This window comes from Lichenibacterium minor (assembly GCF_004137685.1).
Lineage (GTDB): Bacteria > Pseudomonadota > Alphaproteobacteria > Rhizobiales > Beijerinckiaceae > Lichenihabitans > Lichenihabitans minor.
In genome coordinates, this window is sequence record NZ_QYBB01000011.1 from 56,212 (window position 1) to 110,193 (window position 53,982).

The window sequence follows — 53,982 nt, forward strand, 5'->3', positions numbered from 1 at the left end:
CCAGCACCTCGCCCTCGCCCACGATCGGGTGCTTGAACTGCGAGATCTGGTAGCCCTGCGGCAGGTCCGGGTAGAAGTAGTTCTTGCGGTCGAAGGTCGAGCGGCGGTTGATGGCCGCGTTCAGGCCGAGGCCGGTGCGCACCGCCTGCGCGACGCAGAACTCGTTGATCACGGGCAGCATGCCCGGCATCGCGGCGTCGATGAAGGACACCTGGCTGTTCGGCTCGGCGCCGAAGGCCGTCGAAGCGCCGGAGAACAGCTTGGACTTCGACGATACCTGGGCATGGACCTCCATGCCGACGACGATCTCCCAATCGCCGGTCGCGCCCGCGACGAGCTTGGATTCGGATGCTTTGGCCATCGGGGCGCCTATCGGGTCGGGGCGGTGGCTGACCACCAGTCGGACGGGAGTTCGGTCTTGGGCGCCGAGCGCTCGATGACCTCGGCGAGGGAGAACAGCGTGCCCTCGTCGAAGGGCCGGCCGATGAGCTGCAGCCCCAGCGGCAACTTGTCGGCGGACAATCCGGCCGGCACCGCGATGCCGGGCAGGCCCGCCAGGTTCACCGTGACGGTGAAGGCGTCGTTGAGATACATGGCGATCGGGTCGTCTCCGCCCTTCTCGCCGATCGCGAAGGCGGCGGACGGCGTCGCCGGCGTCAGGATGGCGTCGACGCCGTCGGCGAAGGCACGCTCGAAATCCTGGCGGACCAGCGTGCGGATCTTCTGCGCCTTGAGGTAGTAGGCGTCGTAATAGCCGGCGGACAGAACGTAGGTGCCGATCATGATGCGGCGGCGGACCTCGGGTCCGAAACCGGCCGCGCGGGTGTTGCCGTACATTTCGGCGATGTCGCGTCCCGGCACGCGCAGCCCGTAGCGCACGCCGTCGTAGCGGGCGAGGTTCGACGAGGCTTCCGCGGGCGCCACGATGTAATAGGCCGGCAGGGCATATCGCGTGTGGGGCAGCTCGATGTCGACGATCCGCGCGCCGGCGGCCTTGAGCCAGGCGACGCCCTCGGCCCACAGCGCGTCGATCTCGGCCGGCATGCCGTCGATGCGGTACTGGCGCGGGATGCCGATGGTCTTGCCGGCGACCGACGCCCCGACCTCGGCCTCGTAGTCGGGCACCGCGAGGTCGACGGAGGTCGAGTCCTTCGGGTCGTGGCCCGCCATGGACCGCAGCAGGATGGCGGCGTCGCGCACCGTGCGGGTGATCGGCCCCGCCTGATCGAGCGAGGACGCGAAGGCGACGACGCCCCATCGCGAGCAGCGCCCGTAGGTGGGCTTGATCCCGACCGTGCCGGTGAAGGCCGCCGGCTGGCGGATGGAGCCGCCCGTGTCGGTCGCCGTCGCGCCCAGGCACAGCCGCGCCGCGACGGCCGCCGCGGAACCGCCGGAGGAGCCGCCGGGCACGAGGGCGGTTTCGCTGCCGGGCCTGCGCCAGGGCGACACGGCCGGCCCGTGATAGGACGTCTCGTTGGACGAGCCCATGGCGAACTCGTCGAGGTTCAGCTTGCCGAGCATCACGGCACCGTCCCGCCACAGCTGCGACGACACGGTCGACTCGTAACCGGGCACGAAGCTGTCGAGGATCCGGCTTCCGGCCGTGGTCCGCACGCCCTCGGTGCAATACAGGTCCTTGATGCCGAGCGGCAGGCCTTCGAGCGGGCCGGCCTCGCCCCGCGCGATCCGGGCGTCGGCGGCATCCGCCATGGCGAGCGCGCGCTCGGGGGTTTCGGTGATGAAGGCGTTGAGCGGCCGCGCCGCCGCCACGGCGGCGACATGCGCTTCCGTCAGTTCGCGCGACGACAGGCTCTTGGACCTGACGGCATCGCGCGCTTCGGCGAGGGTCAGGCTGGTGGGATCGGACATGGGGTCTCGGGCTGGAGCGGGTGCGGCTGTGGAGGGGGCGCCGGGCGGCGCCGGTTTCACTCGATGACCTTGGGGACGGCGAACAGGTGGTCCTCGCTGGCCGCCGCATTGGCGACGATCTTCGGCGCGATGCCGCCGTCCGTCACCGCGTCGGGCCGGCGGCGGAGCTGCATCGGCAGCACGGACGTCATCGGCTCGACGCCCTCGACGTCGACGCCGTCGAGTTCGGCCACGAAGGACAGGATCGCGTTCAGCTCTCCCCTGAGGTGCTCCACCTCGCCCTCGGCGAGCGAGATGCGGGCGAGTTGCGCGACGCGGCGGACGGTCGCCTGATCGATGGACATGCTGGTTCCGCGGCTCGGGGGATGATCAGCGCGAGGTTCTATCACCGCGCCGACGCGTGAATCAACGATGGCTCCCCGGGCTGGGCGGGGTAGGACGGGTCGGGCGACGCCGGGTCGCCGCGTGAGGACACCTGCCATGAGCGCCACGGTCGACATCCGGGAGCTGCCCGCCCTGCTGGGGCGCAACCAGAGGCTCATCGGCCTCGACCTCGGCACCAAGACGATCGGTCTGGCGATGTCGGACGTCGAGCGCCGCATCGCATCCCCGTTCCACACGATACGGCGGACCAAGTTCACCCGCGACGTCGCCGAGCTGAAGGACATCCTGGGCAAGAACGCCGTCGTCGCCCTGGTGATCGGGCTTCCGCTCAACATGGACGGCTCGGAAGGGCCGCGGGTTCAGTCGACGCGCGCCTTCGTGCGCCAGGCTCACCCCATCCTGGGCCTGCCCTTCGCCTTCTGGGACGAGCGCCTGTCGACGGCCGCCGTCACCCGAACCCTCATCGAACAGGATGCGTCGCGCGCCCGGCGCGCCCAGGTCGTGGACCGGATGGCGGCGGCCTACATCCTTCAAGGCGTGCTCGACCGCATGGCCGGCTTGGCGAGGGATGCAATCTAGGCGAGCTTCGCGCCACGACGGACCGCAAAATAGACGTTGCAGAAGCGAAACTGCGCACTTATGAGTTGTTGAATACTCTTACGATCTGTCGTGAGAAAAATCAACTTTAAGATGTGTCGAGCCGCAGCTCCATGCCCGTTAGCCCTTCCCAAGTGCCGCCGCCGCCGTCCGGTCGCCCGTCGGACAAGCAGATCTGCCACTACATTTCGGAGATGTGTCTGGAACTCAGCCATCTGGCGAGGCGACCGAACTTCCGCACGATCAGCTACCTGCTCGACATGGCGCGGCTGGAATCGGAGAAGATGGGCAAGGAACTGCCGGGCTGAGCCCGGGTCAGGCGGCGCGGCGCGACACGCGGTTGCCGTCGTGCCGCACCGCGACGCCGGCGACCTCGAGTTCGACGAGGGCCACCTGCACGAGGCGCGACGGCAGGCCCGAAGCGCGGATGAGCTCGTCGACCGAGATGGGCGCGGGCCCGAGCAGGCCCGCGATCACGCCTGACGGCCCGTCGGCTTGGGCGGGCGGAGCGGGCGCCTCCTCGGCGAAGCGCGACGGGCGCGGCGGGGACGCGCGGTCCGCCACGGGGCCGTCGCCGAACAGGTCGAGCTCGTCCCACAGCGGCTCCGGCTCCGGCGCAAGCCGGGGCGCCTCGCCCAGGGCGTCCGGCTGGTCGCCGCCGCGCCGCGCCGCCAGGGCCGCGACGACGTCCTCGGCGCAGGTGCACAGCGTGGCCCCCTGCCGGATCAGGTCGTTGGTGCCCTCGGCCCGTGCATCCAGCGGCGATCCCGGGACCGCGAACACGTCCCTGCCCTGTTCGTTGGCGAAGCGCGCCGTGATGAGCGATCCCGAGCGGCGGCTCGCTTCCACCACGACCACGCCGAGGCCGAGCCCCGAAACGATGCGGTTGCGGCGCGGGAACTCGCGGGCGCGCGGTTCCCAGCCGAGCGGCATCTCGGAGATCAGCGCGCCCCGCTCGCAGATGCGCCGGGCCAAGCCCTCGTGTTCGCTCGGGTAGATGTGGTCGTGGCCTCCGGCCAGCACCGCGACCGTGCCGGTATCGAGGCTCGCCATGTGGGCCTTGACGTCGATCCCGCGCGCGAGGCCGGACGCGATGACGTAGCCGGCCTCGGCCAGGCCCCGCGTCAGGCGCTCGGTGAAGACGAGGCCCGCGGCGGACGCGTTGCGCGACCCGACGATGCCGACGATCGGCCGGGACAGGACGTCGATCCGGCCCGCGACGGCGAGGAGCGGCGGCGGCGCGTCGATGGCGCGGAGCGCTTCGGGGTAGGCGGCCTCGCAGGACGCGACGAAGCGGATGTTGAGCTTGCGGGCGCGGTTCCATTCGGCTTCCGCGTCGGCCACCGAACAGATCGTGATCGCGCGGGAGGTGGCCTTCCTGGCCAGGTCGGGCAGCGCCGCCAGCGCCGCCCCTGCGCTCCGGTAGCGGTCGAGCAGCTTGAAGAAGGTGCGCGGACCGACGTTCTCGCTGCGGATCAGCCGGAGCCAGTCCAGCTTCTCCGCGTCGGCAAGGGTCCGTCCGCCGATCGTCAAGCCTTGGCCCCGATGCGGCTTTCCGTGCCCTGCATCAGGCGCTGGAGGTTGGCGCGATGCTTCCACCACAGGATCAGCGTCATCAGCGCGAAGGCCGCCCCGTCGGTGATCTGCCCGGTGAGAACGAACAGCAGCGGCGCCGCGAGCGAGCCCACCAGCGCCGCCGCCGAGGAGAACCGGGTCGCGAAGGCGATGCCGAGCCACACGGCGGCGAAGCCGAGCGCGCCGGGCCACCACAGGCCGATGAGGCAGCCGAGATAGGTGGCGACACCCTTGCCGCCGCGGAACCCCAGCCAGACGGGATAGATGTGGCCGAGAAACGCCGCCACGCCGGCGAACACCGCGGCGGCGTCACCGAACAGCCAGCGCGCCAGCAGCACGGCCGCCGTTCCCTTCAACGCGTCGAGCACGAGCGTGAGGGCCGCCAGGTCCTTGCGTCCGGTGCGCAGCACGTTGGTGGCACCGATGTTGCCCGAACCGATGGAGCGGAGGTCGGCCGTGCCCGCGACGCGGGTGATCAGCAGGCCGAACGGGATCGAACCCAGGCCGTAGCCGAGCGCCAGTGCCGCGATTTCACCCACACCCGGCTCGTTCATCGCGTCGTCCCGCCACCCTGATGCCTGGATCTTATGGGCCATTGCGCGCTACGGCAACGCGCGACGGGCCCGGCCCCGCCTTCTCCCGGACGCCATGACGGTCGCTTCCCCCCCTGTCCGGCCTTCGCCGCCGCTGCTGTCGCTCCAGGTGCTGCGCGCCGTGGCGGCGCTGCTGGTGCTGCTGCACCATGCCGGCTACGACGCGGACGCCATCGCGGCCCGGACCGGCGCCACGCCCTTCGGGCTCGACCGCTTCGTCGACCTCGGCTTCGGCGTGCACCTGTTCTTCGTCATCTCGGGCTTCATCATGCTGCGCACGGCCCGCGGCCACGGCTCGGCCCGCGGCGCGCTGGTGTTCATGGGCCGCCGGATCCTGCGCGTCGTGCCGCTCTACTGGCTGCTGACCGCCCTGACCCTGTTGGGGGCGGCGGTCGCGCCGGGCCTCCTCAACGGCGCCCCCGGCGGGGTCGCATGGGTGGCGGGGAGCTTCCTGTTCGTGCCCGTGGCGCGGGGCAACGGCGCCGTCAACCCGGTGCTCGGCCAGGGCTGGACGCTCGACTACGAGATGTTCTTCTACGCCCTCTTCGCCCTGTCGATGCCGCTGCCGCGCCGGGCGGCGCTGGCGGCGCTGGCGGCGGCGCTGGTCGGGCTCGTCGCCCTGGGGCGCACCATCGTTCCCCCCTTCGCCGCCGCGGCGGTGTGGACCGACGGCCTGCTGCTGGAATTCCTGTTCGGCCTGGGGCTCGGCGTCGCGGCGGAGCGGGGATGGCGGCTCGGGCCCGCGGCGGCCACCCTGGCGGTGTCGGCCGGGGCGCTGGGCGCCGTGGCGCTGGGACCGTTGTCGGGGCGGTTCGACGGGCTCGCGCCCTGGCTCCGGGAAGGGGTGCCGGCGGCGCTCGCCGTCGGCGGCTGCGTGCTCGGCCCGCGGTGGGGGGCGAGCCGGGCCGTCCTGGCGCTGGCCCTGCTCGGCGACGCGTCCTACAGCCTGTACCTGTCGCACCCTTTCGCGGTGCGGCTGCTCGGCGCCGCCTGGAAGGGGACGATGCCGGCCGCGGCACCGCCGTGGGTCTACCTCCTGTCCGCCTGCGCGGCCGCGGTCGGCGGCGCGCTGCTGCTGCACCGCTTCGTCGAAAGGCCGATGACCGAGGCGCTGCAGCGCCGGACGCCGGCGGTCGCGGCCGCCGGGCCCGTCCTGCCCGAGGCCGCCGCTGCCGCAGAGCTGGCACGCCCCGGTTGATACGACGCCGCGTTGCCATCGCCGGCTGAGGCGTTCGGCGCCCGGCCCGGTTTGACTTGGCCGAACCCCTCCCCCATTTTCCGGCCCACCCGGCCATCGCTCCGCACCACCGACCCCGCGCCGGCCCCGCCCCGGACCACCGAGGATCACGCATCCATGAACGTCGTCATCGTCGAGTCCCCGGCGAAAGCGAAGACCATCAACGGCTATCTCGGCAAGGATTACGAGGTGCTGGCGTCCTTCGGCCACGTGCGCGACCTGCCCGCGAAGGACGGCTCCGTCGACCCCGAGCAGGACTTCGCCATGCTGTGGGAGGTCGGCGACAAGTCCACCAAGCACATGAGCGACATCGTCCGGGCCGTGAAGGCGTCGGACAAGGTGATCCTGGCGACCGATCCGGACCGCGAAGGCGAGGCCATCTCGTGGCACGTGCTGGAAGTCCTGCGCGCCCGCAAGGTGCTGAAGGACAAGAAGGTCGAGCGCGTCACCTTCAACGCGATCACGAAATCGGCGGTGCGGGACGCCATGCTGCACCCGCGTGAACTCGACCAGCCTCTCGTCGACGCCTATCTGGCGCGGCGCGCGCTCGACTACCTCGTGGGCTTCAACCTGTCGCCGGTGCTGTGGCGCAAGCTGCCGGGCTCGCGATCGGCTGGCCGCGTCCAGTCCGTCACGCTGAGGCTCGTCTGTGCCCGGGAGCGCGAGATCGAGGAGTTCCGCAAGAAGGAATACTGGTCGCTCGTCGCCCACCTGCGCACCGCCGCCAACGTCGCCTTCGAGGCGCGGCTGGTCGGGGCCGACGGGCGCAAGATCACCCGTCTCGACATCGGCACCGGCGAGGAAGCCCTCGCCTTCCGGGCCGCGCTGGACACCGCGCGCTATTCCGTCACGAGCGTCGAAGCGAAGCCGGTCAAGCGGCACCCCTTCCCGCCCTTCCGCACGTCGACCCTGCAGCAGGACGCGTCCCGTAAGCTCGGCCTGTCGCCGGCCCGCACCATGCAGATCGCCCAGAAGCTTTACGAGGGCGTGACGATCAAGGGCGAGACCACCGGCCTCATCACCTACATGCGAACCGACGGCGTCGATATGGCGCCCGAAGCCATCGCGGGCACGCGCCGCGTGGTCGGCGAACTCTACGGCGAGCGCTACCTCCCATCGGTGCCGCGCAAATACACCGTCAAGGCGAAGAACGCCCAGGAGGCCCACGAGGCCATCCGGCCCACCGACCTGTCGCGCCTGCCCCGTGACATGGCGCCCTACCTCGACGCGGAACAGCAGCGGCTTTACGAACTGATCTGGAAGCGCACGGTGGCGAGCCAGATGGAGTCCGCCGAGCTGGAGCGCACCACCGTCGACATCCTGGCCGAGGTGGACGGTCGACGGTTCGAGCTCCGCGCCACCGGGCAGGTGGTCCGGTTCGACGGCTTCCTGGTGCTCTACGGCGTCGACGACGACGAGGAAGACCAGGACGGCAAGCTGCCCGCCATGGCGGCGGGCGAGGGGCTGTCGAAGGAGAAGGTCGACGCCGACCAGCACTTCACCGAGCCACCGCCGCGCTATTCCGAGGACTCTCTCATCAAGAAGATGGAGGACCTCGGCATCGGACGGCCGTCGACCTATTCGGCCACGCTGGCGACGCTCCGCGACCGCGAATACGTGCGGCTCGACAAGAAGAAGCTGGTGCCGGAGGACAAGGGCCGGCTGGTGACGGCCTTCCTGGAATCCTTCTTCGAACGCTGGGTCGACTACGACTTCACCGCCGGCCTCGAGGAAAGCCTCGATCGCGTGTCCAACGACGAGGTCGACTGGCGCCAGATCCTGCGCGACTTCTGGCGCGACTTCTCCGCCGCCATCGGGGAAACCAAGGAGCTGCGCACCACGGAGGTGCTCGACAACCTCAACGAGGTGCTGGCGCCGCTGGTGTTCCCGCCCAAGGCGGACGGCACCGACCCGCGGACCTGCCCGGTCTGCGGCGCGGGGCGGCTGTCGCTGAAGCTCGGCAAGTTCGGCTCCTTCGTGGGCTGCTCGAACTACCCGGAATGCAAGTTCACCCGCACGCTGTCCTCGGACCCCGACGCGCCCCCGATCGGCGACGCCGAGAAGCCCGGCCAGCGCCTGCTCGGCACCGACCTCGAATCGGGGCTGGAGGTGACGCTGCGCGACGGGCGGTTCGGGCCCTACCTCCAGCTCGGCGAGGGCGAGAAGCCGAAGCGCTCGTCGCTGCCCAAGGGCCTGAGGCCCGCCGACGTCGACCTCGAGGCGGCGCTGACGCTGCTGTCGCTGCCCCGCGAGGTGGCGAAGCATCCGGGCACCGGCGAGCCGATCCTCGCCGGCATCGGTCGCTACGGCCCCTACGTGCAGCACGGGAAGACCTACGCCAACCTGTCGGACGACGACGACGTGCTGACCATCGGCGCCAACCGGGCGATCGACCTGGTCGTCGCCAAGGAGGAGGGCCGCGGCGGCGCCCGGCGCGGCGGCGGCACGCCCGCCGGCACGGTGCTGGGCGAACATCCGGACGGCGGTCCGGTGACGGTGCGCGACGGGCGCTTCGGGCCCTACGTCAATGCCGGGAAGGTGAACGCCACGCTGCCGAAAGGCACGGATCCGGCGACGCTCACGCTGGAGGACGCGCTGCGGATGATCGCCGCCAAGGCGGAACAGACGGGCCTGTCGCCATCCAAGAAGGCGCCGGCCCGGAAGGCGGCCAAGCCCAAGACCGCCGGAACCAAGACGGCCGGAACCAAGACGGCCGGGGCCAAGACTGCCGGAACCAAGACGACCGCGACCAAGGCGGCCGTGTCCAAGGCCGCCGACGAGGCGCCGGTCCCACCCCAGGCCGCGCCGAAGGCCACCACCAGAACTGCCACCAAGGCGGCGGCGAAACCCAAGGCCACCGCGGCGCCACGGGCCAAGAAGACGGCCTGATCGCCGTCGCGACGTCGGCCGCTCCCGCGAGGGATCGGCGGCGTCCCGCGACCTGCGATCACGCCCGCCTCGCCATCCCGGCTCCGCGAGCCTATCTTGGTGGAGATTTCCGCCGAGACACCCCAGCCGAATGCCGAAGAACACCGAAACGCGCTCCGCCCTGCCCTCGAAGGCCGAGATCCTGGCCTTCATGGCCCGCGAGGCCACGCTCATCGCGGAAGGCAAGGGGTCGGTGGTGAAGAGCCGCAAGCGCGAGGTGGCGCGGGCCTTCAACATCAAGGGTTCCGATCGCGTCGCGCTGAAGCGCATGCTGCGGGAACTGGAGGAAGACGGCCAGATCGAGCGCCGCCGCTCGGCGGAGCGCGGGAGTTCGGCGCCGACCACCGTGGCCGGCGGCGGCGACGGCGTGGCCGCGATGCCCGCCATCGTGGTGGCCGACATCGTGTCGCGCGACCGGGACGGCGACCTGGTCGCCAAGCCGGTCGAATGGCCCGCCGAGAACGGCCCCGCGCCCCGCATCCTGGTCCACGTCCCGAAGCTGCATAGGCCCGGCCGGCCGGTGCCGGGGGTCGGCGAACGCGCCCTGCTCCGCCTCGAGCCCACGGCCGATGCCGGGCCGGACGACCCCGCGCTGACCGGCCGCGTCGTCAAAATGATCGCCCGGGACCGCGCCCGCCTGCTCGGCGTGGTGCGGCTCGACCGGGCCAACGGCGCGCGCGTCCAGGCCGTCGACAAGAAGAACGCGTCCGAGGAGTATTTCCTGCCCGACGAGGAGCGCGGCGGGGCCGAGGACGGCGAGTTGGTCGCCATCGAGGCGATCGGCCGGCAACGCGTCCTCGGGCTCCAGGCCGTGCGGGTCGCCGAGCGGCTCGGTTCGCTGAAGGGCGAGAAGGCGGTGAGCACCATCGCGATCCTGACCCACGGCATCCCGCACGTGTTCCGCCCCGAAACCCTGGCGGAAGCGGCCCGTGTCGCGGCGCCGGGCCTCGACGGGCGCGAGGACTGGCGGGCCCTGCCCCTGGTCACCATCGACCCGCCCGACGCCAAGGACCACGACGACGCCGTGCATGCGGCGCTCGACGAGGCGGCCGACAACCCGGGCGGGATGGTGGTGACGGTGGCGATCGCCGACGTGGCATCGCTGGTCGCGCCCGGCTCCGCGATGGACCGCGAAGCCGTCGACCGCGGCAACTCCGTGTATTTTCCCGACCGCGTCGTGCCGATGCTGCCCGAGCGCGTTTCGACCGACCTCGGCTCGCTTCGGCCGCTGGAGGACCGGCCGGCGCTGGCGGTGAAGCTCGTGCTCTCCGCCGACGGCCACAAGCGCCGCCACTCCTTCCACCGCGTGATGATCCGCTCGGCCGCGAAACTGTCCTACGCGCAGGCGCAGGCGGCGATCGACGGGGCCACCGACGGCACGACGGCGCCCCTGCTCGACACCGTGCTGAAGCCGCTGTGGGACGCCTACCGCATCGCCGGCCGGGCCCGGCAGGACCGTTCGCCGCTCGACCTCGACCTGCCCGAACGCAAGCTCGTGCTCAAGGGGGACGGGACCGTCGATCGCGTCGTGGTGCCCGAGCGCCTCGACGCCCACAAGCTGATCGAGGAGTTCATGATCCTCGCCAACGTGGCGGCCGCCGAAACCCTGGAGGAGAAGCGGCAGATCCTGGTCTACCGGGTGCACGACGAGCCTTCGCTGACGAAGCTCAACGCCCTGAGCGAGTTCCTGCAGACGATCGGCATCAAGCTCGCCAAGGGACAGGTGCTGCGGCCGGCGCAGTTCAACGGCATCCTCGGCCGCGTGAAGGACACCGAGCACGAGCACCTCGTCAACGAGGTGGTGCTGCGCTCGCAGGCGCAGGCCGAATATGCGGTCGAGAACTACGGGCATTTCGGCCTCAACCTGCGGCGCTACGCCCATTTCACCTCGCCCATTCGGCGCTATGCCGACCTCGTCGTACATCGCGCCCTGATCCGGGCGCTCGGCCTCGGCTCGGACGGCCTGCCCGACACGGCGCCCAAGGACCTCGGCGAGACCGCGGCCCGCATCTCCGCCGCGGAGCGCCGCGCCATGGCGGCGGAGCGCGAAACCATCGACCGGCTCATCGCGGGGTTCCTGTCGGAGAAGATCGGCGCCACGTTCCAGGCCCGCCTGTCGGGCGTCACCAGGGCCGGCCTGTTCGTGCGCCTGGTCGACACGGGGGCCGACGGCTTCGTGCCCGCCGCCCACCTCGGGGACGAGTATTTCTCCTTCGACGAGCCCGGCCGCGCCATGGTGGGGACGCGCACCGGCACGACGTTCCGGCTCGGGGACGAACTCGAGGTCCGGCTGGTGGAAGCGGCTCCCGTGGCCGGCGCCCTGCGGTTCGAGATCGCCAACGGCGGGCCGCGGCGGGCCAGGAAGGGCGGCGACGCACCGCGGCCCCGCAAGGCGGCCGACGGGGGCGGAAGCGAGCCCCTGCCCTGGCGGAGGTCCCGCCGCAACCGCTAACCCCCGACCGCGCGAGTCGCGGTTGACATCGCGGCGCGGCCGATTAGTGTCCCGGCCGACGATCAGCGTGGCTCACGGCCGGCGCAGGTCTCCTGTTTTCGACCCATCTCCCGTCGCCCCGGTGACGGCACCGCGCGAGGACCCGCCATGGCCAAGGCCGCCACCATCAAGATCAAGCTGCTGTCGACGGCGGACACCGGCTTCTTCTACGTCACCGAGAAGAACGCCCGCACCAAGACCGACAAGTTCACGTTCAAGAAGTACGATCCCGTCGCGCGCAAGCACGTCGAGTTCAAGGAAACCAAGATCAAGTGATCCGACGCCGTCCCGCGTCCGGCGACTGCCGGATGCGGGACGGACAAGACGAGCTTGGACCAACAAAAAAGCCGCCCTTCGCAGGGCGGCTTTTTTGTTGATTCCACCGAAGAATGGTGGCCGGTCGGAAGTGGCGATCGAGGAGGCCACTCTAGCCACTTCCGAACCGGCCGACCCCACGGACCCAGGAGATGCGGCGGACCTGAGCACTCCGTAGGGTATCTGTGGACGGCGAAACCGCCGCCCGAACCCTGCCGCCGACCCGAACCTCACGGCCCGTCCTGCGACATTGATGAGAATACGAGGCAAACCTTTACATCATCTGACCGACTGTCAAGCCGAGTCCCGGTCGGGGCCGAAATCTCGGGTGGACAACATCCGACGCCCGCGGGCCGGTGGCGTCAGGCGGCGTCGGCCGACACCCGGTTGCGGCCCGCCGCCTTCGACCGGTACAGCGCGCGGTCCGCGCGCTTCAGCATCGCGTCGGCTTCGCGACCGTTGCGCCGTTCCGCCAAGCCGATCGACACGGTGACGGGGATCTGACGGGCGCCCTTCTCGATCGCGAAGGGGCTGCCGCCCACCGTCTGCCGCACGCGTTCGGCCACCCGCCCGGCGATGTCGAGCGAAGTGTCCGGCATGACGATGATGAACTCCTCGCCGCCGAGCCGGCAGAACACGTCGACGCCGCGGATCACGGTCTTGACGCGCTCGGCGAAGGCTTTCAGCACGTCGTCGCCCGCGTCGTGGCCGAAGGTGTCGTTCACCGCCTTGAAGTGGTCGATGTCGAGGATCATCAGCGCCAGCGGCTTGTCGCCGTCCGCCGCGGTGTCGATGAGGCCGCCCAGGTGCGATTCGAGGTAGCGGCGGTTGTGCAGGCCGGTCAGCGGGTCCGTCACGGCCATCTGCAGGGACGCCTGCATGATGTCGCGCAGCCGGTCGGCGTAGCGCTTGCGGCGCAGCTGGCTGCGGACGCGCGCCATCAGCTCGTTGCGGTCCACCGGCCGCACCAGGTAGTCGTTCACCCCGATGTCGAGCCCCCGCACGATCCGAGCGCGGTCTTCCGCCTCGGCCAGCAGCAGGATGGGCAGGTCGCGCGTGCGCTCCAGGGAGCGGAGCTGGCTGCACACGCGCAGCGAATCGTAGTCCTTCAGCGTGGAGCTCAGGACGACGAGGTCGTAGCCGCCCGTGGCGGCGCGGAACAGGGCGTCGTCGGCGACGGCTTCCAGGTCGACCGTGTGGCCCTGCGACAGGGTGGCGGACAGTCGCTCGGCCGACACCTGGCGATCCTCGATGAGCAGCACGCGTCCGCGCCCGCCTTCGTCCACCAGCGCCGCAGGCTTGCCGCCGGACTGGAGCCCGAGCGTCGCCGAAGCGTCCACCTGACGCCGCAGTTCATCCACGACATGCTTGAACCGCGCGAGCGAGCGCACGCGCGCGATCAGCGCCAGTTCGTCGACCGGCTTGGTGAGGAAGTCGTCGGCGCCGGCTTCGAGCCCCCGGACGCGATCGGACGAGCCGTCGAGCGCCGTGACGAGGATCACCGGCACGTGTGCGGTCGCGGGATCGGACTTCAACCGCCGGCAAACCTCGAAACCGTCCATCCCGGGCATCATCACGTCGCAGAGCACGACGTCGAAGGCGCCGCGGGCGCACAAGCGCAGTGCTTCCAGCCCGTCGGACGCCGTCCGGACGTCGAAATACTCGGCCGACAGGCGCGCCTCGAGCAGCTTCACGTTGGCGAGGACATCGTCGACGACCAGGATACGCGCCGTCATGGTTCAAAGCCCTTCCAAGCCGTTGCCGCCCGAACGATCGGCGATGCCGGGCCCGGACCCGCCCAGGCGCCGCAGCGTCCCGTGGCCCGCAGGCAGTTCGGTCCGCCCGGGGCGCCGGTCACGCATCGCCGAGGTAATTGCGCACCGTTTCCAGGAATTTGACGACCGAGATCGGCTTGGACAGGTAGGCTTCGCAACCGCCCTGGCGGATCTTCTCCTCGTCGCCCTTCATGGCGAAGGCCGTGATGGCGATGACCGGGATGGCGCGCAGGTCGTCGTCGTCCTTCAGCCACTGCGTCACCTGCAGGCCCGACACCTCGGGGAGCTGGATGTCCATGAGGATGAGATCGGGCCGGTGCTGGCGCGCCAGGCCCACCGCTTCCACGCCGTTGCGCGTCTGCACGGTCGCATAGCCGTTGGCCTCCAGCAGGTCGCTGAAGAGTTTCATGTTGAGTTCGTTGTCTTCGACGATCAGGATCGTTTTCGACATGGTTTCGGCGCCTCGGTGGCTTCAGGACTGCGCCTGGGAACGGCGAACCTCGCCGGGGGCGGCTCGTTTCGCCCGCGCACCGTTAGCCGAACGTGACCGAATCGAGCACGGAAAAAGCATGATCATGAAAAACGGCCCGACCGGTCCCTCGCGGCGGACGACCCCGGCCGTCGACCCCGACTTCATTGCCATTCAAGCCTTAACATTCATTGCGAGCAATCCCGATCACGCGGAGCGATTCCTCGCCCTGTCCGGGATCGGTTTCGGCGACCTCCGCCAGGCGGCCGCCGATTCCGGCTTCCTGCTCGGCGTCATGGACTACGTGGTGGGGAACGAACCGCTCCTGCTGCTCGTCGCCGCCGACGCCGGCGTCGCCCCCGAGGCCGTCGTGGGCGCCCACGACCGCATGAGCCGGCGGTAGCGGTCCCGCGCCGTCGACGACGGTGCCTCGGAGCCGGGTCGTGCCGCGCGGGCAGCGGCGCGCCTTCGCCGGCCCGCCACCCGAGCGCCCGGCCGTCCGCCTCACTTCTTGCAGGGGCCAGCCGGCGGCGCGACGGTGAGCTGGTCGAGGGCGCCGGCGAGGACGAAGTCGCCGTAATCCAGCTTGAGCGCCCGCGAGATGCCGTTCTCGTAGAGGTCGGACGAGAGCACGTAGTCGGGCTGGTCCTTTCCGTCCTCGAAATAGCTGATCACCACGGGCCAGCGGCGCATCCCCTTCAGCGCCTCGGCCTGGCCGGCGGGGTCGTCCGGCGCGTCGGTGAGCGGGGCGCCGATCACCGTCAGCGTGTGAAACAGCTTCTTGCCGGTTTCCGAGCCGTCGAAGATGTCGGCCGACAGGATCTTGTCGCCGCGCTCGGCCGCCGCGATGATGTGGCGGAGGTGCTGGGTGGGGAACAGCACGTCGGACGCGAAATCGGCGTGGCCCTTGGGCGACTTGGTGTCGACGGCGATGCGGCCGTCCGCCCCGCGCTGGGCCTTGCCCGCCACCGTGTCGGGCGTGTCGTCGCCGGACGACGTCTTGGTGTTGAAGGTGTAGTCCGTGGCGGCCTCGTTCTCGAAGGTGTTCGACGTCATGTCGTTCAGTTTCGAATCGCCCTCGGCCGGCTGCACCTCCACGAGCTGGCGGAAGTTCGTCGTGTAGCCGTCGCAGGCCGAACCCGTGACGTCGTAGTCGATGGCGCCGGACGCCGACGCGGGCGCGTTGGTGCCCTTGGCGCTCCTGAGCGACAGCTTGTAGACCGCGTGATGCGCCGCCATCACGACGGGGGCGTCCTCGGCCCGGGCGGGACCCGCGGCGGCGACCCCGAGGGCGAGAAACGTGAGGCAGGTCAACTCGAAGCGGTTCACGCGGGCGGACTCCTGGGATCGGCGCCGACCATCGTGGCCGGACGTGGCGGAACTGAGATCATTGGCGGAGCGGGCCGGTTTCGCCTAGATCCCCGGGACGGCCGGCATGCGGCCGCGGCGGAGACACACCATGGCGACCATCGAAGCGCGGCTGAGCGAGCTCGGCATCACCCTGCCCAAGGCCGCCGCGCCGGTGGCCAACTACGTCGCCACCGTGCTCGGCCGCGACACGCTGGTGATCTCCGGCCAGCTCGCGCTCGGCCCCGACGGCGTGCTCGACGCGGCCCACAAGGGCAAGCTCGGCGCCGACGTGTCGGGGGAGGCCGGCCGCGCCGCCGCCCGCAACTGCGCCATCAACGTGCTGGCGCAGGCCAAGGCCGCGCTGGGCGACCTCGACCGGATCGAGCGCTGCGTGCGCCTCGGCGGCTTCATCAACGCCGCCCCGGATTTCATCGACCTCGCCCTGATCATGAACGGCGCGTCGGACCTGATGGTCGAGGTGCTGGGCGACAAGGGGCGCCACGCGCGCTCGACCGTGGGCGTCGCGTCGTTGCCGCTCGGCTGCGCCGTGGAGGTCGAGGCGCTGTTCAGCATTCGTCCGTGATCGGCGAACCCAACGCGCCGGACTGGCTGGTCCGGCGCCCGATCGCGCACCGCGGCCTGCACGACCGCGCCGCCGGCACGATCGAGAACTCGCTCGCGGCGGCGCGGGCCGCGGTCGCGGGCGGCTTCGCCGTCGAATGCGACGTGCAGCTCGCCGCGGACGGCGAAGCCGTCGTGTTCCACGACGCCGCGCTCGACCGCCTCACGGCGTCCACGGGTCCGGTGGCGGCGCTCCGTTCCGCGGACCTCTGCGCCATCGCGCTCGCCGGCTCGGCGACCGACCGCATCCCGACCCTCACCGCGCTGCTCGACGCGATCGACCGGCGCGTGCCGCTGATCTGCGAGGTGAAGAGCGGGTTTTCGGGGGACATGCGGCTCGCCGACCGCGTCGCCGAGCTGGCGACTGCCTATGGGGGGCCCCTCGCCATCAAGAGCTTCGACCCCGCCGTGATCGCCCACCTGCGCGGCCTCGGCACGGCGATCCCCCTCGGCATCGTGGCGGAAGCCTCCTACGACGACCCCGAATGGGCGGCGCTGGCGCCCGACATGCGTGCCGGACTCGCCGCACTGGCGCATGTCGCCGACACGCGGCCCGACTTCCTGTCGTGGCGCGTGCACGACCTGCCCCACGCCGCGCCGATGCTGTTCCGCGTCGCGCTGGGCCGCCCGGTGATGAGCTGGACCGTGCGCACGCCGGATCAGCGGCAACGCGCCGCAAGATGGGCGGATCAGATGGTGTTCGAGGGCTTCGCGCCTTGACGCCCGCCGACGGAGGAAGACCTTAGGGGGGAAGGCCGGACCGCGCATCCGCGGCGAGCCGGCCCCCGCCACGCCCCGCCGCCGTCGCGACGGCGGGCAGGATCGAAGGCTCCCATGACCTCACCGATCACCGTCCAGGTCGCGACCTCCATCGCGGCGCTCGACGCCGCCCACTGGGACCGCTGCGCCAACCCGCCGGCCGAAGCGGGTCCGGACCCCTCCGGCGAGCGCCACAACCCCTTCCTCAGCCACGCCTTCCTGAAGGCGCTGGAAAGCTCGGGCTCGGTCGGCGGGCGCAGCGGCTGGTCGCCGGCTCACGTGGCCGTCGAGGAGGGCGGCCGGCTCATCGCCGCGGCGCCGACCTACATCAAGACGAATTCGCAAGGCGAATACGTCTTCGATCATTCCTGGGCCGACGCCTATGCGCGGGCCGGCGGCCGTTACTACCCGAAGATCCAGGTGGCGGTGCCCTTCACGCCGGCCACGGGGCGCCGCTTCCTCGTCAGCCCCGGGCAGGACGTCGAAGCCGCCCAGGGCTACCTCACGGCCGGGTTGCGCGCGCTGCGCAAGGAGGTCAAGGCGTCCTCCACCCACGCCACCTTCGTCACGAAAGCCGAATGGGACAGCCTCGGGGCCCAGGGCTGGCTGCAGCGCACGGACCAGCAGTTCCACTTCGTCAACGAGGGCTACGCGGGCTTCGACGATTTCCTGGCGGCGCTCGCGTCGCGCAAGCGCAAGAACATCCGTAAGGAACGCGAAAGCGCGCTCGCGGGCGGCATCACGATCGAGCACCTCACGGGTCCCGACATCCGCGAAGAGCATTGGGACGCGTTCTTCGCCTTCTACATGGACACGGGCTCGCGGAAGTGGGGCCGGCCCTACCTCAACCGCCGCTTCTTCTCGGAGATCGGCGCCGGAATGGCGGACCGCATCCTCCTCGTGATGGCCAAGCGGGCCGGGCGCTACGTGGCGGGCGCCATCAACTTCATCGGCGACGACGCGCTCTACGGCCGCAACTGGGGCTGCGTCGAGGAGCACCCGTTCCTGCATTTCGAGGTCTGCTACTACCAGGCCATCGATTTCGCGCTGTCGCGGGGGCTCGGCCGCGTCGAAGCCGGCGCCCAGGGGGAGCACAAGCTCGCCCGCGGCTACCGGCCGACGACCACCTATTCGGTGCACGACATCGCCGACCCGCGCCTCGCCGCCGCCATCGCCGACTACCTCGACCACGAGCGCGGCTACGTGGAAAACGCGGTCGAGCAGCTCGGCGAGCACCTGCCCTTCCGCCACGAGGACTGAGCGCGGCCCGGGACCGTTAAACTTTTAGTGACCTCGATTCGCCACCGTGTCGACACGGCACCGCCAACGTATCGGGGACACGACCACCCATGGCCTTCACGGCTTCCAGCCTGCGCGCGCTCGCCGCCGGCGTCCTGCTCACATCGTGCTTCTGCCTGCCGGCCCGCGCGGCCGAGAACTACGTCATCCCGGCGAGCGACGAATACGGCATCGGCGAGTGCATGCACGCCGGCATGGATTGCGGCCGCGTCATCGCCGACAGCTGGTGCGAGTCGCACGGCCACGCCCATGTGCTGGCCTACGGCACCGTCGAGGACGTGACCGGCTCCATCCAGGCCAGCACCAGGCCGGAGGTGCTGAAGGGCGACCCGCGCGACATCGTCATCCGCTGCGGGGACTAGCCCGGGCCCGGGGGGGTGGTCGGTCCGGCGGGGCCGATCAACCCTTGAACATGTCGGCGCAGCACGGCGGGTCGCCGGCCGCGCCCCAGGGCATGATCGGCACCGCCGAGGTCGAGTTCTTCGGCGAACCGTCGATCAGCTTGTCCGAATATACCATGTAGACGAGGGTATTGCGCTTCGCGTCGCAGCCGCGCACGATCTGCATGTGCTTGAAGAAGAACGAGCGCTTTTCGGAGAACATGACGTCGCCCTGGGCGAGCTTGTCCTTGATCTTGATCGGGCCGACCTGTCGGCAGGCCAGCGAAACGTCCGACACCTCCTCCGCCACCCCGAAGGCCCCCGCGACGCCGCCCTTCTCCGGCACCGTGTAGAAGCAGGCCACGCCTTCGACCGCCGGATCGTCGACCGCGTAGGTGGCGAGCTTGTCGTCCGGCGTCAGCGCCCGCCACTTCGTGGATTCCTTGAAGATCAGGTCCGGCTTGTCGGCGGCGTGGACGGGTGCGGCCGCCAGGGCGAGGGCGCCCGAGACCAGGAGAACGTGAACGCGCATGGGGCATCCCTGAAGCGGCGGCACCGAGCGAGCCGACGTCGCGACGTTAACCAGACTCCTTGTTTCGGCCAAGAAACTCGTCATGCTTTCGCGCCATGACCCGCCCCGGATCGCGTCGCTTCCCCGTCCCGTCCCTCGCCCTGCTGATCGCGCTCGCGGCGTCGCCGGGGGCGGCATCGGCGCAGGCCGTCGACTGCTCGGCCCTGCGCGCCGCGATCGACGCGGCGGGGCGGACCGCCGATCCGGCGCAGGCGGACGCGGCCCTGCAGCGCCAGCGCGACGAGATCGTCCGCATGCGCGACGCGGCCAGCCGGACGGGCTGCGGCGACGGCCTGTTCGACGACCCGGACTCGACGCCGTGCCGCGCCCTCGCGCGCCGCATCGGCCTGCTCCAGGTCGGCCTCCAGCGGCTGCAGGACCGGGCATTCCGGGACGATCCCGCCGGCGACGGCCGGAGCCGCGACCTCCAGGCGCGGTTCGACGCGGAATGCTCGGCCGATCGCGCCGAGGACGCGCCCGTCACCACGGTGCCGGTCGACCCCGACGCCCCGCCCGGCCCCGCCGCGGCGCCCAAGGCCAGCCGCGTCCTCTGCGTGCGGCATTGCGACGGCGCCTTCTACCCGTTGGCGGTCTCCGTGGCGGCGGACCGCATGCCCGACATGGACCGGATCTGCCAAGCGCAGTGCCCCTCGGCGGAGTCGTCCGCCTACGCGGGCGACGACGGCGACGTGTCGGGCGCGACCGCGACGGACGGCTCTCCCTATTCGGCGCTGCCGACGGCGTTCCGATACCTCAAGGGCCCCAGCCAGGCTTGCGCCTGCCGGGCGCCGCATCAAAGCTGGTCGGCGGCGCTGGCGGGGGCCGAGGCCCTGCTGCAGCCGAACAAGGCCGACGTCACCGTGACGGCGGAACTCGCCGCCTCCATGGCGCGGCCCGTGCCGGCCGCCCGGGCGGCGGTGCCGGCCGCCGCGAAGCCGGCGCCGAGCGCCCCGAAGAAGAAGGCGAAGTCGCCGCCCTCGCTCGCGGCGCCCTCGCCCCTGCCCGACCGCGACCTCACGCGGGAGTTCCGCGGATCCGATCCCACGCTCTAGCGCGGCCGATCAGCGGCAGCAGTCCCTTGAGGTCGGGCCCCGCGTCGCGCGCCGTGAGCGCCAGCCGCAGCGGGTGGAACAGCGCCCGGCCCTTGCGGCCGGTGTCCGCCTTGAGCGCCGCCGTCCAGGTCGCCCAGGTGTCGCCGTCCCAGGGTTCGGACGGCATCGCCGCCGCGGCGCGCGTCAGGAAGGCGGCGTCCTCGATCACCGGCTCGACCACGTCCTCGACGACGCCCCACCATTCGGCGGCCTCGGCGAAATGCGCGAGGTTGCCCCGCACGGCGTCCCAGAACGGCTCGGCCTTGGCGCCGACGATGCCGAACAGCGCGAGGCGCGGCGCGACGGCGGCGAAGGGCAGGCCGTGCAGCACCTTCGCCGACAGCGTGCGGAGTTCCGCCTCGTCGAACCGCGCCGGGGCGCGGGACAGGCGCGACAGGTCGAACCCTTCGGCGAGCTCGTCGAGCGACGCCACCGGCCGCAACGCCGACGACGATCCCGTCATCACCGCCATGGCGGCCACCGCCAGCGCCTCCACCCCCTCGTCGCGCAGCGCTCCGATCGACAGCGCGCCCGAGCGCTTCGACAGGCCGTCGCCCGACGCGGTCGTGAGCAGGTTGTGGTGCGCGAAGGCGGGCGGGGGCGCCCCCAGGGCCTCGAAGAGCTGGATCTGCACGCCCGTGTTGGTGACGTGGTCCTCGCCGCGGATCACGTGGGTGATGCCGAGGTCGATGTCGTCGACGACGGACGGAAGCGTGTACAGGTAGCTCCTATCGGCCCGGACCAGCACGGGATCGCTCAGCGACGCGCAATCCACCGTGCAGGGACCGCGAACCCCGTCGTCCCAGGCGACCGTGCGGCCGTCGAGCCTGAAGCGCCAGTGGGGACGCCGGCCCTCGGCCTCGAAGGCGGCCACCTGCTCGGGCGTCAGGCGCAGGGCGGCGCGGTCGTAGACCGGCGGCAGGCCGCGCGCCTGCTGGCGCTTGCGGCGGCGGTCGAGCTCGTCGGCGGTCTCGTAGGCGGGATAAAGGCGCCCCTCCCGCTTCAAGCGCTCGGCTGCGGCGGCGTAGAAGGCGAACCGGTCAGACTGCCGCACCACGAGGTCCGGGCGCACGCCGAGCCAGTGCAGGTCCGCCTCGATCGACTCGGCGTATTCGACGCGCGAGCGCTCGACGTCGGTGTCGTCGAAGCGCAGCACGAAACGACCGCCGGAGGTCCGCGCGAAGAGCCCGTTCAGCAGCGCCGGACGGGCGTTGCCGATGTGGATGCGACCGGTGGGGGACGGGGCGAAGCGGACGACGGGTGCGGACATGCCGAACCTATGGCGGACCCGCCCCGGACGCGCAACGCGGCGCCGTCACGCCGCCCGGCGCGGCGGCCCCGCGGCGGCCAGTTCGGCGACCTCGTCGTCCGTGAAGACGCGGCTCCGGGTGAGGAAGCGCACCCCTTCCGGCGCTTCCACCGAAAAGCCGGCGCCGCGCCCCGGCACCACGTCGATGAGGAGTTGCGTGTGCTCCCAATAGGCGAACTGCGCCGCTCCGATGAAGAAGTCGCAGCCCGCGATGGAGCCCAGGTGCACGTCCTGCGGGCCGACGCGGAAATCGCCGACGGGGAAGCACATCGGGGCCGAGCCGTCGCAGCAGCCGCCCGACTGGTGGAACAGCAGGGGCCCGTGCTGGCGCTTCAGCCGCTCCAGCATGGCCGTCGCCGCCTCGGTGATCTCGACCCGCTCGACCATGCCGCCCCCACCCCGTCGTCGATCCGCTCCGCCCGCTGCCTCGTCCCGCTCAGAAGAAGCCGAGCGCGTTGGGCGAGTAGCTGACCAGCAGGTTCTTGGTCTGCTGGTAGTGGTCCATCATCTTCAGGTGGTTCTCGCGGCCGATGCCCGACTGCTTGTACCCGCCGAAGGTCGCATGCGCCGGGTACAGGTGGTAGCAGTTGGTCCACACGCGGCCGGCCTGGATGGCGCGTCCGAAGCGGTAGGCGCGGGTCCCGTCGCGCGTCCACACGCCGGCGCCGAGCCCGTAGAGCGTGTCGTTGGCGATCGACAAGGCTTCGTCCTCGCCGTCGAACTTGCACACCGAGACCACGGGGCCGAAGATCTCCTCCTGGAACACCCGCATGCCGTTGTGGCCTTCGAGCACCGTGGGTTCGATGTAGAAGCCATCGCCGATCTCGCCCCCGAGGTCGGCGCGCTTGCCGCCGGTGAGCACCTTGGCGCCTTCCTGGGCGGCGATGTCGAAGTAGGACAGGATCTTCTCGAGCTGGTCGTTCGACGCCTGGGCGCCGATCATCGTCGACATGTCGAGCGGGTGGCCCTGGCGGATCTTCTTCACCCGGGCGATCGCCCGGTCCATGAAGCTGTCGTAGATCTTGGCGTCCACCAGCGCCCGGCTCGGACAGGTGCACACCTCGCCCTGGTTCAGGGCGAACATGGCGAAGCCTTCGAGGCACTTGTCGAAGAAGGCGTCGTCGTGGTCCATCACGTCGGCGAAGAAGATGTTGGGCGACTTGCCGCCGAGTTCCAGCGTCACCGGGATGATGTTGTCGGACGCGTATTGCATGATGAGCCGGCCCGTCGTCGTCTCGCCCGTGAAGGCGATCTTGGCGATGCGCTTGCTCTGGGCCAGCGGCTTGCCGGCTTCCAGGCCGAAGCCGTTGACGACGTTGACCACGCCGGGCGGCACGATGTCGCCGAGCAGTTCCATCAGCACCAGGATGGACAGCGGGGTCTGCTCGGCCGGTTTCAGCACCACGCAATTGCCGGCGGCGAGCGCGGGCGCGAGCTTCCACGTCGCCATCAGCAGCGGGAAGTTCCAGGGGATGATCTGGCCGACGACGCCGAGCGGCTCGCGGAAGTGGTACGCGACCGTGTCGTTGTCGATCTCCGACAGGCTGCCCTCCTGGGCGCGGATCACGCCCGCGAAGTAGCGGAAATGGTCGACGGCGAGGGGCAGGTCGGCGAGCGTGGTTTCCCGGATGGGCTTGCCGTTGTCGAGCGTCTCGATCATGGCGACGAGCTCGAGCTTCGATTCCAGCGTATCGGCGATGCGGTTGAGCACCTTGGCGCGCTCGGCCGCCGACGTCTTGCCCCAGCCGTCCTTGGCCTTGTGGGCGGCGTCGAGCGCCAGTTCGACATCGGCCGCCGAGGATCGCGGCACCTGGCACAGCACCTTGCCGGTGACGGGGCTCGGGTTGTCGAAGTAGCGGCCCTCCACGGGCGCCACCCATTTCCCGCCGATGTAGTTCTCGTATTTGTCGCGGATCAGGACCTGCTTCTGCACTTGGTCGAGCGCTTGCTGGAACATCGTTTCCTCCCGGGGTCGATCGCGCCGTTCGGCGTCGTTCGCATGGTCGAGGGAAACGAGGTCGGTCGGCGTCGGCGCCGCTGTGCCCGATCCCACGATGGCGCCAGTCTGCGCTCGCGATCCGGCGCGGTCAACGACGGGCTCAACCGTCGGGCTTCGCGCCGAGCCGTCACCGTCGAGCGACCCGTCCCGAGGCGGGGGACCTTCCTGCGCCGATCCCCACGCCCAGGCTCGCCTCGGCGGGACGGGTCAGTCCAGCTCGACGACCAGGCCGTCCTGCAGCGTCACCCGCCGGTCCATGCGGGCCGCGAGGTCCATGTTGTGGGTGGCGATCAGGGCCGCGAGCCCCGTCGCCCGGATCAGCGACGTGAGGGTCGCGAAGACGTGGTCGGCCGTGCGGGGGTCGAGGTTGCCGGTCGGCTCGTCGGCCAGCAGCATGCCGGGGGCGTTGGCGACCGCCCGCGCTATGGCGACGCGCTGCTGTTCGCCGCCCGACAGTTCCGCCGGCCGGTGGCCGGTGCGCTGGCCGAGCCCGAGGAAGGACAGGAGCTCCGTCCCCCGCTCCCCCGCCTCGCGCTTGGTCAGGCCGGCGATCATCTGCGGGAGGACGACGTTCTCCAGCGCGGTGAACTCCGGCAGCAGGTGGTGCGCCTGGTACACGAAGCCGATGGCGGTGCGCCGCAGCGCGGTGCGCTCGGGGTCGCCCATGGCGGCCGTCGGCGCGTTCCCGACATACACCTCGCCGCCGTCCGGCTTTTCGAGCAGGCCCGCGACATGGAGCAGGGTCGACTTGCCGGCGCCCGAGGGGGCCACCAGCGCGACGGACTGGCCGGGCCACAGCGTCAGGTCGGCGCCGCGCAGGATGGACAGCGTCGCCTCGCCCTGGCGGTAGGTGCGGACGACGGCGGACAGCGTCAGGGCCGGAGCGGAAGACATCATTCGTACCGCAGCGCTTCGACGGGATCGAGGTTAGCGGCCCGCCACGACGGGTAGACGGTCGCGAGCAGAGACAGGGCCAGGGCCATGCCGGTGACGGCCAGGACGTCGCCGGGCTGGATCACCGAGGGCAGGTGCGACAGGAAATACAGCTCGGAGGGGAACAGGTCGGCGTGCATCAGTCCGTTCAGGAAGGTGCGGATGCGCTCGACGTTGCTCGCCACCAGCACGCCGAGCGCGAGGCCGGCGAAGGTCCCGCACACGCCGATGGACGCCCCGGCGATGAGGAAGATGCGCAGGATCGAGCCGCGCGACGCCCCCATGGTGCGCAGGATGGCGATGTCGGAACTCTTGTCCTTCACCAGCATGATGAGGCCGGAGATGATGTTGAGCGCCGCCACCAGCACGATCAGCGTGAGGATGATGAACATGACGTTGCGCTCGACGTTCAAGGCGTCGAAGAACGTCTTGTTGCGCTGGCGCCAGTCCGTCATCACCGCGGGGCGCTCGATGGCGCGGTCGAGCTTGAGCCGCACGGCGTCCATATGGTCGGGATCGTCGACGAAGACTTCGACGACGGACGCTTCGCCGTCCTTGTTGAAGTAGCTCTGCGCTTCGGCCATCGGCATGTAGACGAAGGAGGAGTCGAACTCCGACATGCCGATCTGGAAGATCGCCGTCACGGGATAGCTCTTGATGCGGGGCGCGACGCCGAACGGCGTCTGGGCGCCCTTGGCGGTGAGCACCGACATCTGGTCGCCGATCGACAGGCCGAGCGATTCCGCCAGCCGTTGACCGATGGCGACGCCGCCCGACTTGTCGAAGTCGTCGAGCGAGCCCTGGACGACGTGTCCCTCGATGCCCGGGAGGCGGCGCAGGTCGGCGCCCGAGATGCCGCGCACCAGCGCGCCCGATTGGTTGAAGGGCGACGAAACGCCGGCGGCGCCCTCGATCATCGGGATCACCAGCTTGACGCCCGGCACGGCTTCGAGCCGCTTCGTCACGGCATCGTAGTCGGTGAACGGCGTGTCCGTGGCCTGCACGAAGACGTGCCCGTTGATGCCGACGATCTTGTTCAGCAGTTCCTGCCGGAAGCCGTTCATCACCGACATCACGACGATCAGGGTCGCGACCCCGAGCAGGATCCCGGCGAAGGAGAAGCCGGCGATCACGGATACGAAGCTCTTCTGGCGCCGCGCGCGGAGGTAGCGCAGCGCCACGATCCATTCGAAGGGCGAGAAGGCGCGCGTCGTCCGCGCGGGGCCGCGCGGCGCGGAGGCCGCCGCCTGGGCCTGGGCCATGGTCATGCGGCGATCCTCGTGTTCATGTCAGCGCGCGACGGCCGCGGTGAGGCTCTTCAGCTTGGACAGGGCCTCGTCGGGCGCCAGCAGTTCCTTTTCGCCCGAGCGGCGGTGCTTCAGCTCGACCTTGCCCTCGGCCAGGCCCTTCGGGCCGACCAGGACCTGGTACGGCACGCCGATCAGGTCGAGGGTGGCGAATTTGGCGCCCGGCCGCTCGTCGCGGTCGTCGTAGAGGGCGTCGACGCCGGCGGCGAGCAGGCCCCGGTACAGCGCTTCGCAGGCCGCGTCCGTGTCCGGGTTGCCGACCTTCAGGTTGGCGATCCCGACCGTGAACGGCGCGACGGCGTCCGGCCACAGGATGCCGTTGTCGTCGTGGCCCGCCTCGATCAGCGCCGCGACGACGCGCGACGGGCCGATGCCGTAGGATCCCATGTGGACCGGCACGGTCGCGCCGTCCGGGCCGCTCACCACGGCCTTCATGGGCTCGGAATATTTCGTGCCGAAATAGAAGATGTGGCCGACCTCGATGCCGCGGGCCGAAAGGCGGCTCTCCTCCGGCACGGCCTCGAAGCCGGCGGCATCGAACTTCTCGCTCGTGGCGGCGAAGCGCGACGTCCAATGGTCGACCACCGCCTGCAGCCCGGCAGCGTCGTCGAAATCGATGTCGGAGGGGGGCGGCGCGAAGCCGAGGTAGTCGCGGTGGCAGAACACCTCGCTTTCGCCGGTCGAGGCCAGGATGATGAACTCGTGGCTGAGGTCGCCGCCGATCGGGCCGGTGTCGGCCACCATGGGGATGGCGGTGACGCCGAGCCGCGCGAAGGTGCGCAGGTAGGCCACGAACATGCGGTTGTAGCTGTGGCGGGCGCCCGCGGCGTCGAGGTCGAAGGAATAGGCGTCCTTCATCAGGAACTCGCGGGAGCGCATCACGCCGAAGCGGGGGCGCACCTCGTCGCGGAACTTCCACTGGATGTGGTACAGGTTGAGGGGAAGGTCCTTGTAGGAGCGGACGGAGGCGCGGAAGATCTCCGTCACCATCTCCTCGTTGGTCGGGCCGTAGAGCATCTCGCGCTCGTGCCGGTCCTTGATGCGCAGCATCTCCTTGCCGTAGTCGTCGTAGCGGCCGGACTCGCGCCACAGATCGGCGGATTGGACGGTCGGCATCTTGATCTCGATCGCGCCGGAGCGGTTCTGCTCCTCGCGCACGATGGCGTTGACCTTTTCCAGCACGCGCAGCCCCAGCGGCAGCCAAGCGTAGATGCCGGCGGATTCCTGCCGGATCATGCCGGCGCGCAGCATGAGGCGATGCGACACGATCTCAGCTTCCTTCGGCGTCTCGCGCAGGATCGGCATGAAGTATCGGCTGGAGCGCATCTGACAATCGTTTCTGGACTCGGGCGCGACCGATGCCGCACCCCGGATGGGGCTGATAAGCGCAGGCGTCGCCAAAACACAAGGCGGCAGCGACCTCGCGCGGAGCTTGCCGCGCCAGCGTGGCGGTTCTGCGGTTGACGGCGCGACGACCCCGCGCAGCCTCGGGCGTGCCGCCCCGCCCTCGGGCCCTCAGTCGCCGAGGCCGCGGTCCCAGCCCGCCTTGGTTTCGGCGACGACGTCGTCGAGCCGCCGCGCCGCGATGGCGGCCCGCAGCCCCGCCATCAGGCTTTGGTAGTAGCTGAGGTTGACCCAGGTCAGCAGCATCATGCCGAGGATCTCGTCCGACTTCACCAGGTGGTGCAGGTAGGCGCGCGAATAGTCCCGCGCCGCCGGGCAATCGGACGCCTCGTCGAGCGGCCGGGGGTCGGCGGCGTGGCGGGCGTTGCGCAGGTTGACCTTGCCGAAGCGCGTGTAGGCGAGGCCGTGTCGGCCCGCGCGGGTCGGCATCACGCAGTCGAACATGTCGACGCCGCGCCGCACGGCTTCCACGAGGTCGTCCGGGGTGCCGACGCCCATCAGGTAGCGCGGCTTGTCGGCCGGCAGGTGCGGCTCGACGGTCTCGATGGCGGCGAGCATGTCGGCCTGCGGCTCGCCGACCGCGAGGCCCCCGATGGCGATGCCGCCGAACGGCATGGCGGCGAGCTGCTTCGCGCTTTCGACGCGCAGCGCCGCCACCGTGCCGCCCTGCACGATCCCGAAGCAGGCGCGTCCGGGCTTGGCCTCGAAGGCTTTCAGGGACCGCTCGGCCCAGCGCAGCGACAGCAGCATGGCACGCTCGACCTCGGCGTCGGGCGCGGGCAGGCGCACGCATTCGTCGAGCTGCATCTGGATATCGGAACCGAGCAGCGCCTGGATCTCCATCGAGCGCTCCGGCGTCAGGGCGTGCTTCGAGCCGTCGATGTGGGATTGAAAGGTGACGCCGGTCTCGTCGAGCTTGCGCAGCTTCGCGAGGGACATGACCTGGAAGCCACCGGAATCGGTCAGCATCGGCCCGGACCAGGTGCTGAACCTGTGCAGCCCGCCGAGTTCGGCCACGCGTTCGGCGCCGGGCCGCACCATCAAGTGATAGGTGTTGCCGAGCACGATGTCGGCGCCGAGCTCCCGCACCTGGCCCATGTACATGGCCTTGACGGTGCCGGCGGTGCCGACCGGCATGAAGGCCGGCGTGCGGATCGTGCCGCGGCCGGTGTGGATCAGGCCCGTGCGGGCCGCGCCGTCCTGTCCCAGGTGCTCGTACCTGAATGGGAGGTCCTGGCGGGTGTCGGCGGTCATCATGCGGGGTCCGGCCGCGGCGCGGCGCTGTCGGCGGCGGGGGCGAGGAGGCTCGCGTCGCCGTAGGAATAAAAGCGGTAACCGGCGCCGATCGCATGCGCGTAGGCGGCCTGCATGGCGTCGAGCCCCGAGAAGGCCGACACCAGCATGAACAGCGTCGAGCGCGGCAGGTGGAAGTTGGTCATCAGCCGGTCGACGCAGCGGAAGCGGTAGCCGGGCGTGATGAAGATCGACGTTTCGCCCGCGAAGGGGCGGATGATCCCGTCCTCGCCCGCGGCGGATTCGAGGATGCGCAGCGACGTCGTGCCCACCGACACGAGGCGACCGCCGCGGCGGCGGGCGGCGTTGAGGGCGTCGGCCGTTTCGGCCGACACGGTGCCGATCTCGCCATGCATGCGGTGCTCTTCCGTCGTGTCCGCCTTCACCGGCAGGAAGGTGCCGGCGCCGACGTGCAGCGTCACCCGGTGCAGCGCCACGCCGCGCGCCCGAAGCGCGTCCACGAGGTCCGGGGTGAAATGGAGGCCGGCGGTGGGGGCCGCCACGGCGCCGGGCCGGGCGGCGAACAGCGTCTGGTAGTCCGACGCGTCGGCATCGTCGCCGGCGCGGCGGTGCTCGATGTAGGGGGGCAGCGGCATCCGGCCGACGAGGGCCGTCGCGGCGTCGAGTTCGTCCCCGGCGCGGTCGAAGGTGAGGCTGACCTCGCCGCCGTCCTTGTCGGACGCGCGGGCCGACAGCGCCACCGCGCCGCCCGCCTCGAAGTCCAGCGCTTCGCCGTCGGCCAAGCGCTTGGCGGGTCGGACGAACGCCCGCCAGCGGTCGGCGGCATCGCGCCGGTGCAGCGTCACCTCGATGCGGGCGACGTGCCCGCCGCGGCGGCGGATGCCGAAGAGCCGCGCCGGCACGACGCGCGTGTCGTTGACCACCAGAGCGTCGCCGGGCTGCAGCAGCGTCGGCAGGTCGCGGACGGCGCGATCGACCAGCGGTCGCGGGGCGCCGGGGTCCACGGCGAGCAGCCGGGCGGCATCGCGCGGGGACGCCGGCCGCAGCGCGATGGCGGACTCCGGCAGGGTGAAATCGAAGGCGTCGACCAGCATGGGATCAGGATGCGAGAAGGCCCGGCCGGCGGGACGCCGACCGGGCCGAACGGGGTTTCAAACGCTTCGGATCAGCTGATCGTGGCGGTCTTGATGGAATCGGGTTCGCGCACGGGCTCGCCGCGCTTGATCTTGTCGACGTTCTCCATGCCGGAGGTCACCTCGCCCCACACGGTGTACTGCTTGTCCAGGAAGCCGGCGTCGCCGAAGCAGATGAAGAACTGCGAGTTGGCGGAATCGGGGCTCTGGGCGCGGGCCATCGAGCAGGTGCCGCGCTTGTGGTGCTCGGCGTTGAACTCCTGCTTCAGGTTCGGGTACTTCGACCCGCCCGTGCCGGTGCCGTTGGGGCAGCCGGTCTGGGCCATGAAGCCGTCGATGACGCGATGGAAGACGATGCCGTCGTAGAACTTCTCGTTCACGAGCTTCTTGATGTGCTCGACGTGCTTGGGGGCGAGGTCGGGACGCATCTTGATGACGACGGGCCCCTTGGTGGTGTCGAGCGTCAGCGTGTTGGTGTCGGTCATCTTTGGTCCTCGTGGATGAAGCGGATGGCGAAGATTTCGCCGGCCACCGCGGCGCCGAGAGACGGCGACAGCGGCAAGGGTGTGCAGCTTTTAAGCCCCGCGAGCAGAGAATGCGCAAGCGCGCTCTTCTGGTCCGGCGTGGCGGCGTCGCTGTAGGGCACGCGCGGCAGGCCGAACACCGACCCGTCGCGCTTGAACGCCACCCGCAGGGTGATCGAGCCCCAACCGAGGCCGGCGGGTGGCGCGAAGCAGCGGCCGAGCGCCTGCCCGACCTCCACGAAGCGGTTCAGGGTCGGCGGGGCGGCGAAGGTCCGCCCGGCACCGACCGCGACGTTCAGGTGGAAGCCGTGGGCCAGCGCCGGCAGGTCCTCGGGCGCGCCCTCGATCAGCGGCGATGGGCCCGGCCCTTCGGGCTGCACGAAAGTGTCGGGCGGGGGCGACGGCAGGAGGAAGGGCGGCGCGTCCGGGGCGAAGCGCCGACGCAGCAGCGGCCGGAAACCGTAGCGGAACCGCCGCAACTCCAGGCGCGGCCCGATGCGGATCGCCGCGCGCGGGCGCGCTGTGGGAGGCGGCGGCGCGGGCGGGCCGATGCGCACGGGCGCGGCACCGCAGGGCGCGACCGCCCAGGCCGCCGCGAGCGCGCCGACCCCCCATCGCGCCGCGCCGCGCAAGCCGGGGCTACTTGGCCGAGGCCATCCGCATGGTGACGATCTTGTCGGGGTTGGTCACCTTGCCGTTGTCGTCGGATGCGCCCTTCTTGATCTTGTCGACGACGTCCATGCCCGCCGTGACGTGGCCCACGACCGTGTACTGGTTGTTCAGGAACGGCGCGTCGCCGAGGCAGATGAAGAACTGCGAGTTGGCCGAATCGGGATCGGACGAGCGCGCCATGCCGACGGTGCCGCGGGTGAAGGGCGTCGCGGAGAATTCGGCCTTGAGGTTGGGCAGCTTCGAGCCGCCCATGCCGGTGCCGGTGGGGTCGCCGGTCTGCGCCATGAAGCCGCCGATGACGCGATGGAACACGATGCCGTCGTAGAAGTGATCCTTCACCAGCGCCTCGATCTGCTTGACGTGGTTCGGGGCGAGGTTCGGCTCGAGCTGGATGCTGATCTTGCCGTCCTTGGTGGTCATCGTCACCGTGTTGGCGTCGTCGGCCGCGCGGGCCGGGACGGTGGCGAGAGCGACGCCGGCCGCGAGGGCGGCCGAGGACAGGAGGAGATCACGGCGGCGCAGGGTCATGGTGGGCTCTCTGATGGTGTGCGGGCCGGAGATAGGCGGGGGGTGTGACGGTGGCAAGGCGGCGGGTCAGCGACCCTTCGCGACCAGAAGCTCGACGGCGAGCCGACGCTGTTCTCTCGTTCCACGACGTCGAGGGAGGTGAAGCCGACCGGACCGAGGATGGGCGGCAGGATCCGCTCGGCAACCGCACGCACGTCGTCCCGGGTCATGACCGTCTCCCTGTCCACCGAGCTGGACGCATCGCCGCTCGCCCTGGCTCGCGCCTGCCTGTCTTCGGGCACCCCTTCGGACGATCGCGGAACTCCGTCCGATCACGATCCACTTCAGCCTACGCGGCCTCGACCTTCAGCTCCAGCCGCGTGCTCGCCAGCCATTCGCCATTGACCGGGACCGATTGACGGCTCTGCGGCACGTAGCGCCGCCGCTCGAAGAAGGGCCGCGCCGCGTCCGGCGCGTCGACCGCCAGGGCCTTGGCGCCGCGCGCCTTGGCGAGCTTCTCGCAGGCGTCGACCAGCAGGGTGCCGATGCCCCGACGGGCCAGGGCGGGGTCGACGAAGAGCATGTCGATCCGGGCATTGTCCTTCAGCGACGCGAAGCCCGCCGGCGCGCCCGCCATCGTGGCCACCAGGGTCAGCATGGCGGACAGGCGCGCCCCGAAGGCACCCTCGTCCTCGGCCGTCGCCATCCAGGCGGCGCGCTGGTCCTCGTCGTAGTCCTCGGCCGTCAGCTCGTCGACGCTGGCGCCGAAGATGGCGGCCAAGGCCGGGACGTCGGCGGGCAGCATGGGCCGCAGGGCGGGTTTCTCGTCACGGTCGGCCATCACGCTGTCCCCTTTCGGCCCACGTCCCAGCTGGTGGTGCCGTCCTTATTGTCCTTGAGAACGACGCCCAGGGCCGCGAGTTCATCGCGGATACGGTCCGAGTCGGCCCAGCGCTTCTCGCGCCGCGCCGCGAGGCGGTCCGCGATCAGGGCCTCGACGACGGCCGGGTCGACGCCCGTCGACGCGCCGCGCCGTGCCGCCCAATCGGACGGCGCGTCCCCCAGCAGGCCGAGCAGCCGCGCCGACGCCACCCCGGCGGCCCGCGATTCGGCGTGCCCCATCAGCCCGTGCAGCGCCGCGATGGCGCCGGGCGTGTTGAGGTCGTCGGACAGCTCGTCGAGGAAGTCCCGCGCGGGCTCGCCCGCGTCGACGCCCTCGGCCGCCGCGTACCAGCGGTCGAGCGTGCGCTCGGCCTCGTCGAGCGCCTTGGCGGTCCAGTCGATGGGCTGGCGGTAATGGGTCCGCAGCATGGCCAAGCGCAGCACTTCGCCGGGCCAGCTCCGGCCGCCGAACCCGTCCGTGTCCAGCAGCTCGCGGATCGTGACGAAGTTGCCGAGCGACTTCGACATCTTCTGGCCTTCGACCTGCAGGAAGCCGTTGTGCATCCACACCTGGGCCATCACCGGTCGGTGGAAGGCGCAGCAGCTCTGGGCCAGCTCGTTCTCGTGGTGGGGGAAGATGAGGTCGAGCCCGCCGCCGTGGATGTCGAACGTTTCGCCCAGGTGCTTCCAGCTCATGGCGGAGCATTCGAGGTGCCATCCCGGTCGGCCGCGGCCCCAAGGGCTGTCCCAGCCGGGCTCGGCGGGCGTGGACGGCTTCCACAGAACGAAGTCGCCGTCGGCGCGCTTGTAGGGCGCGACCTCGACCCGGGCGCCCGCCAGCATCTCGTCGAGGGTGCGGTTGGACAGGCGGCCGTAGTCCGGCATCGAGCCCACGGCGAAGAGAACGTGTCCTTCCCCGCCCCCGTCGGTCGGCGCGTAGGCGTGGCCGCCCGCGATCAACCGCTCCGTGACGGCTATCATCTCGGGGATGTGGTCGGTGGCGCGCGGCTCCACGGTCGGGCGCAGGCAGCCCAGCGCGTCGACGTCTTCGGTGAAGCCGCGCGCCGTGCCCTCGGTCAGCTCGCGGATGGATACGCCCCGCTCCGCCGCGCGCAGGATGATCTTGTCGTCGATGTCGGTGATGTTGCGCGCGTAGGCGACGTGGTCCGGCCCGTAGACGTGGCGCAGCAGGCGGAACAGCACGTCGAAGACGATGACCGGGCGGGCGTTGCCGATGTGGGCGCGGTCGTAGACGGTGGGGCCGCACACGTAGACGCGCACCCGCTCGGGGTCGATCGGCGTGAAGTCGTCCTTGCGGCGCGTCAGCGTGTTGTGGAAGCGCAATGCCATCCCGGTCCCTCGATCGATGCGGAGCGCCGGGGGCGGCATCGATCGAATGGGTAAACCCGCGTCGTCGCCCGCGCCTCCGGCCCGCCGTCCTGCGACAGGCTCTAGAACAGGCGCGCGGCGAGCGGAAGCATGTGCGTCGGGCCGGCGCCCGTTCCGGCGGTCCCCGTCACGCCGGACGGCGGTAGAGCGTGAGGAAGGCGAAGCCGGCGGGGTGGAGCGGCGCCGCGGCGTCGCGCACGGGCCGGATGCGCGTGGCGCGCTCGCGCTGGCGCAGGGCGCGCTCCGCCATGGCCTGCAACCCCGCCAGCACGGGCTGGTCGGCGCCCGTCATGGCGGCCGCAAGCTCGCGCCAATCGCGTTCGGACGCGTCGCGGGCGAAACCGGACACCAGCGACGAGGTGAGGGCCCCGACCGACAGCCCGGCGCGGTCCGCCTCGGCGCGGACCGCGGCCGCGAAAGGCCCCCCGATCGACGCCACGGCGGCGGCGGCGATGCCCTCGTCGGTGCAGGAATGAAGGATATCGGCCATCAGCATGCAGCCCTCCTCTCGACCGCTCGTCCCCCGGACCGGGGAGCTGCGGACCATCGAAAACGCGTCACCCCCATGACGGCGCCGTCCTGGACGACGATCGGGGAAACACGATGGCCGGTTCGCGGGAGATGATGGCCGAACAATACCGGAAGTGGCAATCGCTTCCGCGAATCGGACCAACATATTTCTACATCCGACAAATCCTCCGCTTTCGGACGCTCGGGGCCTCCGCAGGCGTCACGGCGTCCCGAGGCCGGCCGCGTCGGTCACGGCATGCGTCCAGGCACCCTGCGGCTCCTTCGTGATGACCGGGTCGGAGCCGGACGACAGCAGCACCGCGACGGTCCGGGCGTAGGCGGCGGGGTCGAGCACGCCGGCGGAATCCTTCGTCAGCTTGTTGATGTCGTCCATCATGTGCTTCTGGTGCTCCTCGGTCTGGGCACCCGAGGAATCGTTGTCGAGGACGATCTTCACGGCCTCGTCCGGGTGGGCCTGCGCGTCCTGCCAGCCCCGCATGGAGGCCTTGACGAAGCGGGCCATGCGCTCGGCGAAGGCGGGATCCTTCAGCTTGGGTTCGAGGGCGTAGAGCCCGTCCTCCAGCGTGGCTTCGCCCTGATCGGAATAGTTGAAGACCACGAGCTCCGCGGGCTTCATCCCGGCCTCGATCAGCTGCCAATATTCGTTGTAGGTCATGGTCGAGATGCAGGCGGCCTGCTTCTGGAGCAGCGGATCGACGTTGAATCCCTGCTTCAGCACGGTGACGCCGGGCGGGCCGTCGGTCTTGACGCCGAGCTTCGCCATCCAGGCCAGGAACGGGTATTCGTTGCCGGCGAACCAGACGCCGAGCGTGTGGCCGGGGAAGTCGGACGGTGCCTTCACGCCGGCATCGGCCCGGCAGGTCAGCTCCAGCCCCGACCGTTTGAACGGCTGGGCGATGTTGACCACCGGGGAGCCTTTCTCGCGCGTCGCCAGCGCGGATGGCATCCAGTCCACCACGACGTCGGCGCCCCCGCCGGCCAGCACCTGCTCGGGGTTCACGTCCGGGCCGCCCGGCTTGATGGTGACGTCGAGGCCGGCATCCTTGTAGAAGCCCTTGTCCTTCGCGACGAAATAGCCGGCGAACTGCGCGTCGGCGACCCACTTGAGCTGCAGCGTCACCGGGTCGGCGGCGCGCGCCGCCCCCGTGCCGGACATGGCGGCGCCGAGCGCCGCGAGGCCGAGAATCATCCGCTTCATGGTCCGTTCCCCCGTCATGATCGGCGCCCGCGGAATGACGGGTGCCAGAAGGTCGCGCGCCGCTCGACGAGGGCCACGAGCCCGTAGAGCAGCGTTCCCGACAGCGCCGCGACCGTGATCGTGGCCCACACGGTGTCGATGTTCATGCGGCCGACCTCCGCGTTGATGCGGAAGCCCATGCCGACGATCGGCGTGCCGAAGAACTCGGCCACGACCGCGCCGATCAGCGCCAGCGTGGTGCACAGCTTCAAGCCGTTGAACACGAAGGGCAGCGCGGCCGGCAGCCGCATCTTGCGCAGGGCCATGCCGTAAGGCGCCGCCCAGGTGCTCATCAGGTCGCGGTCGAGCGCGGTGGTGGCGCGCAGGCCCGCATCGCAGTTCACCAGCATGGGGAAGAACGTCATGGCGGCCACGACGGCGGCCTTGGACGGCCAGTCGAAGCCGAACCACATGACCATGATGGGGGCCACGCCGACGACGGGCAGCGCGGACGCGAAGGTGCCGAGCGGCAGGAGCCCGCGCTGCAGGAACGGAACGCGGTCGATCGCGAGCGCCACGAGGGCGCCGCCGCCGCATCCGGCGATGTAGCCCGCGGCGAGTCCCTTCATGGTCTGGGCGAAGTCGGCGGCCAGCAGGCCGGGCGATGCGGCGATGCGGGCCGCGATGGCGCTGGGCGGCGGAAGGATCACGGCGGGCACGCCGAGCCCGCGCACGATCGCTTCCCACCAGAACAGGAGGGTCGCGCCGAAGATCGCCGGGACGGCGACCGCGGCCGCGCGGCCTGCCCAGCCGCGGCGCGGGCCGCGCCGCACGATGAACTCGACCAGCGCCCAGGCGCCGAGCCACAGGGCCGCGCAGCCGCACCATTGCGGCGCCGTCATCGCCCCGCCCCCATGCGGCGCAGCACGGCCGCCTCGACCGCCGCCACGAGCCCGACCAGCGCGGCGCCGCAGGCGGAGGCGACGACCAGCGCGGCCCAGATCTGCACGGTCTGCCCATAATAGGAGCCGGCGAGGAGCCGCGCGCCGAGGCCGCCGTCCTCGCTCTTCGTCACCTCCGCCACCACGGTGCCGACGAGGCTCGCCGCGACGCCGACCTTCAGGCTCGCGAACAGGAACGGCAGGCTGGCCGGCAGCCGCAGGACGCGCAGGGCCTGCCAGCGCGAAGCCGAATAGGTCCGCAGCAGGTCGACGTGCGACGGCTCGGGCGAGCGCAGGCCCTTGGCCATGCCGACCGCGACGGGGAAGAAGGACAGGTAGGCGGCGATGGCCGCCTTCGGCAACAGCCCGGTGACGGACACCTGGGCGAGGATCACCACGATCATCGGCGCCAGCGCCACGATCGGCACCGCCTGGCTGGCGACGATCCACGGCATCAGGCCGCGGTCGAGGCTCGGCACATGCACGACCAGAAGGCTCAGCGCGAAGCCGACCGCGGCGCCGAGCAGGAAGCCCAGCGCCGTCGCCTGCAGCGTGACGGCGGCGTGAAACGCCAGCGAACGCTTCGACGTCGGGGACACGTCGAGGACCGAATGCGCGATCTCGGCGGCGACCTGGTGCGGTGCCGGCAGGCGGGGGTGGCCCTGCGCCCAGGTGCCGGCCACGAAGGCCCGCCACCCGGCATCCGCCGTGCCGGCCCGTTCGAAGGCTTGCCGCTGCCCGTCGGCGTTCATCGCCACCGCCGCCGCGTACCAGGCGGCGACCAGCACCAGCACCACCGTCAGCACCGGGGCGGCGCGGCCGGCGAGCGCGCGCAGGCCGGCGCCGAGGCGGCCCCGGGGCGCGGGGCGGCGGAGCGGGAGCGCGGCGTCAGTCGACATAGGCGTGCCCGGCGCGCAGCCCTTCGCGGACGCGGTGGGCGACGCCGAGGAACGCGGGCGTTTCGCGGATATCGAGCGTGCGGTCCGGCGGGAAGCCGCACTCGACGACGTCGTGGATGCGGCCGGGCCGGGGCGACATGACGACGATGCGGGTCGACAGGAACACCGCTTCGGGGATCGAATGCGTGACGAACACCACCGTCTTGCCGGTGCGGTGCCACAGGCGCAGGAGCTGGGCGTTCAGCTTGTCCCGCACGATCTCGTCGAGCGCGCCGAAGGGCTCGTCCATCAGGAGGAGGTCGGGGTCGAACGACAGGGCGCGGGCGATGGAGGCGCGCTGCTGCATGCCGCCCGACAATTGCCACGGGAACTTGCCCCCGAACCCGCCGAGGTCCACGAGGTCGAGCCCGGCCGCGACGCGCCGCCGCCGCTCCTCCTTCGGGAAACCCATGATCTCCAGCGGCAGCGCGACGTTGCGGGCCACGCTGCGCCACGGGTACAGGGCGGGCGCCTGGAACACGTAGCCATAGGAGCGCTTCAGCCGCGCTTCGCGCGGGCCCATGCCCTTCACCGCGATCGAGCCGGACGTCGCGGATTCCAGGTCGGCGATGACGCGCAGCAGGGTGGTCTTGCCGCAGCCCGAAGGGCCGATCAGCGACACGAACTCGCCGGGGCGGATCGCGAGGTCGACGTGGGACAGGGCGTGGACCGGCCCGTCCCCCGTGTCGAAGACGAGCGACAGGTCGCGGGCCTCGACGGCGAACGGCGACGCCGGCGCCCCGGCGGGATGCGGGACCGCGGCGGCGCTCATGGGCGAACGACGGCCCGCGGCGCCGCGAGGTCGCTCAGGCGGCGCGCCGCCCGCGCTTCGGGCGTGAAGGGCGCGCGGGCGACGAAGCGGCCCCGCCCCCCTTCGGCCTGGACGCGCCCGTCGCGGACCACGACCTCGCCGCGCGACAGCACGGTGCGGGGCAGCCCCGTGCAGTGCAGGCCTTCGAAGACGTTGTAGTCGATGGCGGACACCTGCGTGGCGGCCGAAACGGTCTTCTGCGCCGCCGGGTCCCACACGACGACGTCGGCGTCCGCGCCGACCTCGAGCGAGCCCTTGCGCGGGTACAGGTTGAGGATGCGGGCGATGTTGGTGGAGGTGACGGCGACGAACTCCTCCGGCGTCAGACGCCCTTCGCCGACCCCGCGGGTCCACAGCACGGGCATGCGGTCCTCGAGGCCGCCGGTGCCGTTGGGGATCTTGGTGAAGTCCGAGCGGCCGAAGCGCTTCTGCTCGGTCGTGAAGGCGCAATGGTCGGTCGCCACGACCTGGAGCGAACCGGCACGCAGCCCGTTCCACAGGTCGTCCTGGTTGCGCTTGTCGCGGAAGGGCGGCGACATCACGCGGCGCGCGGCGTGGTCCCAATCGGGGTTGAGGTATTCCCCCTCGTCCAGCACCAGGTGCTGAATGAGCGGCTCGCCGTAGACACGCTGGCCGTTCGCCCGCGCCCGGCGGATCGCCTCGTGCGCTTCGATCGACGAGGTGTGGACGACGTAGAGCGGCACGCCGGCCTGGTCGGCCAGCATGATGGCGCGGTTGGCGGCCTCGCCCTCGACGCGCGGGGGCCGCGAATAGCCGTGGCCTTCGGGGCCGGTGATGCCCTGGGCCAGGAGCTCCGCCTGCAGCGCCGCCACGACGTCGCCGTTCTCGGCGTGGACCAGCGGCATGGCGCCGAGCTCGGCGCAGCGGCGGAACGAGGCGAACATCTCCTCGTCGTTCACCATCAGGGCCCCCTTGTAGGCCATGAAGTGCTTGAACGTGGTGACGCCCCGGGCGACGACCTCCGCCATCTCGTCGCGGATCGCGGCGGACCAGCCGACGATGCACATGTGGTAGCTGTAGTCCGTGGCGGCGGTGGCGGAGCGCCGGTCCCAGTCGGCCCAGGCATCCATCAGCTTCTGCCCGTGCGACGGGATGCAGAAGTCGACCACCATGGTGGTGCCGCCCGCCAGCGCGGCGCGGGTGCCCGACGCGTAGTCGTCGGCCGTGGTGGTGCCCATGAAGGGCATCTCGAGGTGGGTGTGGGGGTCGATGCCGCCCGGCATCACGAGGCAACCCTCGGCGTCGACCGTGTCGTCGCCGCGCAGCCCCGGGCCCACGGCCGCGACCCGCCCGCCCTCGACCAGCACGTCGGCGGGGAAGCTCCGCGCCGCCGTCACCACCGTGCCGCCCCTTATCACCGTCGACATCGCCCGCTCCCACCCTGATCGCCCGACGACGGGCACGCCGCAGTTTCCCTGCCCCGACAGGGGCGACGTCGCGGGCGTCAGCCCACGACTTCCGCCGTTTCCAGCACGGCGTGGAGCAGAACCTGGGTGCCGGCGCTCGCCCATTGTGGCGAGATTTCCTCGGATTCGTTGTGGCTCACGCCGCCCACGCAGGGTGTGAAGATCATCGCCGTGGGGGCCACGCGGGCGATGTAGCAAGCGTCGTGCCCGGCGCCCGACACCATGTCGCGGTGGCTGAAGCCGCCCCGCTCCGCCGCGCGCCGCACCGCCCCGACGCAGGCCTCGTCGAAGGGCACGGGAGGATAGTTGAACACCTGCTTGACGTCGGCTTCGAGTTTCGCGGCCTCGCAGATCGCCGCGATGCCGGCGTGCAAGGCCGCGTCCATGGCGACCAGCACGGCCTCGTCCGGATGCCGGAACTCGCAGGTGAGGAACACCTCGCCCGGGATGACGTTGCGCGATCCCGGATAGGGGGTGAGCATGCCGGTGGTCGCCACCGCCAGCGGCGGATGGTCGAGCCCGATGCGGTTGACGAGTTCGACCACGCGCGCGGCGCCCACCAGCGCGTCGCGGCGGCGCGGCATGGGCGTCGACCCGGCGTGGCTTTCGAACCCCTTGAGCGTCACCTCGTACCAGCGCTGCCCCTGGCCGTGGGTGACGACGCCGATGTCGATGCCCTCGTCCTCGAGGATGGGCCCCTGCTCGATGTGCAGCTCGAACATCGCGCGGATGTCGCGCCCACCGCAGGGCGCGTCGCCCTTGTAGCCGATGCGGGCGAGTTCGTCGCCGAGGCGGACGCCGTCGCGATCCTCGATCGCATAGGCTTCGTCCAGCGTGTAGGCGCCGGCGAACACGCCCGACGCCACCATGGCGGGGGCGAAGCGGGAGCCCTCCTCGTTGGTCCAGTTGGCGACCTCGATCGGGTGCCGCGTCCGCACGTTCAGGTCGTTCAAGGAGCGCAGCACTTCCAGGCCGGCCAGCACGCCGAGCACGCCGTCGTACTTGCCCCCGGTCGGCTGGGTGTCGAGGTGGCTGCCCATCATCACCGGCGGCAGGCCGCGCTCCGTGCCTTCCCGGCGCGCGAACATGTTGCCCATGGCGTCCACCGTCAGCGCCAGGCCGGCGGACGCGCACCAGCGGGCGAACAGGTCGCGGCCCTGCCGGTCGACGTCGGTGAGGGTGAGACGGTTGCAGCCGCCCTTCGCCGTGCCGCCGATCCGGCCCATCTCCATCAGGCTGTCCCACAGGCGCGCGCCATCGATGCGGAGGTTGGACAGATCTGGCATGAAGGGGCTCGCGACGGTTCGCGCCATCGACACGCGGCGCTTCGACGCGAGTGAACGTCAGTTTTTCCGATCGGTCAAACGCCCCATGTCGTCACGGAACGCCAGCCCGGAGCGCCGGCCCGCGGCCCGCGCGGAGGTCGAAGACGCCATCCTGCGCGCCGCCGAGGCCGAGTTCGCCGAGAAGGGCTACGACGGCGCCACCACGGCCGCCATCGCGGCGCGGGCCGGCCTGCCCAAGGCCAACCTGCACTATTACGTCGCCACCAAGGAGGCGCTGTACCGGCGCGTCATCGGCGGCGTGCTCGACGCGTGGCTGGCCGAAGCGCGCAGCTTCGACGAGAACGGCCCGGCGGCGGAAGCGCTGACGCGCTACATCGAGGGCAAGATGGACCTGGCGCGCGCCCGGCCGCTCGGTTCGCGCATCTTCGCCCGCGAGGTGATGAGCGGCGCCCCCGCGGTGCGCGACTTCCTCGAGACCACCCTGGCGGAATGGGTGAAGGCGCGCGGCGCCGTCGTGGAAGGCTGGATCGCTTCCGGGCAGGTCCGGCCGCTCGACCCCAAGGTGCTGTTCTTCACCATCTGGGCCGTCACACAGCACTACGCCGACTTCGGCGCGCAGATCGCGGCGCTGAACGGCGGCGCGCCGCTCGACGACGACGCCTTCGCGGCGGCGAAGCGGCAGGTCGTCGAGACGATCCTGCGCGGCATCGGCCCCGACCGCGCGTGACGGCACCCCGAATCTCGCCTAGCCTGGGCAGAGCCGTCCCCGGGCTTCGGTCGCCGGAGCCGCGTGCGAGGAGATCACCATGCGATTGAGTGCGCGCAATCAGTTGAAGGGCCGGATCGTCGAGGTCACGAAGGGCCAGACGACCGCCCACGTCCGCATCGACATCGGCGGCGGCGTGATCGTCACGGCTTCGGTGACCAACGAGGCGGTCGACGAGCTCGGCCTCAGGGTCGGCGAAGCGGCCCACGCCGTCATCAAGGCGTCGGACGTCATGGTGGCCGTGGACTGAGATGCGCCTCGGCACCCCTTCCCTCTTCGCCGTCCTGGCCGTCGCCGCCCCGCTCGCCGCGTCCTCGCCCGGGACCGCCCTGGCGCAGGACGCGAGCGGCTGCGCCAAGTTCCGATGGCCGGTCGACCGCGAGCGCTCCGCCTTCGGCACGCCCGGCCTGCGCACGGTCGAGGCGGGCAAGCCCCTGCCCGGCATCATGGACCCCGCGATCGTGGCGCTGCAGCCGGTGGCCGACGTGAAGTTCGAGCGGCCGCCGAGCCGCAAGCCCAAGGACGGCACCTTCGGGGCCGTGGTGAAGACGCCGCCGCTCGCGGTGGGCGGCATCTACCAGATCACGACGTCCGACGACGTCTGGATCGACGTCGTCCAGGACGGGCGCGAGCTCAAGCCCAAGGCCGTCACGGGCGAACGGGACTGCCCGAACGTGCGCAAGAGCGTGCGCTTCGACTTCGCGGCCGGGCAGGCGACCGTCGAGATCAGCGGTTCGGCGGCGAACAGCGTCAAAGTGGACTTCCTGCCGCCGCCGTGAGGGCGGAACGCGCGACGGCGCCCGACGTTCTCCCCGTCCCAGACGAGGAGGACCGCATGAGCGACCACAAGCAGGGCCAAGCCGGCAGCGGAAACCACACGCCCCAGAAGGGCGAGCAGCCCCACGGCAAGGCCGACAAGCATGTCGACACCGGCGAACACGCCAAGAAGACCGCCAAGGTCCACCACGACACGGTGCCGGACGCCAAGGGCACGGCCAAATATCCGGATTGACGTCGGCGATCGAAGGGCTGGGCCGCAGGGGAGCGCGGTTCGCCGCGCGTGCGGCGCGGCGCGGCGAACGCGGATTGGGCCGGCAGGAGCCGGGGCGCGGGCCAGGGGGAGCAGGACATGGCTGAACTCGTCGGCACGATCGCCTGGGTCACGGGCGCGGGCAGCGGCATCGGGGAAGCATCCGCCCTGGCGCTCGCCGGGGCGGGCGCGACGCTGGTGCTGACCGGACGCCGTGCCGAGCCCCTCGACGCCGTCGCGGCCAGGATCACGGCGGCCGGGGGGACGGCCCTGGCGCTGCCGGGCGACCTGACGCGGCCCGAAACGGCGGGCGAGATCGTCGCCGAAACGGTGCGCCGCTTCGGGCGGCTCGATATCCTGGTGAACAACGCCGGGCTGAACATCGCGGCGCGCGCGTGGCGCGACCTGACGCCGGGCAGCATCGACACGGTTCTGGGCGGCAACCTGTCCGCCGCCTTCTACTGCTCCGCCGCCGCGCTCCCGCCCATGCGGCGGCAGCGCGGCGGCGTGTTGATCCACACGGCATCCTGGGCGGGGAAATACATCTCGCCCGTGAGCGGGCCGGCCTACACGGCGGCCAAGCACGCCGTCGTGGCGATGAGCCAGAGCATCAACATGGAAGAATACCGGGACGGCATCCGCTCGACGGCGGTGCTGCCGGCCGAGGTCGCGACGCCGATCCTCGACCGGCGCCCGGTGCCGCCCAACGCCGACGAGCGCGCCGCCATGCTGCAACCCGAGGACCTCGGCGCCCTGGTGCTGTTCATCGCCACCCGGCCGCCGGGCGTGTGCCTCAACGAGGTGACGATCAGCCCGACGATGAATCGCATGTACGGGACGTGACCCCGGCCTCTTCCCCCGCCGTCGCGGGGGAAGGCGACATCCTGCCCGGTCCCGACCGGGCTATTCCGCCGCGTTCCGCACCGCCGCGGGGTTGTTGGGGTGGGTCGTCCAGTTGGCGTAGGGCCGATCGTAATCCATCCCGGTCCGGGGATCTGCGCCCGCCGTGCGGTGCTCCAGCGTGATGCAGTTCTCGACCGGGCAGATCTCGACGCACAGGTTGCAGCCCACGCAGTCCTCGTCCTTGACCACGAACCTGCGGCGGCCGTCCACCGTCGCCGTGATGGCCTGGTGCGAGGTGTCCTCGCAGGCGATGTGGCATCGCCCGCAGGAGATGCACAGGTCCTGGTCGATGCGCGCCTTGGCGACGTAGTTGAGGTCGAGGAACTGCCAATCGGTGACGTTGGGCACCGCCATGCCGCGGAAGTCCTCGATGCCGCGGTAGCCCTTGGCGTCCATCCAGGTGGACAGCCCCGACACCATCTCCTCCACGACCTTGAACCCATAGGTCATCGCGGCCGTGCAGACCTGCACGGTGCCGGCGCCGAGGGCGATGAACTCGGCGGCGTCGCGCCAGGTGGTGATGCCGCCGATGGCGGAGATCGGCATGCCGCGCGTCGCGGGGTCGCGGGCGATCTCGCTCGTCATCGACAGCGCGATGGGCTTCACCGCCGGCCCGCAATAGCCGCCGTGCGTGCCCTTGCCGCCGACGTGGGGCGACGGCGCCATGCGGTCGAGGTCGACCGCCACGATGGAATTGATCGTGTTGATGAGCGACACGGCGTCGGCACCGCCCCGCTTCGCCGCGCGCGCCGGCTGGCGGATGTCGGTGATGTTGGGCGTCAGCTTGACGATCACCGGCATGCGGGTGAACGCCTTGCACCAGCGCGCCACCATCTCGATGTATTCGGGCACCTGCCCCACCGCCGAGCCCATGCCGCGCTCGCTCATGCCGTGCGGGCAACCGAAGTTCAGCTCCACCCCGTCGCAGCCCGTCGCCTCCACGCGCGGCAGGATGCGGCGCCAGCTGTCCTCGTCGCAGGGCACCATGACGGAGGCCACCAGCGCCCGGTCCGGATGGAGCTTCTTCACCTCGGCCATCTCGCGCAGGTTCACCTCCAGCGGCCGGTCGGTGATCAGCTCGATGTTGTTGAAGCCCATCAGCCGCCGGTCGGGGCCGTGGATGGCGCCGTAGCGCGGGCCCGACACGTTGACGACGGGAGGGCCCTCCTCGCCCAGCGTCTTCCACACCACCCCGCCCCAGCCCGCCCGGAAGGCGCGCAGCACGTTGGTCTTGCGGTCGGTGGGCGGCGCGGAAGCGAGCCAGAACGGGTTCGGCGAACGGATGCCGAGGAAGTCGCTGCGAAGGTCGGCCATGTCAGGCGGCTCCAGGAAGGGCGGTGTCCTGCGCCCGCAGGTGCGCATCGATGGCGAGGGCGGCGCGTTTGCCGTCCTCGACGGCGCTGACGGTGAGGTCGGGCCCGCCGGCCACGCAGTCGCCGCCCGCCCACACGCCGGGCAGCGTGGTGCGGCGGTCGCCGTCGACGCGGATGCGCCCGCCGTCGAGCGCCAGGGTGCCGCCGCCGAGCGCGACGCCGCCCAGCGCATCACCGACAAAGGTTTGGCCGATGGCGCAGAGCACGAGGTCGGCCGGCATCGCCACCTCCTCGGCCGCGCCGGAACCGGGAAGGCGATGGACGAAGCGCACGGCGGAAACGGCGCCATCCCGGTCGTCGAAGCCCGTCGGCGTCATCCAGTGGCGGATCACCACGCCGTCCGTCTTCGCCAGGTCCTGCTCCCAGCGGCTGGCCTTCATGTCGGCCGCGCCGCGGCGGTAAGCGATCGTCACCTGTTCGGCGCCGAGGCGGCGCGCCTGCACGGCGGCGTCCACCGCCGTCATGCCGCCGCCGATCACCACGACGCGCCGCCCCACCGGGACGGCGGCCTTGTCCGGCGCCTGGCGCAGGCCCTCGATGAAGCCCAGGGCATCGACCACGTTGCGCCGCCCCCCCATGCCGTCGAGCGCGTTGACGCCGGCGAGCCCGAGTCCGAGGAACACGGCGTCGTGCCGGTCGCGCAGCGTCGCGAGATCGATGTCCCGCCCCAGGCGGAAGCCGGGCCGCAGGTCGATGCCGCCGATGCCGAGGATGAAGTCCACCTCGGCCTGGGCGAACCCGGCCGGCGTCTTATAGGCGGCGATGCCGTATTCGTTGAGGCCGCCGGGCTTGGGCCTGCCGTCGTAGAGCGTCACCGCGTGGCCGAGCATCGCGAGCCTGTGCGCCGCCGCGAGTCCCGACGGCCCGGCGCCCACCACCGCGACGCTGCGGCCCGACGACGGCGCGCGGGTGAAGGGATGCGTGCCGGCCTCCGCCGAGGCCGCCATCATGGCGTCGGTGGCGTGGCGCTGCAACGAGCCGATGCGCACCGGCTTGCCTTCCGCGTGTTCGCGCACGCAGGCCTCCTCGCACAGCTGTTCCGTGGGGCAGACGCGGGCGCACATGCCGCCCATGATGTTCGCCGACAGGATGGTGTCGGCGGCGCCGAGCGCGTTGTCCTTGGCGATCTGCCGGATGAAGAGCGGGATGTCGATGCCGGTCGGGCAGCTTCGAACGCAGGGCGCGTCGTAGCAGAAGTAGCAGCGCTCCGATTCGACGAAGGCCTCGTGGCGCGTCAGCGGCGGGGACAGGTCCGCGAAGTTGCGGGCATAATCATCGGCGGCGAGCCGCCCGCCCGCAACGCCGTCCGTGGTGATCGACGCCATCCTGACCTCTCGGGATACGACCTGACCGATTGGTCAAGTGTCGGGCCGCGCGAGAGGGCTTGTCAAGGCGAAGAGATCGGCAGCACAAGACGCCGGAAGCAGCAACGGCCCAGGACTCAGGCATGCCCGACATCATCGCGCTCGGCGAACCCATGGTCGAGCTGAACCGCCACAAGGGCGCCGAGCATTACGCGGTGAGCTGCGGCGGGGACGTGTCGAACGCCATGGTGGCGGCGGCGCGGTCGGGCGCCTCGTCGGGGATCGCCACTGCGGTCGGCGACGACGAGTTCGGCCGCACGCTGCTCGCCATGTGGGCGCGCGAGGGGGTCGACGCCGCCCACGTCCGGGTCGACCCGGCGGCCCCCACGGGGCTCTATTTCGTGTCCCACACCGAAGCGGGCCACGACTTCTCCTACCGGCGCGCCGGCTCGGCGGCGAGCCTCTACGGCTCCGGCGACCTGCCCCGCGACGCGATCCGGGGCGCCAAGGTGCTGCACGTGTCCGGCATCAGCCAGGCGATCTCGACGCGGGCCGCCGATGCGGTGTTCGACGCCATGGCGGTCGCCCGCGAAGCCGGCGTCCTCCTGTCCTACGACACCAACATCCGCGTGAAGCTGTGGCCGGTGGCCCGCGCCCGCGCGGTGATCCACGAAGCGATGACGAACATCGACATCGCCCTGCCCGGCCTCGACGACGCGCGCCTGCTCGTCGGCGTCGAGGACCCGGACGCCATCGCGGACCGCTACCTGTCCTTCGGGGCGCGCATCGTGGCGCTGAAGCTCGGCAGCCAGGGCTGCCTCATCGCCACGGCCGAACAGCGCTTGCGGGTGCCGCCCCACCGCGTCGAGGCCGTCGACGCCACCGGCGCCGGCGACACGTTCGACGGCGCCTACCTGGCCGAATACCTGCTCACCGGCGACCCGTTCCGCGCCGGGCTCTACGCCAACACGGCTGCCGCCCTGGCGACGCGGGGCTACGGCGCCGTGGACCCGATGCCGCGCCGCGGCGACGTGCTGGCGGCGCTGGCGGCGTGACGCCGCGTCGGCCCGACACGACGACTCGGGGAAGCCGCCGTTCCGCCGCGTTTCGCCCGCAGCGTGCCTCTCCAACGATCGAGGACCCTCCGATGCAACGTGCCCCCTTCCCGCGCGCCTTCGCGGCGGCCTCGTTCGCCGCCCTGCTCTGTGCCGTCACGCCCGCGGCCCGCGCCGCCGAGCCCAACGTCCGCCTTCCCGCCCCGAAGGCCGACCTCGCCGCCAGGGCCGGCACGCGCAGCGTGGTGCTGGCGGGCGGCTGCTTCTGGGGTTTGCAGGGCATGTTCGAGCACGTGAAGGGCGTCACCCGCGTCGTCGCGGGCTACGCGGGCGGCGACGCCGCGACCGCGCATTACCGCATCGTCAGCTCCGGCGAGACCGGCCATGCCGAGTCGGTGAAGATCGACTACGATCCCGCCGTGGTGTCATACGGGCAGCTGCTGCAGCTGTTCTTCTCGACCGCACACGACGCGTCCCAGGTCGGGGGCCAGGGGCCGGACGAGGGCTCGCAGTACCGCTCGACGATCTTTGTCGCGGACGCCGCCGAGCGCCGCGTCGCCGCGGGCTACATCGCGGAACTCGGCGCCACGGCGCTGATCCACGGGCCGATCACGACGACGCTGGAGCCCCTGCGCCGCTTCTACCCGGCCGAGGGCTCCCACCAGGACTACCTGATCCACCACCCGGACAGCCCCTACATCGTGACGAACGACGCCCCCAAGATCGCGGCGCTGCAGCGGATCTATCCCGAGCTGTACCGTGACAAGCCGGTCGTGTTGGCGTCGGACTAGAGGCCGTCACATCGGGGGCACCAGGCCGTCGACGCCGACGATGACCTCGTCGGCCGACAGCGTCCCGTCCGCCGCGGAGGCGGCCGAGATGACCACGTGGGCGCCCGGCGCCAGCATGGATCTCGCTCCGGCCACGAACCGGACGACGGGGACGTCCGGCGGGACGTCCAGCACGACCTCGCCCCCGGGATAGGCCAACGTCACCGTGCCGCCGAGGGCGTCGAGGGCGCCCTGATCCACCGTGCCGGCCACCGCCACCCCGCCGGGATCGGCGTCCGAGGGGTGTTGACCGGCGCCGGCCCCGCGCAGGTTGCCGGGGAAGATGTGCACCTCGCGGGCCGTGAGCACGCCGTTGGCATGCCGGGACGCCAAGGCTCCGACGTATCGCCCGGGGGCGACCTCCTCCGGCTTCGCCGCCACGAGCGCGCCGACCCCGTAATCCGGGGCGAGCCTGACCGTCACGGTCCGGCCGGCGTCGTCGACGTGCAGGCGATAGCCGTCGAGCGACGTGACGGTGCCGCGGATGCGCCGGCCCGCTTGGGCCGAAGCCGCACCCGGCAGGAGCACCAGAGCGGCGGCGAGGAGGCTCCAGCGCCGTTTCATCGTCATCTCCTTCCACGGCCGCCGCGATGTCGCGCAGTCGTTCCCAGTTCACATCGGCGGCACGAGCCCGTCCTTGCCGACCGTGACGCGCTCGGCCGTCAACCCGCCGCCTTCGCCGGCCTGCGCCTGCACGATGACGTGGGCGCCGGGCGCCAGCATGGCGCGGTCCCCCGGCGCGAACATCACGATGGGCGCGTCCTTCGGCACCGTGATGCTCTTCTCGCCGCCCTTGTAGGCGACCGTCAGCGTGTCGCCCGCCGCCCCTTTCACCTCGTTGCCCACCGTGCCGTTGGTCATGGTGCTCTGCGGCCCCAGGTCGAAGGCGCGATGGCCCTCGCCGGAACCCCGCATGGCTTCGGGGAAGATGTGGATCTCCTTGGCCACCAGCGTCCCGTCCGGCTGCGTGTTGGCGGCGGCACCGATGAAACTGCCGGGCGTCACGTCGCCGAGCTTGGCCGGCACCAGGGCCGTCACGGTGTAGGTCGGCGACAGCGCGATCTGCACGTCGTGGCCCGCCGCGTCGTGGATCCGCAGCGCCGTGCCGTCGATCGACACCACCGTGCCGCGCAGCCGGGTGGCGCTTTGGGCCATCGCCGCCCCGCCGAGCAGGCACAGGGCCGCCGCGGCCGTCAAAGCTCGTCTCGTCAGCATCGCGAAGTTCTCCCGCGGCGGCGCGCCCGGTTCCCGGTCGCCGCCGATCCCGCTATGGATGGCCCGTTGTCCCGCGACGCAAGGAATATCGCATGCGCATCGACGGCCGCGCGTTCCGCACCATCTGGCTCGGTGCCGACGGCGCCTCGGTCGAGGTCATCGACCAGCGCGCCCTGCCCCACCGCTTCGCGCTCCGCACCCTGCGCGACGCCGGCGACGCCGCCGCCGCCATCGCCGACATGACGGTGCGGGGCGCGCCGCTGATCGGCGCCGCCGGGGCCTACGGCCTGGCGCTCGCCATGGCGGCCGACCCGTCCGACGCCAACCTGTCGACGGCTCATGGCGCCCTGCTCGTGGCGCGGCCGACCGCCGTCAACCTGCGCTGGGCGCTCGACCGCATGCGGGCCCGCCTGGCGCCGCTGAAGGCCGGCGAACGCCGGGGCGCGGCCTTCGCCGAGGCCGTCCGGATCGCCGACGAGGATGCCGGCACCTGCGAGCGGCTGGGGGAACACGGTGCCGCGCTGATCGCCGAAGCCTGGGAGCGCAACGGCCGGTCGCGACCCGTCGACGTGCTGACCCATTGCAACGCCGGCTGGCTCGCCGCCGTCGACTGGGGCACCGCGCTGGCGCCGATCTACAAGGCGCATCGCGCGGGCGTGCCGGTCCACGTGTGGGTCGACGAGACCCGGCCGCGCAACCAGGGCGCCAGCCTCACCGCCTACGAGCTGCTCGGGGAAGGCGTGCCCCACACCGTCGTGGTCGACAACGTCGGCGGCCACCTGATGCAGCACGGCCGCGTCGACCTGTGCATCGTCGGAACGGACCGCACCACGCGCACCGGCGACGTGTGCAACAAGGTCGGCACTTACCTGAAGGCCCTGGCGGCGCACGACAACGGGGTGCCGTTCTACGTGGCGCTGCCGTCCTCCACCGTGGATTGGCGGGTCAGCGACGGCGTGCGCGAGATCCCCATCGAGGAACGCTCGGCCGACGAGGTGACGTTCGTGTCCGGGGAAACGGCGTCGGGCGCCATCGAAACCGTGCGGGTGGTGCCGCGCGGCAGCGCGGTCAGCAACTACGCCTTCGACGTCACGCCGGCGCGGCTCGTCACCGGGCTCATCACCGAGCGCGGCGTTTGCGCGGCGTCGGAAGCCGGACTCCTGTCGCTCTTCCCCGGCGAGGAAGGCGACAAGGCGGCCTGAGGCTGGGATCGAGGGGCCCGCGGCCTACTGCACCAGCAGCGTGGCGATGCCGAACCCGTCGGTGCCGCAGCGCAGCGGCGTCAACCGCAGCCCGGGCCCGTGCGGCGACGCGCAGCCGGCCAGATCCGGCAGGCCGGCGTCCCGCGCCATGTGGCCGGCGTCCAGCGGCAGCAGCCCCGGATGGGCCTCGACCAGCTTCGCCAAGCGGTCCTCGTTCTCCTCGCGCAACACCGAGCAGGTCACGTAGACGAGGCGGCCGCCCGGCTTCACGCAGGACACGGCGGTCGCCAGGATCTCGTCCTGCTCCTTGATGCGCTCCTCCAGCGCGCCGGGGCGCAGGCGCCACTTCGCGTCCGGGTTGCGGCGCCACGTGCCTGTGCCGGTGCAGGGCGCGTCGACGAAGACCACGTCGAACCGTCCTTGCAGGTCGCCGAGCGCCGTCTGGCGCCCCTTCGGGGCTCGCACCTGGACGTTGCGCACGCCGGCGCGCGCCAAGCGGTCGTAGATCGGCATGAGCCGGCGCCCGTCGAGGTCGGTCGCGAAGATCTGCCCCTTGTTCTCCATCATGGAGGCGAGGGCCAGCGTCTTGCCGCCGCTCCCGGCGCACAGGTCGAGCACCTGCATGCCGGGCTTCGCCCCGCTGAGCAGCGCCGCCACCTGGCTGCCCTCGTCCTGCACCTCGACGAAGCCTTTGACGTAGGCGGGTTCGGCCGCGAGCGCGGGCGCACGGCCGTCCTCGCCGACCGCGATCCGGATGCCGTCGCGCGCGTGTCCCGCCGCTTCGGGGCGGAGGTGGGCCAGCGACCGCATGGCCTTATCGCGGTCGACCTTCAACCGGTTCGCCCGCAGGTCGACCGGGGCGCGCCGCGCCAGCGCCCGCCCCTCCTCGACCGCTCCGTCGCCGAAGGCCGCCGCGAAGGAGCCGGCCAGCCATTCCGGGTAGTCGCCGCGGACGTGGTCCGGCGCGCCGTCCAGCGAGCCGGACGCGTAGCGCTCCCGCTCTCCGTCGGTGAGCGGCGTCGGCGCGTAGCCTTCGCCGGTGCACAGGGCCGCGACCGCGTCGAGGTCCATGCCGCGCAGCTCGCGCAGGGCGCCCAGCAGCACCGCCCGGGTCGCGTCGGAGCCCATGACATGGGCGGCCGAACTCTTCACCCGGAGCGAATCGTAGACGAGGCTGCCGATGGCGGCACGGTCCTTGGAACCGGCGTAGCGATGCGCCGTGCCCCACTCCTTCAGGGCATCGGCGGCGGGGCGCCGTTGTATTTCGATCACATCGAGGATCTCAATGGCGGCGGAAAGACGGGCACCGGAGTTCATGCGAGATTCGCCACAATTGAGCCTGGAATGAGAAGAAAACCGGGCGGCGCCGTTCAGCGAACGCGCCCTCCGATTGCGTAATCAAGGATCATTCGAATGACCCGTATCGTCCGCCAGGCGGCCCTCGCCGCCCTGGCCCTGTCGCTGGCGGCCTGCGCCACCACCCCGCCGCCCCCGCCCCCGCTGCTGCCGGCGCCCCCGAAGATGCGCCCGGACGCCAAGACGACCCTCGAAAACCACATGTGACCGGGGACGGCGCCCGACGCGTTCGGGCGCCCGACGGCGACGGAGGGGGGCGGCTCGGGCCGCCCTTTTCCATGAGGACGATCGCCGCGGCGGTCAGACACCGCCCGGATAGTTCGGGCTTTCGCGGGTGATCGCGACGTCGTGGACGTGGCTTTCGCGCAGGCCCGCATTGGTGATGCGGACGAACTGCGCGCGGCCCTGGAAGTCCTTGATGGAAGCCGAACCCGTGTAGCCCATCGCGGCGCGAAGGCCGCCGGTGAGCTGGTGGAGGATGGCGCCCAGCGGCCCGCGATAGGGCACCTGCCCTTCGATGCCTTCCGGCACGAGCTTCAGCTCGTTGCGCACCTCGGCCTGGAAGTAGCGGTCTGCGGAGCCGCGCGCCATGGCGCCCACCGAGCCCATGCCGCGGTAGGATTTGAAGGACCGGCCCTGGTACAGGTAGACCTCGCCGGGGCTCTCGTCCGTGCCGGCGAAGAGGGAACCGATCATCACGCTGTCGGCGCCCGCCGCCACCGCCTTGGCGACGTCACCCGAGAACTTGATGCCGCCGTCGGCGATCACCGGCACGTCCTGCCGGCGGGCGGCTTCCGCCGCGTCCATGATGGCGGTGAGCTGGGGCACGCCGACGCCCGCCACGATGCGGGTCGTGCAGATCGAGCCCGGCCCGATGCCGATCTTCACGGCATCGGCGCCGGCGTCGATCATCGCCTTGGCGCCTTCGGCCGTCGCCACGTTGCCGGCGATGATGGAAACCTTGTTCGACAGGCGCTTCAGTTCGGCGATCTGGTCGAGCACGAGCTGGGAATGGCCGTGCGCGGTGTCGACCACCACGCAATCGACGCCGGCCTCTATCAACATCATCGAGCGGGCGAAGCCCTTGTCGCCGACGCTGGACGCCGCGGCGACGCGCAGGCGCCCCTCGGGATCCTTGCAGGCCAGCGGGTGCAGCGTCGCCTTCTCCATGTCCTTGACGGTGAGCAGCCCGACGCAGCGGTCGTCGTCGTCGACGACGATCAGCTTCTCGATGCGGTGCTGGTGCAGCAGCCGGCGCGCCTCGTCGGGGCGCACGCCTTCGCGCACCGTGACGACCTTCTTGGTCATGAACTCGGTGACGCGCTGGCTCGGGTCGTCGGCGAAGCGGACGTCGCGGTTGGTCACGATGCCGACGATGCGCGCCGGCAGGCCCGCGGGGCCGGGCTCAACCACCGGGATGCCGGAAATGTTGTGGCGGCGCATCAGCTCCAGCGCCTTGGCGAGCGTGGCGTCCGGGTTGATGGTGATGGGGTCCACCACCATGCCGCTCTCGTAGCGCTTCACCCGCCGCACTTCTTCGGCCTGGGCCTGGGGCTCGAGGTTGCGGTGGATCACGCCGATGCCGCCGGCCTGCGCCATCGCGATGGCGAGGCGCGCTTCCGTCACGGTGTCCATGGCGGAGGAGATCAGCGGGATGTTGAGGTCGATGGCGCGGGTGAGCCGCGTCTTCACGTCGACCTGCCCCGGCATCACGAGGGAATGGGCGGGCCTCAGCAGCACGTCGTCGAAGGTGAGGGCCTCGGACAGGATCGGGCGTGCGATGGTCATGGCCAACTCCGGGCGGGTCGCGGGGGCCCAGATGGCCGATGCGACGAAAAGAGCGGCGCCGGTGGGGCGCCGCTCGGGTTGGCAGTGGCGACTAGCACGCCATCGCGACGGGGGGAAGACGCGGCGCCGCGCGGCGTCCGCTTCCTTCCGCGATCGACCCGTCAGGCAACGCGGCCGGCGTCCCACCCGCCATAGGCGCGCTGCGCAGCCGCGGCGGTGGCGCCCGACACCGCGCCCTGCGTGCCCGCCCCTGCGGCCGCGGCGCTCCGGCCCGAGCCGGACGACGCCGACATGTCCGAAGCGGATCCGGCCGTCGATGCGCCGGACGACGCCTGCGAGGACCGCTGGGCCGCCGCGAGCAGGGCCGCGGGGCCGCTGCTGGGGGACGGGCCGGACAGGAGCGAGGCGAGTCGCGCCACGACCGAACCGTTC

General features: G+C 71.3%; 58 protein-coding genes (2 of these 58 cut by a window edge). 22 read left to right on the forward strand and 36 right to left on the reverse strand.

Features of this window, described 5'->3' with window-relative positions:
- The 3 genes in view from gatB to gatC are tightly spaced (at most 56 nt apart) and all read right to left on the reverse strand, a layout consistent with a single transcriptional unit that may run on beyond the window.
- On the reverse strand, positions 1-361 hold the 5' end (the start) of the coding sequence (gene gatB / locus D3273_RS11665; protein WP_129226687.1) for an Asp-tRNA(Asn)/Glu-tRNA(Gln) amidotransferase subunit GatB. 1,124 nt of this gene lie to the left of the window's left edge; the window shows 361 of its 1,485 coding nt (coding positions 1-361); its start codon is at positions 359-361; the stop codon falls past the left edge of the window.
- A gap of 8 nt (positions 362-369) precedes the next feature.
- The gene (gene gatA / locus D3273_RS11670; protein WP_129226689.1) at positions 370-1,869 is read right to left on the reverse strand and encodes an Asp-tRNA(Asn)/Glu-tRNA(Gln) amidotransferase subunit GatA; all 1,500 of its coding nucleotides are present in this window, start codon (positions 1,867-1,869) and stop codon (positions 370-372) included.
- A gap of 56 nt (positions 1,870-1,925) precedes the next feature.
- Positions 1,926-2,213, reverse strand: a complete 288-nt coding sequence (gene gatC / locus D3273_RS11675; protein ID WP_129226691.1) for an Asp-tRNA(Asn)/Glu-tRNA(Gln) amidotransferase subunit GatC — start codon at positions 2,211-2,213, stop codon at positions 1,926-1,928.
- Positions 2,214-2,349: 136 nt separating this feature from the next.
- Between gatC and ruvX the strand changes: the two genes are divergently transcribed.
- Positions 2,350-2,832, forward strand: a complete 483-nt coding sequence (gene ruvX, locus D3273_RS11680) for a Holliday junction resolvase RuvX (RefSeq protein WP_129226693.1) — start codon at positions 2,350-2,352, stop codon at positions 2,830-2,832.
- A 131-nt stretch (positions 2,833-2,963) separates the two neighbouring features.
- Complete coding sequence (locus D3273_RS11685) at positions 2,964-3,158, forward strand: hypothetical protein (protein ID WP_129226695.1); 195 nt, start codon at positions 2,964-2,966, stop codon at positions 3,156-3,158.
- Between the two features lie 7 nt (positions 3,159-3,165).
- On the opposite strand, the gene dprA is transcribed toward D3273_RS11685, so the two are convergent.
- Both dprA and plsY read right to left on the reverse strand, forming a co-directional pair.
- Positions 3,166-4,383 carry a DNA-processing protein DprA gene (gene dprA / locus D3273_RS11690; protein ID WP_245501122.1) on the reverse strand — a complete coding sequence of 406 codons (1,218 nt, stop codon included), beginning with the start codon at positions 4,381-4,383 and terminating at the stop codon, positions 3,166-3,168.
- Positions 4,380-4,979: a glycerol-3-phosphate 1-O-acyltransferase PlsY gene (gene plsY / locus D3273_RS11695; protein WP_129226697.1), complete on the reverse strand. Its 600-nt coding sequence runs from the start codon at positions 4,977-4,979 to the stop codon at positions 4,380-4,382. Before plsY ends, dprA begins: the two co-directional genes overlap by 4 nt.
- Positions 4,980-5,073: 94 nt before the next feature.
- Here plsY and D3273_RS11700 point away from each other — a divergent pair, with 94 nt between their 5' ends.
- From D3273_RS11700 to rpmG, 4 genes are all read left to right on the forward strand, one after another.
- Positions 5,074-6,216, forward strand: a complete 1,143-nt coding sequence (locus tag D3273_RS11700; RefSeq protein WP_129226699.1) for an acyltransferase family protein — start codon at positions 5,074-5,076, stop codon at positions 6,214-6,216.
- A gap of 156 nt (positions 6,217-6,372) precedes the next feature.
- Positions 6,373-9,144: a type I DNA topoisomerase gene (topA, locus tag D3273_RS11705; RefSeq protein ID WP_129226701.1), complete on the forward strand. Its 2,772-nt coding sequence runs from the start codon at positions 6,373-6,375 to the stop codon at positions 9,142-9,144.
- A gap of 130 nt (positions 9,145-9,274) precedes the next feature.
- Positions 9,275-11,635 (forward strand): ribonuclease R, encoded by a 2,361-nt coding sequence (gene rnr, locus D3273_RS11710; RefSeq protein ID WP_129226703.1) that lies wholly within the window; start codon positions 9,275-9,277, stop codon positions 11,633-11,635.
- A gap of 147 nt (positions 11,636-11,782) precedes the next feature.
- Positions 11,783-11,950, forward strand: a complete 168-nt coding sequence (gene rpmG / locus D3273_RS11715) for a 50S ribosomal protein L33 (protein ID WP_129226705.1) — start codon at positions 11,783-11,785, stop codon at positions 11,948-11,950.
- 401 nt (positions 11,951-12,351) lie between these two features.
- Here rpmG and D3273_RS11720 read toward each other — a convergent pair whose 3' ends face one another.
- Together D3273_RS11720 and D3273_RS11725 are read right to left on the reverse strand one after the other, a co-directional pair.
- Positions 12,352-13,725 (reverse strand): PleD family two-component system response regulator, encoded by a 1,374-nt coding sequence (locus tag D3273_RS11720; RefSeq protein ID WP_129226707.1) that lies wholly within the window; start codon positions 13,723-13,725, stop codon positions 12,352-12,354.
- A gap of 118 nt (positions 13,726-13,843) precedes the next feature.
- Complete coding sequence (locus D3273_RS11725) at positions 13,844-14,215, reverse strand: response regulator (protein WP_129226709.1); 372 nt, start codon at positions 14,213-14,215, stop codon at positions 13,844-13,846.
- Between D3273_RS11725 and D3273_RS29125 the strand changes: the two genes are divergently transcribed.
- Positions 14,172-14,636 carry a DUF3572 domain-containing protein gene (locus tag D3273_RS29125; RefSeq protein ID WP_245501123.1) on the forward strand — a complete coding sequence of 155 codons (465 nt, stop codon included), beginning with the start codon at positions 14,172-14,174 and terminating at the stop codon, positions 14,634-14,636. The genes D3273_RS11725 and D3273_RS29125 overlap by 44 nt on opposite strands.
- 101 nt (positions 14,637-14,737) lie before the next feature.
- Here the strand turns inward: D3273_RS29125 and D3273_RS11735 are convergent, their stop codons facing one another.
- Positions 14,738-15,562 (reverse strand): cell envelope integrity EipB family protein, encoded by an 825-nt coding sequence (locus D3273_RS11735; RefSeq protein WP_245501124.1) that lies wholly within the window; start codon positions 15,560-15,562, stop codon positions 14,738-14,740.
- Between the two features lie 130 nt (positions 15,563-15,692).
- Here D3273_RS11735 and D3273_RS11740 point away from each other — a divergent pair, with 130 nt between their 5' ends.
- From D3273_RS11740 to D3273_RS11755, 4 genes are all read left to right on the forward strand, one after another.
- Positions 15,693-16,166 carry a RidA family protein gene (locus tag D3273_RS11740; protein ID WP_129226711.1) on the forward strand — a complete coding sequence of 158 codons (474 nt, stop codon included), beginning with the start codon at positions 15,693-15,695 and terminating at the stop codon, positions 16,164-16,166.
- Entirely contained in the window at positions 16,163-16,924 is a 762-nt protein-coding gene (locus D3273_RS11745; protein ID WP_428977771.1) for a glycerophosphodiester phosphodiesterase family protein, read from the forward strand. Before D3273_RS11740 ends, D3273_RS11745 begins: the two co-directional genes overlap by 4 nt.
- Before the next feature lie 114 nt (positions 16,925-17,038).
- Positions 17,039-18,223, forward strand: coding sequence for a GNAT family N-acetyltransferase (locus D3273_RS11750; protein ID WP_129226713.1), 1,185 nt, complete (start codon positions 17,039-17,041; stop codon positions 18,221-18,223).
- 89 nt (positions 18,224-18,312) lie between these two features.
- Positions 18,313-18,624 carry a hypothetical protein gene (locus tag D3273_RS11755; RefSeq protein ID WP_129226715.1) on the forward strand — a complete coding sequence of 104 codons (312 nt, stop codon included), beginning with the start codon at positions 18,313-18,315 and terminating at the stop codon, positions 18,622-18,624.
- Positions 18,625-18,661: 37 nt separating this feature from the next.
- Here D3273_RS11755 and D3273_RS11760 read toward each other — a convergent pair whose 3' ends face one another.
- Complete coding sequence (locus D3273_RS11760; protein WP_129226717.1) at positions 18,662-19,174, reverse strand: CreA family protein; 513 nt, start codon at positions 19,172-19,174, stop codon at positions 18,662-18,664.
- A gap of 95 nt (positions 19,175-19,269) precedes the next feature.
- Here D3273_RS11760 and D3273_RS11765 point away from each other — a divergent pair, with 95 nt between their 5' ends.
- Positions 19,270-20,265 (forward strand): DUF2865 domain-containing protein, encoded by a 996-nt coding sequence (locus D3273_RS11765; protein ID WP_129226719.1) that lies wholly within the window; start codon positions 19,270-19,272, stop codon positions 20,263-20,265.
- Here the strand turns inward: D3273_RS11765 and D3273_RS11770 are convergent.
- From D3273_RS11770 to D3273_RS11865, 20 genes are all read right to left on the reverse strand, one after another.
- Positions 20,228-21,574, reverse strand: coding sequence for a glutamate--tRNA ligase (locus tag D3273_RS11770; protein WP_129226721.1), 1,347 nt, complete (start codon positions 21,572-21,574; stop codon positions 20,228-20,230). The two genes, D3273_RS11765 and D3273_RS11770, sit on opposite strands and share 38 nt — an antisense overlap.
- 45 nt (positions 21,575-21,619) lie before the next feature.
- Entirely contained in the window at positions 21,620-22,000 is a 381-nt protein-coding gene (locus D3273_RS11775) for a DUF779 domain-containing protein (RefSeq protein WP_129226723.1), read from the reverse strand.
- A gap of 49 nt (positions 22,001-22,049) precedes the next feature.
- Entirely contained in the window at positions 22,050-23,570 is a 1,521-nt protein-coding gene (gene exaC / locus D3273_RS11780; RefSeq protein ID WP_129226725.1) for an acetaldehyde dehydrogenase ExaC, read from the reverse strand.
- 249 nt (positions 23,571-23,819) lie between these two features.
- Positions 23,820-24,509, reverse strand: coding sequence for an ABC transporter ATP-binding protein (locus D3273_RS11785; RefSeq protein WP_129226727.1), 690 nt, complete (start codon positions 24,507-24,509; stop codon positions 23,820-23,822).
- Complete coding sequence (locus D3273_RS11790) at positions 24,506-25,813, reverse strand: lipoprotein-releasing ABC transporter permease subunit (RefSeq protein ID WP_428977772.1); 1,308 nt, start codon at positions 25,811-25,813, stop codon at positions 24,506-24,508. The genes D3273_RS11785 and D3273_RS11790 overlap by 4 nt, the downstream gene beginning before the upstream one ends.
- 21 nt (positions 25,814-25,834) lie before the next feature.
- Positions 25,835-27,178 (reverse strand): proline--tRNA ligase, encoded by a 1,344-nt coding sequence (gene proS, locus D3273_RS11795; protein ID WP_129226729.1) that lies wholly within the window; start codon positions 27,176-27,178, stop codon positions 25,835-25,837.
- Between the two features lie 189 nt (positions 27,179-27,367).
- Positions 27,368-28,510 carry a tRNA guanosine(34) transglycosylase Tgt gene (gene tgt, locus D3273_RS11800; RefSeq protein WP_129226731.1) on the reverse strand — a complete coding sequence of 381 codons (1,143 nt, stop codon included), beginning with the start codon at positions 28,508-28,510 and terminating at the stop codon, positions 27,368-27,370.
- Entirely contained in the window at positions 28,510-29,604 is a 1,095-nt protein-coding gene (queA, locus tag D3273_RS11805; protein ID WP_129226733.1) for a tRNA preQ1(34) S-adenosylmethionine ribosyltransferase-isomerase QueA, read from the reverse strand. Before queA ends, tgt begins: the two co-directional genes overlap by 1 nt.
- A gap of 71 nt (positions 29,605-29,675) precedes the next feature.
- Positions 29,676-30,128: a peptidylprolyl isomerase gene (locus tag D3273_RS11810; protein ID WP_129226734.1), complete on the reverse strand. Its 453-nt coding sequence runs from the start codon at positions 30,126-30,128 to the stop codon at positions 29,676-29,678.
- A complete protein-coding gene (locus D3273_RS11815; protein ID WP_165359464.1) occupies positions 30,125-30,799 on the reverse strand; it encodes a hypothetical protein in 675 nt (224 codons plus the stop codon). Before D3273_RS11815 ends, D3273_RS11810 begins: the two co-directional genes overlap by 4 nt.
- Before the next feature lie 7 nt (positions 30,800-30,806).
- Entirely contained in the window at positions 30,807-31,367 is a 561-nt protein-coding gene (locus D3273_RS11820; RefSeq protein ID WP_129226738.1) for a peptidylprolyl isomerase, read from the reverse strand.
- Between the two features lie 328 nt (positions 31,368-31,695).
- Positions 31,696-32,187 (reverse strand): GNAT family N-acetyltransferase, encoded by a 492-nt coding sequence (locus D3273_RS11825; RefSeq protein ID WP_129226740.1) that lies wholly within the window; start codon positions 32,185-32,187, stop codon positions 31,696-31,698.
- A complete protein-coding gene (gene cysS, locus D3273_RS11830; RefSeq protein WP_129226742.1) occupies positions 32,187-33,578 on the reverse strand; it encodes a cysteine--tRNA ligase in 1,392 nt (463 codons plus the stop codon). The genes D3273_RS11825 and cysS overlap by 1 nt, the downstream gene beginning before the upstream one ends.
- Before the next feature lie 166 nt (positions 33,579-33,744).
- On the reverse strand, positions 33,745-34,113 hold the full coding sequence (locus tag D3273_RS11835) for a hypothetical protein (protein ID WP_129226743.1): 369 nt from the start codon (positions 34,111-34,113) through the stop codon (positions 33,745-33,747).
- Positions 34,114-34,347: 234 nt separating this feature from the next.
- Positions 34,348-35,346: an ABC transporter substrate-binding protein gene (locus tag D3273_RS11840; RefSeq protein WP_245501125.1), complete on the reverse strand. Its 999-nt coding sequence runs from the start codon at positions 35,344-35,346 to the stop codon at positions 34,348-34,350.
- Between the two features lie 14 nt (positions 35,347-35,360).
- Positions 35,361-36,227 (reverse strand): ABC transporter permease, encoded by an 867-nt coding sequence (locus tag D3273_RS11845; protein WP_129226745.1) that lies wholly within the window; start codon positions 36,225-36,227, stop codon positions 35,361-35,363.
- On the reverse strand, positions 36,224-37,165 hold the full coding sequence (locus D3273_RS11850; protein WP_129226746.1) for an ABC transporter permease: 942 nt from the start codon (positions 37,163-37,165) through the stop codon (positions 36,224-36,226). The genes D3273_RS11845 and D3273_RS11850 overlap by 4 nt, the downstream gene beginning before the upstream one ends.
- Positions 37,155-37,976 (reverse strand): ABC transporter ATP-binding protein, encoded by an 822-nt coding sequence (locus tag D3273_RS11855; protein WP_129226747.1) that lies wholly within the window; start codon positions 37,974-37,976, stop codon positions 37,155-37,157. Before D3273_RS11855 ends, D3273_RS11850 begins: the two co-directional genes overlap by 11 nt.
- Positions 37,973-39,403 carry a dihydropyrimidinase gene (hydA, locus tag D3273_RS11860; RefSeq protein WP_129226748.1) on the reverse strand — a complete coding sequence of 477 codons (1,431 nt, stop codon included), beginning with the start codon at positions 39,401-39,403 and terminating at the stop codon, positions 37,973-37,975. Before hydA ends, D3273_RS11855 begins: the two co-directional genes overlap by 4 nt.
- Positions 39,404-39,480: 77 nt before the next feature.
- Positions 39,481-40,728, reverse strand: coding sequence for a Zn-dependent hydrolase (locus D3273_RS11865; RefSeq protein WP_207210767.1), 1,248 nt, complete (start codon positions 40,726-40,728; stop codon positions 39,481-39,483).
- Positions 40,729-40,813: 85 nt separating this feature from the next.
- On the opposite strand from D3273_RS11865, the gene D3273_RS11870 reads away from it, so the two are divergent.
- From D3273_RS11870 to D3273_RS11885, 5 genes are all read left to right on the forward strand, one after another.
- Complete coding sequence (locus tag D3273_RS11870; RefSeq protein WP_129226749.1) at positions 40,814-41,455, forward strand: TetR family transcriptional regulator C-terminal domain-containing protein; 642 nt, start codon at positions 40,814-40,816, stop codon at positions 41,453-41,455.
- Between the two features lie 79 nt (positions 41,456-41,534).
- Positions 41,535-41,744 (forward strand): TOBE domain-containing protein, encoded by a 210-nt coding sequence (locus tag D3273_RS11875; RefSeq protein ID WP_129226750.1) that lies wholly within the window; start codon positions 41,535-41,537, stop codon positions 41,742-41,744.
- 1 nt (position 41,745) lies between these two features.
- Complete coding sequence (locus D3273_RS11880; protein WP_129226751.1) at positions 41,746-42,273, forward strand: hypothetical protein; 528 nt, start codon at positions 41,746-41,748, stop codon at positions 42,271-42,273.
- Between the two features lie 56 nt (positions 42,274-42,329).
- The gene (locus D3273_RS28210; protein WP_165359465.1) at positions 42,330-42,506 is read left to right on the forward strand and encodes a hypothetical protein; all 177 of its coding nucleotides are present in this window, start codon (positions 42,330-42,332) and stop codon (positions 42,504-42,506) included.
- 117 nt (positions 42,507-42,623) lie between these two features.
- Positions 42,624-43,367 carry an SDR family oxidoreductase gene (locus D3273_RS11885; RefSeq protein ID WP_129226753.1) on the forward strand — a complete coding sequence of 248 codons (744 nt, stop codon included), beginning with the start codon at positions 42,624-42,626 and terminating at the stop codon, positions 43,365-43,367.
- Between the two features lie 60 nt (positions 43,368-43,427).
- On the opposite strand, the gene preA is transcribed toward D3273_RS11885, so the two are convergent.
- Entirely contained in the window at positions 43,428-44,741 is a 1,314-nt protein-coding gene (gene preA / locus D3273_RS11890; RefSeq protein WP_129226755.1) for an NAD-dependent dihydropyrimidine dehydrogenase subunit PreA, read from the reverse strand.
- 1 nt (position 44,742) lies between these two features.
- A complete protein-coding gene (locus D3273_RS11895; protein ID WP_129226757.1) occupies positions 44,743-46,125 on the reverse strand; it encodes an NAD(P)-dependent oxidoreductase in 1,383 nt (460 codons plus the stop codon).
- Between the two features lie 122 nt (positions 46,126-46,247).
- On the opposite strand from D3273_RS11895, the gene D3273_RS11900 reads away from it, so the two are divergent.
- Positions 46,248-47,159 (forward strand): sugar kinase, encoded by a 912-nt coding sequence (locus D3273_RS11900; RefSeq protein WP_129226759.1) that lies wholly within the window; start codon positions 46,248-46,250, stop codon positions 47,157-47,159.
- 92 nt (positions 47,160-47,251) lie between these two features.
- Entirely contained in the window at positions 47,252-47,950 is a 699-nt protein-coding gene (gene msrA / locus D3273_RS11905; protein WP_129226760.1) for a peptide-methionine (S)-S-oxide reductase MsrA, read from the forward strand.
- A 6-nt stretch (positions 47,951-47,956) separates the two neighbouring features.
- On the opposite strand, the gene D3273_RS11910 is transcribed toward msrA, so the two are convergent.
- Both D3273_RS11910 and D3273_RS11915 read right to left on the reverse strand, forming a co-directional pair.
- Positions 47,957-48,553, reverse strand: coding sequence for a DUF5666 domain-containing protein (locus D3273_RS11910; RefSeq protein WP_129226762.1), 597 nt, complete (start codon positions 48,551-48,553; stop codon positions 47,957-47,959).
- A 48-nt stretch (positions 48,554-48,601) separates the two neighbouring features.
- Positions 48,602-49,204 (reverse strand): DUF5666 domain-containing protein, encoded by a 603-nt coding sequence (locus D3273_RS11915; protein WP_129226764.1) that lies wholly within the window; start codon positions 49,202-49,204, stop codon positions 48,602-48,604.
- A gap of 92 nt (positions 49,205-49,296) precedes the next feature.
- Here D3273_RS11915 and mtnA point away from each other — a divergent pair, with 92 nt between their 5' ends.
- Positions 49,297-50,406 carry an S-methyl-5-thioribose-1-phosphate isomerase gene (mtnA, locus tag D3273_RS11920; protein ID WP_129226766.1) on the forward strand — a complete coding sequence of 370 codons (1,110 nt, stop codon included), beginning with the start codon at positions 49,297-49,299 and terminating at the stop codon, positions 50,404-50,406.
- Positions 50,407-50,430: 24 nt separating this feature from the next.
- On the opposite strand, the gene D3273_RS11925 is transcribed toward mtnA, so the two are convergent.
- Positions 50,431-51,723 carry an RsmB/NOP family class I SAM-dependent RNA methyltransferase gene (locus D3273_RS11925; RefSeq protein ID WP_129226768.1) on the reverse strand — a complete coding sequence of 431 codons (1,293 nt, stop codon included), beginning with the start codon at positions 51,721-51,723 and terminating at the stop codon, positions 50,431-50,433.
- A gap of 96 nt (positions 51,724-51,819) precedes the next feature.
- On the opposite strand from D3273_RS11925, the gene D3273_RS28215 reads away from it, so the two are divergent.
- A complete protein-coding gene (locus tag D3273_RS28215) occupies positions 51,820-51,969 on the forward strand; it encodes a hypothetical protein (RefSeq protein WP_165359466.1) in 150 nt (49 codons plus the stop codon).
- A gap of 93 nt (positions 51,970-52,062) precedes the next feature.
- Here D3273_RS28215 and guaB read toward each other — a convergent pair whose 3' ends face one another.
- Both guaB and D3273_RS29625 read right to left on the reverse strand, forming a co-directional pair.
- Positions 52,063-53,550, reverse strand: coding sequence for an IMP dehydrogenase (gene guaB, locus D3273_RS11930; protein WP_129226770.1), 1,488 nt, complete (start codon positions 53,548-53,550; stop codon positions 52,063-52,065).
- Positions 53,551-53,711: 161 nt separating this feature from the next.
- Entirely contained in the window at positions 53,712-53,843 is a 132-nt protein-coding gene (locus D3273_RS29625; protein WP_281011260.1) for a hypothetical protein, read from the reverse strand.
- Here D3273_RS29625 and D3273_RS28220 point away from each other — a divergent pair.
- Positions 53,842-53,982 carry the 5' portion of a hypothetical protein gene (locus D3273_RS28220; RefSeq protein WP_165359467.1) on the forward strand. It continues 24 nt past the right edge of the window, so only the first 141 of its 165 coding nucleotides appear in the window; it begins with the start codon at positions 53,842-53,844; its stop codon lies off the right edge, out of view. The genes D3273_RS29625 and D3273_RS28220 overlap by 2 nt on opposite strands.

Coding starts and splice junctions, on each gene's coding strand:
- gatA (WP_129226689.1), bottom strand. CDS start 1,869: ATGTCCGATCCCACCAGCCTGACCCTCGCCGAAGCGCGCGATGCCGTC.
- gatC (WP_129226691.1), bottom strand. CDS start 2,213: ATGTCCATCGATCAGGCGACCGTCCGCCGCGTCGCGCAACTCGCCCGC.
- ruvX (WP_129226693.1), top strand. CDS start 2,350: ATGAGCGCCACGGTCGACATCCGGGAGCTGCCCGCCCTGCTGGGGCGC.
- D3273_RS11685 (WP_129226695.1), top strand. CDS start 2,964: ATGCCCGTTAGCCCTTCCCAAGTGCCGCCGCCGCCGTCCGGTCGCCCG.
- plsY (WP_129226697.1), bottom strand. CDS start 4,979: ATGAACGAGCCGGGTGTGGGTGAAATCGCGGCACTGGCGCTCGGCTAC.
- D3273_RS11700 (WP_129226699.1), top strand. CDS start 5,074: ATGACGGTCGCTTCCCCCCCTGTCCGGCCTTCGCCGCCGCTGCTGTCG.
- topA (WP_129226701.1), top strand. CDS start 6,373: ATGAACGTCGTCATCGTCGAGTCCCCGGCGAAAGCGAAGACCATCAAC.
- rnr (WP_129226703.1), top strand. CDS start 9,275: ATGCCGAAGAACACCGAAACGCGCTCCGCCCTGCCCTCGAAGGCCGAG.
- rpmG (WP_129226705.1), top strand. CDS start 11,783: ATGGCCAAGGCCGCCACCATCAAGATCAAGCTGCTGTCGACGGCGGAC.
- D3273_RS11720 (WP_129226707.1), bottom strand. CDS start 13,725: ATGACGGCGCGTATCCTGGTCGTCGACGATGTCCTCGCCAACGTGAAG.
- D3273_RS29125 (WP_245501123.1), top strand. CDS start 14,172: ATGTTGAGTTCGTTGTCTTCGACGATCAGGATCGTTTTCGACATGGTT.
- D3273_RS11725 (WP_129226709.1), bottom strand. CDS start 14,215: ATGTCGAAAACGATCCTGATCGTCGAAGACAACGAACTCAACATGAAA.
- D3273_RS11740 (WP_129226711.1), top strand. CDS start 15,693: ATGGCGACCATCGAAGCGCGGCTGAGCGAGCTCGGCATCACCCTGCCC.
- D3273_RS11750 (WP_129226713.1), top strand. CDS start 17,039: ATGACCTCACCGATCACCGTCCAGGTCGCGACCTCCATCGCGGCGCTC.
- D3273_RS11755 (WP_129226715.1), top strand. CDS start 18,313: ATGGCCTTCACGGCTTCCAGCCTGCGCGCGCTCGCCGCCGGCGTCCTG.
- D3273_RS11760 (WP_129226717.1), bottom strand. CDS start 19,174: ATGCGCGTTCACGTTCTCCTGGTCTCGGGCGCCCTCGCCCTGGCGGCC.
- D3273_RS11765 (WP_129226719.1), top strand. CDS start 19,270: ATGACCCGCCCCGGATCGCGTCGCTTCCCCGTCCCGTCCCTCGCCCTG.
- D3273_RS11770 (WP_129226721.1), bottom strand. CDS start 21,574: ATGTCCGCACCCGTCGTCCGCTTCGCCCCGTCCCCCACCGGTCGCATC.
- D3273_RS11775 (WP_129226723.1), bottom strand. CDS start 22,000: ATGGTCGAGCGGGTCGAGATCACCGAGGCGGCGACGGCCATGCTGGAG.
- exaC (WP_129226725.1), bottom strand. CDS start 23,570: ATGTTCCAGCAAGCGCTCGACCAAGTGCAGAAGCAGGTCCTGATCCGC.
- D3273_RS11785 (WP_129226727.1), bottom strand. CDS start 24,509: ATGATGTCTTCCGCTCCGGCCCTGACGCTGTCCGCCGTCGTCCGCACC.
- D3273_RS11790 (WP_428977772.1), bottom strand. CDS start 25,813: ATGACCATGGCCCAGGCCCAGGCGGCGGCCTCCGCGCCGCGCGGCCCC.
- proS (WP_129226729.1), bottom strand. CDS start 27,178: ATGCGCTCCAGCCGATACTTCATGCCGATCCTGCGCGAGACGCCGAAG.
- tgt (WP_129226731.1), bottom strand. CDS start 28,510: ATGACCGCCGACACCCGCCAGGACCTCCCATTCAGGTACGAGCACCTG.
- queA (WP_129226733.1), bottom strand. CDS start 29,604: ATGCTGGTCGACGCCTTCGATTTCACCCTGCCGGAGTCCGCCATCGCG.
- D3273_RS11810 (WP_129226734.1), bottom strand. CDS start 30,128: ATGACCGACACCAACACGCTGACGCTCGACACCACCAAGGGGCCCGTC.
- D3273_RS11820 (WP_129226738.1), bottom strand. CDS start 31,367: ATGACCCTGCGCCGCCGTGATCTCCTCCTGTCCTCGGCCGCCCTCGCG.
- D3273_RS11825 (WP_129226740.1), bottom strand. CDS start 32,187: ATGGCCGACCGTGACGAGAAACCCGCCCTGCGGCCCATGCTGCCCGCC.
- cysS (WP_129226742.1), bottom strand. CDS start 33,578: ATGGCATTGCGCTTCCACAACACGCTGACGCGCCGCAAGGACGACTTC.
- D3273_RS11835 (WP_129226743.1), bottom strand. CDS start 34,113: ATGCTGATGGCCGATATCCTTCATTCCTGCACCGACGAGGGCATCGCC.
- D3273_RS11840 (WP_245501125.1), bottom strand. CDS start 35,346: ATGAAGCGGATGATTCTCGGCCTCGCGGCGCTCGGCGCCGCCATGTCC.
- D3273_RS11845 (WP_129226745.1), bottom strand. CDS start 36,227: ATGACGGCGCCGCAATGGTGCGGCTGCGCGGCCCTGTGGCTCGGCGCC.
- D3273_RS11850 (WP_129226746.1), bottom strand. CDS start 37,165: ATGTCGACTGACGCCGCGCTCCCGCTCCGCCGCCCCGCGCCCCGGGGC.
- D3273_RS11855 (WP_129226747.1), bottom strand. CDS start 37,976: ATGAGCGCCGCCGCGGTCCCGCATCCCGCCGGGGCGCCGGCGTCGCCG.
- hydA (WP_129226748.1), bottom strand. CDS start 39,403: ATGTCGACGGTGATAAGGGGCGGCACGGTGGTGACGGCGGCGCGGAGC.
- D3273_RS11865 (WP_207210767.1), bottom strand. CDS start 40,728: ATGCCAGATCTGTCCAACCTCCGCATCGATGGCGCGCGCCTGTGGGAC.
- D3273_RS11870 (WP_129226749.1), top strand. CDS start 40,814: ATGTCGTCACGGAACGCCAGCCCGGAGCGCCGGCCCGCGGCCCGCGCG.
- D3273_RS11875 (WP_129226750.1), top strand. CDS start 41,535: ATGCGATTGAGTGCGCGCAATCAGTTGAAGGGCCGGATCGTCGAGGTC.
- D3273_RS11880 (WP_129226751.1), top strand. CDS start 41,746: ATGCGCCTCGGCACCCCTTCCCTCTTCGCCGTCCTGGCCGTCGCCGCC.
- D3273_RS28210 (WP_165359465.1), top strand. CDS start 42,330: ATGAGCGACCACAAGCAGGGCCAAGCCGGCAGCGGAAACCACACGCCC.
- D3273_RS11885 (WP_129226753.1), top strand. CDS start 42,624: ATGGCTGAACTCGTCGGCACGATCGCCTGGGTCACGGGCGCGGGCAGC.
- preA (WP_129226755.1), bottom strand. CDS start 44,741: ATGGCCGACCTTCGCAGCGACTTCCTCGGCATCCGTTCGCCGAACCCG.
- D3273_RS11895 (WP_129226757.1), bottom strand. CDS start 46,125: ATGGCGTCGATCACCACGGACGGCGTTGCGGGCGGGCGGCTCGCCGCC.
- D3273_RS11900 (WP_129226759.1), top strand. CDS start 46,248: ATGCCCGACATCATCGCGCTCGGCGAACCCATGGTCGAGCTGAACCGC.
- msrA (WP_129226760.1), top strand. CDS start 47,252: ATGCAACGTGCCCCCTTCCCGCGCGCCTTCGCGGCGGCCTCGTTCGCC.
- D3273_RS11910 (WP_129226762.1), bottom strand. CDS start 48,553: ATGAAACGGCGCTGGAGCCTCCTCGCCGCCGCTCTGGTGCTCCTGCCG.
- D3273_RS11915 (WP_129226764.1), bottom strand. CDS start 49,204: ATGCTGACGAGACGAGCTTTGACGGCCGCGGCGGCCCTGTGCCTGCTC.
- mtnA (WP_129226766.1), top strand. CDS start 49,297: ATGCGCATCGACGGCCGCGCGTTCCGCACCATCTGGCTCGGTGCCGAC.
- D3273_RS11925 (WP_129226768.1), bottom strand. CDS start 51,723: ATGAACTCCGGTGCCCGTCTTTCCGCCGCCATTGAGATCCTCGATGTG.
- D3273_RS28215 (WP_165359466.1), top strand. CDS start 51,820: ATGACCCGTATCGTCCGCCAGGCGGCCCTCGCCGCCCTGGCCCTGTCG.
- guaB (WP_129226770.1), bottom strand. CDS start 53,550: ATGACCATCGCACGCCCGATCCTGTCCGAGGCCCTCACCTTCGACGAC.
- D3273_RS29625 (WP_281011260.1), bottom strand. CDS start 53,843: ATGTCGGCGTCGTCCGGCTCGGGCCGGAGCGCCGCGGCCGCAGGGGCG.